The organism is Pseudomonas sp. HMSC08G10 (assembly GCF_001808425.1).
Lineage (GTDB): Bacteria > Pseudomonadota > Gammaproteobacteria > Pseudomonadales > Pseudomonadaceae > Aquipseudomonas > Aquipseudomonas guariconensis.
In genome coordinates this window covers 1-56,469 of sequence record NZ_KV793303.1, presented here as the reverse complement: position 1 = coordinate 56,469, position 56,469 = coordinate 1, and the positions used below count along the sequence as shown (strand labels likewise).

Genomic DNA, 56,469 nt, shown 5'->3' with positions numbered 1-56,469 from the left:
GGGGTCGTACTGGGTGGCGCTGGTGTAGAGCTCGACTTTCTCCAGCAGGCTCGAGGCCTCCAGCGTGCCGGTCAGGAACTCCTGGCCTCCGGCGCGTACGGCGGCCAGGCGGGTGGGGGTGTCGGTCTCGTGGTGGCTGAAGAACAGCAGCGGGATGTGCTGATCCAGCCCTTGCTGGGCCAGGGCCGCGAGTTTCAGGCCTTGGCCTGGGCCAGTGAAGTCCACATCCATCACGATGGCCGAAGGCAAACGTTCACGCATCGAGGCGCAGAAGGCCTCGGCACTGTACAGCGCCTGCACGCCCAGGCCGAAGAATTCGAGCTGCTGGGCCAGGCGCTCGGCTCGGTCGTGGTCCTGAAGCAAGATGTAGACGGGCTTGCGTACGGGTGGCAGGGGCACATTGTCGAGCTGGTCCCCTTTGCGCAGGCCGGTACGTGAGAGGCGCTGCATCAGGCGGTTGAGCTCGCTGATCAGCTCCGAGTTCAGCCGCGCGCTGTTGGCCTCGATGGCCCGCAACGTCTGGCCGATCGCCGTCGAAAGCACGCTATGCTCGGGTTGTTCGAAGCGTTCGGCATAGCGTTGCAGGCGCAGGTTGGCCTCGCACAGCTCGCCCAGCTCCGCAGCCGACCACTCGCCCCGTTGCAGGCGCTGCCAGATCTCCAGGATCTGTCGGGCCTGGTGGATGACCCGCTGGGCGAAGTGCTGCTTGAGGCGCTCGTGGCTCGGGTCGGCTGGCTGGGTCATGTCCTGACTGCTTGTTGGTGTGTGGTTATGCAGGTGCAATGATGGCTCCATGCTAGCACTCATTTCTGGACTGGCCAGTGCGCCATGTCAACAAAGTCTGCCCAAGTACGAATATTCAGTTACCGACCGATTGGTCGCTTATGCGTAAGGCAGTGTCTGCTTTATAGTGCTGCCACGCGGGCTTGCCGTGGCACCCTGGCTGGGGCTGGTGGTCCAAGCCCCTGAACTGTCGGACTGATAAGGACAACGCCATGCTGGATTGGAAAAACCGCGAGGCCAAAGCCGAGCCCCGTGAGCGCGTCGACGCCCGTGGCGCCGCTGCACGTAGCTATCTGGGGGGGCTGTGGAGCCGAGCCTTGGGTACCCTGATCGGCCTGTATCTGTTGGTGTGCATCGGCCTCGGTTGGTACTGGAGCCAGGAGCCGGAGCTGTTCCCCGTTCAGCAGAACGCCCAGGCTGCCGCCGAGCGCACCGGCCAGCAAATGGTGGTGGGCTATACCACCATCGAGACCCTCAAGACCGTCGCCGGCACCCTGCTGAACAAGCCGGGAGGCTACATCTCCAACGACCGTTTCCCGCCAGGGCTGTGGATGGACAACATGCCGAGCTGGGAATACGGCGTGCTGGTCCAGGTGCGTGACCTCTCCCGCGCCCTGCGCAAGGACTTCGCCCGCTCCCAGTCGCAATCGACCGAAGATGCGGACCTGGCCAAGGCCGAGCCGCGCTTTAACTTCGACAACAAGAGCTGGATCCTGCCGTCGAGCGAATCGGAGTTCGAGGAGGGCATCAAGTCGCTCAGCCGCTACCAGCGCCGTCTGGCTGCCGGCGACCAGGGCGCCATCTTCTATACCCGCGCGGACAACCTGAACAACTGGCTGGGTGATGTGGCCACCCGCCTGGGCTCGTTGTCCCAGCGCCTGTCGGCCAGTGTCGGCCGGGTCAAGCTCAACAGCACCCTGAAGACTGAGTCGGTCGTTCCAGGCCAGGCGCCGCAGGTCGACGAGGAACTGGTGGAAACCCCATGGCTGCAGATCGACAACGTGTTCTACGAAGCCCGGGGTCAGGCTTGGGCGCTGTCGCACCTGCTGCGCGCCATCGAGGTCGACTTCGCCGATGTACTGGCCAAGAAGAACGCAACGGTCAGCGTGCGCCAGATCATCCGTGAGCTGGAGGCCTCCCAGGAAGCGCTGTGGAGCCCGATGGTGCTCAACGGCAGTGGCTTTGGCATGTGGGCCAACCATTCGCTGGTGATGGCCAACTATATTTCCCGGGCCAACGCCGCTGTCATCGATCTGCGTCAACTGCTGTCGCAGGGCTGAGGATGACCATCAGCCCACAGGAGGCTGCGCACCGCGCGGCCTCCGATCGTGAATCGGTCGCCTGGGTCGACGAGGCCGACCGACTGCTCGGCGCGCTACCCCGGGCCGAGCTGCGTGAGCGCGGCCTGATCGGGCGCTGCACCTTCATCTTGCTGTTCAACAGCGCCGGTGAGCTGTGCGTGCACCGGCGCACCTTGAGCAAGGCCCTGTATCCCGGCTATTGGGACGTGGCAGCTGGCGGCATGGTGGCAGCCGGCGAAAGTTACGAGATTTCGGCGGCGCGTGAACTGGAGGAAGAGCTGGGTATCTCGGGCGTCGAGTTGCGCTTTCACGAGCGGTTCTACTTCGATCAACCGGACAACCGCCTATGGTGCGCTGTGTTCTCGGCGGTTTCCGATGCACCGTTGAAGCTGCAGCCCGAAGAAGTCAGTGAAGCGCGGTTCATGAGTCTTGCCCAGATAGAAGCCGATCGTGGGCGTTTGTCGTTCTGTCCGGACTCGCTGGCGGCGCTGGATCGTTACGCCGCCAGTCTGAAATAGCGGTGTTGGCAGGGCCGGCTCTTACGCGGGTGAACCCGCACCCACAGGGTTCATATAGCGCTTGAGCGCTGTGGGAATGGGTTTGTTCGCGAAGGGTCGCAAAACATTCGAAAAATGGCGCATTCCGGTACTTAGCAACCGGCAGATTTATCGTTACACTGCGCGCCCTTTTCGGGCTGTCGCAGGATTTTGCGGCAGTAGCGCTGCCCCTGCCAGAGTGGGGCTTCGCGGTCGGTCCTGGCCCCAGGCACCGACCAGTTTTTGTCCTCAGCAAAGAGGAACAAAAGTGGCCAAGAAAGCTTCTTCCTTCGCCGCCCTTGGCGGTCTCGTTTACTCCACCGATGCCGGTCGGCATTGCCCGGACTGTGGCAAGCCGGTGGACGCCTGCATCTGCAAGCAACAGGTCATCCCCGAAGGTGATGGTATCGCCCGCGTGCGCCGCGAAAGCAAAGGCCGTGGCGGCAAGACCGTGACCACCATCAGTGGCGTCCCGCTGCCCCTCGACCAGCTCAAGGAGCTGGCCAGCAACCTCAAGCGCCGTTGTGGCACCGGAGGCGCGCTGAAGGATGGGGTCATCGAGATCCAGGGCGACCATGTCGAGCTGCTGCTCGGTGAGTTGACCAAGCAGGGCTTCAAGGCGAAGAAATCCGGCGGCTGATCCCGGCCCGCGCGATTTTTCGCCCATTGCTTTCTAAACTCGTTCCCGTGGCAAGGGTCTATCCCCTGGCACGGACGAATCGTCATTTTCGGTTTCTACACTGCATCCGCGCCCTCGCGGGGCAGTGTCTTCGACTTACCTACAGGGGACTTGAATGTCCGTACGACGCACACGCAAAGATGATGGCAGCCAGTGGACCGTGGCCGACAGCCGCAGTGTTTATGGGATCCGCCATTGGGGCGCTGGTTATTTCGCCATCAATGAGGCCGGGCGCGTCGAAGTGCGCCCCAACGGTCCGGACAGCGCCCCGATCGACCTGTACGAACAGGTCGACGAGTTGCGCCAGAGCGGCCTGTCGCTGCCGCTCCTGGTGCGTTTCCCCGACATCCTGCAGGACCGCGTGCGCCAGCTGACTGGCGCCTTCGATGCCAACATCGCGCGCCTGGAATACCAGAGCAAGTACACGGCCCTGTATCCGATCAAGGTCAACCAGCAGGAAGCGGTGGTGGAGAACATCATCGCCACCCAGAACGTTTCCATCGGCCTTGAAGCCGGGTCCAAGCCCGAGTTGCTGGCGGTCCTGGCGTTAGCGCCCAAGGGTGGGACCATCGTCTGCAATGGCTACAAGGACCGTGAGTTCATCCGCCTGGCGCTGATGGGCCAGAAGCTTGGCCACAACGTGTTCATCGTTATCGAGAAGGAGTCCGAGGTCGCCCTGGTGATCGAGGAAGCCGCCGATCTCAAGGTCAAGCCGCAGGTCGGCCTTCGTGTGCGCCTGTCGTCGCTGGCTTCGAGCAAGTGGGCCGACACCGGGGGCGAGAAGTCCAAGTTCGGCTTGTCCGCCGCACAGCTGATCTCGGTGGTGCAGCGCTTCCGCGATGCAGGCCTTGACCAGGGCATCCGCCTGCTGCACTTCCACATGGGCTCGCAGATCGCCAACCTGGCCGACTATCAGCACGGTTTCAAGGAGGCCATCCGTTACTACGGCGAATTGCGCGCCCTGGGCCTGCCGGTCGATCACATCGACGTCGGTGGCGGCCTGGGCGTGGACTACGACGGCACCCACTCGCGCAACGCCAGCTCCATCAACTACGACATGGACGACTATGCCGGCGTGGTGGTGGGCATGCTCAAGGAGTTCTGCGACGCCCAAGGCCTGCCGCATCCGCACATCTTCTCCGAGAGCGGCCGCTCGCTGACCGCGCACCACGCCATGCTGGTGATCCAGGTAACCGACGTCGAGAAGCACAACGACGAAGTACCGACCATCGAGAACAAGGAATCGCTGCCTGAGACCGTGCAGTGGCTGGTCGACCTGCTGGGCCCGACCGACATCGAGATGGTCACCGAGACCTACTGGCGCGCCACCCACTACATGGGCGATGTGGCCGCGCAATATGCCGACGGCAAGATCAGCCTCGCTGAGAAAGCCCTGGCCGAGCAGTGCTACTTTGCCGTGTGCCGCCGCCTGCACAACTCGCTCAAGGCCCGTCAACGCTCGCACCGCCAGGTGCTGGACGAGCTCAACGACAAGCTGGCCGACAAGTACATCTGCAACTTCTCGGTGTTCCAGAGCCTGCCGGACACCTGGGCCATCGGCCAGGTGCTGCCGATCATCCCGCTGCATCGCCTGGACGAGGAACCGATGCGCCGCGCCGTGCTGCAGGACCTGACCTGCGACTCCGACGGTAAGATCAACCAGTACGTCGACGAACAGAGCATCGAGACCAGTATGCCGGTGCATGCAGTCAAGGAAGGGGAAGACTACCTGCTGGGCGTGTTCCTGGTCGGTGCCTACCAGGAAATCCTGGGCGATATGCACAACCTGTTCGGCGACACCGACTCGGTGAACATCTACCAGAACGCCGATGGCAGCGTGTACCACGCCGGTATCGAGACCCACGACACCATCGAGGACATGCTGCGTTATGTGCACCTCTCGCCGGAGGAGTTGATGACGCACTACCGCGACAAGGTGGCCAGCGCCCGCATCACAGCGCGTGAGCGTACCCAGTTCCTGGATGCGCTGCGTCTGGGGCTGACCCGGTCGTCGTACCTGTCTTCCTGATCGCACGATGCGCTAGCGTCTGGAGCGATCGAGGCGCGGGCTAGGGTGAAACGGCCTTGACCATGGCCCTGCCGATGGCGGCGATCGCCGCGTTGCGTTCATCTAGGGAAGCTTCGGTTTCCTTGAGGTAGATGGTCGCGACGATCGCCTCGCCCCGCGGCGGCCATAGGACCGCCGCAATGCCTCGCGCCCCGAAACTTCCGCTGCCGGTCCTGTCGGCGATTCGCCAGTCGTTGGGGATTGCCGCCCGCAAAAGCGGGCCACCAACCTCGTTGTTGCTCAGCCATTCGGTCAGTTGTGCCCTGGACGGTGTGTCCAGGGCCGTTCCTAGTAACAATGCCTTTACCGTGTTGGCCATGGCCCGTGGTGTCGTGGTGTCACGCTCGTCCCCAGGCATGACCTCATTCAAACTCGGTTCGTTTCGATCCGATCGGGTGGTCTGGTCGCCCAGTCCTCGGACAAAAGCGGTCACTACCTTGGGCCCTCCCAAGACCTCGAATACGGCATTGGCGGCGGTATTGTCGCTGGTTTTGAGGGTGATGGCGCACAGTTTCGCCGCGGGTACATGCGTGCCGACCAGGTCTTTGGTCACCGGCGCGTAGGCCAGGATGTCTTGCGAGTGAATCGGCACCGATCGGGTCATCAGCGCTTGCCCTTCATTGAGCAGCGTCGAACACAAAAGAAGCTTCACGGTGCTTGCCATCGGAAAGCGTTCGTCGGCCCGATACTGCCAGGAGCGACCCGTGCCGGTGTCATGAATCGAGTATCCGACTGTCGCCTTGAGCGTGCGCTCTATCTGCAGGGCTGCTGCCTGGATTGGGTCGTCGCCGGCCATGGCCGCCTGGGGTGGGAAAGTGACAGCAGTAGCGAACAGCCACGAGCCGAGCAAGCGTCTGACCTGACGGGAAAGCATGAGTAAGTCCTGTCGATAAAAGAGGGGAGTGGGCGACGTTAAGAGGATTTGGTTGTTTCAGATGCAGGATATGGCCTCAAGCTACGCAGACTTGTTCTGTTTCTTGGGTAGGGTGTTTCTGAGGCATTCCCTTGATTGCTTCAATGCCAGGTCGTGATGCAGACGCATCACCGTCCTTCATGGAACCCATAGGCCTTGCTGTCGCAGCTGCCAACCCACCCATCCCAGCGTTATCGCCCGTAGCCCCATGAATACGAGAAAAGCCAACCACAGACCATGGTTGCCCAGCCCGCTCATCGCCAGCGCCAAGGGCAAGCTCAGCGCCACGCTGAGCAGCATCGCATTGCGCATCTCCCGTGCGCGTGTGGCGCCGATGAACAGGCCGTCGAGCAGGTAGCTCCATACGGCGATCAACGGCAATACCGCCAGGTAGGGGAGGAACGGGTAGGCCGCTACGCGCACGCTGTCGATATCGGTCTGCAGGTCGATGAACAGATGCCCTGCGAGCAGGAACAGCGCGGCAAAGCCCAGGCTGACGATCAGCGACCAGCCGCAGGCCACCACCAGCGAGCGGCGTAGGGTCTGGTGGTCTCGGGCGCCGATGGCGTGGCCGCACAGGGCTTCGACCGCATGGGCCAGGCCGTCCAAGGCATAGGCGGTGAGCATAAGGCCATTGAGCAGCAAGGCGTTGGCCGCCACAGTGGCTTCGCCCAGTCGCGCCCCCTGAACGGTTATCAGCAGGAACACCAGCTGCAGCGCCAGGCTGCGCAGGAAGATGTCGCGGTTGACCGACAGCAGCGGCCGCCAGGACTGCCAGCGCTTGAGTGCGGCCCAGGCAATGTGCCCAGGGTAGGCGCGCAGGGCCGGACGCGTCAGGGCAAGCCCGAGCAGCGCGGCGATCCATTCGGCCATGACCGAGGCCCGCGCCGAGCCCAGCACGCCCCAGTCGAGGCCAAGAACGAACCACAGGTTAAGGACGATGTTCAGCACGTTGGTGGTCAGCAGGATCGCCATGGGCGCCCGGGCGTTCTGCGTGCCCAGGAACCAGCCGACCAAGGCATAGCTGGCCAGCGCCGCCGGCAGGCCCAGCAGGCGGGTATGGAAGAAGTCCTCGGTGGACTGGTGCAGCGCCGCGCTCGGTTGCATCGCCTGCAACGCCAGTTGGCTGAAGGGAATCGCCAGCAGGCCGATCAGCAGTGCGAAGGCCAGGGCCAGCAGCAACCCTTGCACCAGTACCTGGCGTAACGCGGCTCCATCGGTGCGTCCGGCAGCCTGGGCGGCGAACCCGGTGGAGCCCATGCGCAGGAAACCCATCAGCCCGACCATGAAGGTGAACAAGGTCGACCCCACCGCCACCGCGCCCAATTGATGGGCATGGGGCAGGTGGCCGATCACGGTGCTGTCGACCAGGGCCACCAGTGGTACCGAGATGTTGGACAGGATCATCGGCGCGGCCAGCGCCCAGACCTTGCGGTGGGTACGGCGGTCGTGCCAGTCGGTGGACAGTGCGGACATGTGAAGCCTTGGGTTGAAGGGCCGCTTGGAGAGTGGCGCCATTGTAGCGGGCAGGCCGCCGCTGTGCGCGAACAGGGTCTCAGTTGCACGCTCATGGCAGGTACGTGGCCAACCATTGCGCTATAGTTGCGCCCTTATCGACACGCTGCCCAAGAGTTCTCTTTCCATGCTCAACAAAGGATTGTTGCTGGCCTGCGCGCTGGCGCTGCTCAGTGCTTGTGATTCCTCGTCGAAGGATGCTCCGGCTCCTGCCGACAAGCCGGCTGCGTCGGCGCCTGCCGCCACCCCGGCGCCCAAGCGCGAAGACCCGGCCGTCCTGGCCAAGCGCTATGCCGACCGCGAGCTGACCGTGCTGGACGTCTCGGAAGTCCAACTCGACGGCGCCAGCACCCTCTCGGTCAGCTTCTCCGCCCCCCTGGACGCTAACCAGGACTTCGCCTCCAAGGTCCATCTGGTCGATACCGTCAAAGGCAAGATCGACGGCGCCTGGGAGCTTTCGGACAACCAGATGGAACTGCGCCTGCGTCATCTGGAGCCGCAGCGAAAGCTGGTCCTGACGGTCGACAAGGGTCTGCTGGCGGTCAATGACAAGCGTCTGGAGCAGGAGTCGGTGACCCGTCTGGAAACCCGCGACATGCAGCCGACCGTGGGCTTCGCCAGTCGCGGCTCGCTGTTGCCCACCCGCCTGGCCGAAGGCCTGCCGGTGATCGCCCTGAACGTCGACAAGGTCGATGTGGAATTCTTCCGCATCAAGCCGGACATGCTCTCCAGCTTCCTGGTCAACTGGGGTCGCAACAGCAGCCTGTACTACTACCAGTCCAAGGAAACCCTGGACATGGCCGACCTGGTCTACAGCGGCCGCTTCGACCTCAACCCCGCGCGCAACACCCGCGAGACCGTGCTGCTGCCGATCGCCGGGATCAAGCCGCTGCAGGAGCCGGGCGTGTACCTGGCGGTGATGCGCGCCTCGGGCACCTATGACTATTCCCAGCCGGCGACCCTGTTCACTCTGAGCGACATCGGCGTTTCCGCCCATCGCTACCGGGATCGCCTGGACGTATTTGCCCAGGCCCTGGAAGGCGGCAAGGCGCTCAAGGGCGTCAACCTCGAGCTGCACGATGACAAGGGCAAGCTGCTGGCCCAGGCCGAGACCGACGGCAAGGGCCACGCACAACTGCCGATCACTGCCAAGGCCGACACGTTGATCGCCACCCAGGGTGTAAACACCACGCTGCTACGCCTGAACACCGCCGCCCTGGACCTGGCCGAGTTCGACATCACAGGCCCTCAGGCCAATCCGCTGCAGTTCTTCATTTTCGGTCCGCGCGACCTGTATCGCCCAGGCGAGACGGTGTTGCTCAACGGCTTGCTGCGCGATCAGGACGGCAAGCCGGTCAAGGCGCAACCAGTGACGGTCGAGGTGCGTCGACCGGATGAGCAGGTCAGCCGCAAGTTCGTCTGGGAGGCCGACAGCAACGGTTTGTTCCAATACCAACTGCAACTGGCCACCGAAGCCCCGACCGGACGCTGGCAACTGCTGCTCGACCTGGGGGGCGGGCGCAAGCAGGTCTATGAATTCCTGGTCGAGGATTTCCTCCCAGAGCGCCTGGCCCTGGAGCTCAAGGGCAGCAGCGCGCCGCTGTCGCCTGACGAAACCGCGCGCATCCAGGTCAATGGCCGTTACCTCTACGGCGCGCCTGCCGCCGGCAACCGTCTGAGCGGCCAGGCCTATGTACGCCCTCTGCGCGAAGCCGTGCCGGCGCTGCCGGGCTATCAGTTCGGTTCGGTCACCGAGACCGAACTCAACCAGGACCTGGAGCTGGACGAGGTGACCCTCGACAACGCTGGCAAGGCCACCCTGGATATCGAAAGCCGCTGGGCCGAGGCCCGTTCGCCCTTGCAACTGACTGTCCAGGCCAGCCTCCAGGAGTCTGGCGGACGGCCGATCACCCGCCGCCTGGAGCAGCCGATCTGGCCGGCCGAACGCCTGCCGGGCCTGCGTGGCCTGTTCGAGGGCGAGGAAACCGACAGCGACGGTCCCGTGGAATTCGAAGTGCTGGTGGCCGATCGCGAAGGTCACAAGCTTGCCGCCGAAGACCTCAAGGTGCGTCTGGTGCGCGAGCGTCGCGACTATTACTGGAACTACTCCCAGAGCGACGGCTGGAGCTACAACTACAACGAGAAATTCCTCACCCAGAGCGAGGAGACCGTCAGCGTGAAGGCTGGCGGCACCGCCAAGCTGAACTTCCAGGTGGAGTGGGGCCCGTACCGGGTCGAGGTAGAAGACCCGCAGACAGGGCTGGTCTCCAGCGTGCGCTTCTGGGCGGGCTACCGGGCCCAGGACAACGCCGAAGGCGGCGCGGTGCGTCCGGACCAAGTCAAGCTGGCCTTGGACAAACCGTCCTATGCCGACGGGGCCACCGCCAAGGTCACGGTCACCCCACCGGCCGCCGGCAGTGGTTATCTGATGATCGAATCCAGCGATGGCCCGCTGTGGTGGCAGGAGATCGACGTGCCCGCCGAGGGCAAGACTTTCGACGTGCAGCTGGATGAAAAGTGGGCGCGTCACGACCTGTACATCAGCGCCCTAGTGATCCGACCCGGCGAACGCAAGGCCAACGCCACGCCAAAGCGCGCCGTGGGTGTACTGCATCTGCCGCTGGACCGTGCCGAACGCAAGCTCGCCTTGACCTTGCAGGCCCCGCAGAAGATGCGCCCCAAGCAGCCGCTGACCGTGAAATTCAAGGCAGCCAACGCCGATGGCAGCGTGCCGAAACAGGTGCATGTGCTGTTGTCGGCGGTGGACGTGGGCATCCTCAACATCACCGATTTCAAGACCCCGGACCCGTTCGCCAGCCTGTTCGGTCGCAAGGCCTACGGTGCCGACCAATTGGATATCTACGGCCAGCTGATCGAGGCTGGGCAGGGCCGTTTGGCGAGCCTGGCATTCGGCGGCGACGCGGCCATGGCCAAGGGCGGCAAGCGCCCCAACACCACGGTCACCATCGTTGCCCAGCAAAGCCTTCCGGTAACGCTCAATGAACAAGGCGAGGGCGAGGCGACTGTCGAGATTCCGGACTTCAACGGTGAGCTGCGCCTGATGGCCCAGGCCTGGACCGACGAGCACTTCGGCGTGGCCGAAGGCAAGACGGTCGTCGCCGCACCGCTGATCGCGGAACTCTCGGCACCGCGCTTTTTGGCCGGTGGCGATCGCACCAGCCTGGCGCTGGACCTGGCCAACCTGTCCGGCCGCGCCCAGCAACTGAACGTGCAGGTGAGCGCCGAGGGCCAGTTGGCCCTGACCGGCGAAGGCCAGCAGAGCGTCAACCTGGCCGAAGGCCAGCGCAAGACCTTGATGATCCCGGTGCAGGCCCAGGGTGGCCTGGGCCAAGGCAAGGTGCAGGTGCGGGTCAACGGCCTGCAGTTGCCTGGAGAGCCGACCCCAGCCTTCGAGCGCCAGTGGACGCTTGGCGTTCGCCCCGCCTATCCGGCGGTGCTCAAGCACTACCGCGTGGCGCTCAAGGACCAGCCTTGGACCCTGCCTGAAGGCGACCTCGCGGCCTTCGAGACCGCGGGCCTGGAAGCCAGCCTGGCGCTGTCCAGCCGCCCACCGCTGAACCTGGCCGAACAGATTCGCGCCCTGGAGGCCTACCCCTACGGCTGCCTGGAGCAGACCACCAGCGGCCTATACCCTTCGCTCTATGCCGATGCCGAAAGCCTCAAGCGCCTGGGTATCAAGGGCGAGCCGGCCGATGTGCGCAAGCGCAAGATCGAGATGGGCATCGAGCACCTGCTGGGCATGCAGCGCTACAACGGCAGCTTCGGCCTATGGAGCTCGGACAGCGAAGAGGAATACTGGCTCACCGCCTACGTCACCGACTTCTTGCTGCGCGCCCGCGAGCAAGGCTTCGGTGTACCGGCCGAGGCCCTGAAGAAAGCCAATGAACGCCTGCTGCGCTATGTGCAGGAGCGCAACCTGATCGAGGTGGACTACAGCCAAAACGCCGATCACACCCGCTTCGCCGTGCAGGCCTACGCTGCGCTGGTGCTCGCGCGCAACCAGCAGGCACCGCTCGGTGCCTTGCGTGGCCTGTTCGAGCGCCGCAGCGATGCGCGCTCCGGTTTGCCACTGGTACAGCTGGCGGTGGCGCTGGAGAAGATGGGTGACAAGCCGCGTGCCCAGCAAGCCTTGCAGGCGGGCCTTAGCGTGAAGCGCAGCGATGGCTGGATGGCCGATTACGGCAGCACCCTTCGAGACCAGGCACTGATCCTGGCCTTGCTGCAGGAGAACAACCTGGCCAGCAACCAGGTCGACCAGCGCCTGTTCGCGCTGTCCGATGAGCTGGCGGCCAACCGCTGGCTGTCGACCCAGGAGCGCAACGCTTTGTACCTGGCCGGTCGTGGCCTGCTGGGCAAGCCGGAAGGCCAGTGGCAGGCACGCCTGGACAGCGCCGGAGAGATCCGCGAGTTCAACAACGCTGAATCGGGCATGAAGCTCGAAGGCGCCTTGCTGATGTCGCCGCTGACTGTGCAGAACCAGGGCAGCGAGACCCTCTACCAGCAGCTGACCCTCTCCGGCTACCCGCGCCAGGCCCCGCCTGCCGGGGGCAACGGCATGGAGATCCGCCGCGAGTACCTGGGCATGAACGGCCAGCCGCTGGATGTGCGCAGCCTCCGCAGCGGCGAGTTGGTGCTGGTGCATCTGGCGCTCAAGGCCTCCACCGCGGTGCCGGACGCCTTGGTGGTGGACCTGCTGCCGGCGGGCCTGGAGCTGGAGAACCAGAACCTGGCCCAGAGCGCCGCCAGCCTGGACAACGCCAGCAGTGCGGTGAAGCAGTGGCGCGAGTCGATGCAGAATGCCAGCCTGGTGCACCAGGAGTATCGCGACGACCGCTATGTGGCCGCGCTCAAGCTCGATGGCTACGGCACCAGCCATCTGCTGTACCTGGCCCGGGCAGTGACGCCGGGTACCTATCGCATTCCGCCACCGCAGGTGGAGTCGATGTACCGGCCTAACCTGCAGGCGGTTGGGGAAGGGCAGGGAGAGATGATCGTGAGAGGGCGCTGAGGGACTCTTTGAGCTTCTAGCCTCAAGCGGCAAGCGGCAAGTAAAAGCAGGTGGCGTGGGCCACGCTTGCTTGCAGCTTGCAGCTTGCAGCTTGCAGCTTGTGGCTCTAATGAACGATCCAGCTCAACACCCACAGGCCCAGCAACGCCCAGATGATCCCGAGGATGATCGAGGCGCGCATGAAGGCGCGGACCGCCGAGTACAGCAGCATCAGGCCGACGATGAGCGCCAGGATGCTGACCAGCGAGGTGTCCATGCCCAGGTTGCGCGCCAAGCCGTCGATGAAACTGCTGCCGGCGTTGGCCAGCAGGTTGAACAACCCGCTAAGGCCGTCGACGATGAAACGGATCAACGAACCCAGTGCTTGGCCCAGCCACTCGAAAAAACCTTCTACATGCATAGTTGCTTCCTGATGAACGAATCGGCGCGGGTGCCGTTCCCTAGCCTTTGGCCATCACTTGGGCAGGTCGGTTCCCGATGCCAATGGTAGCGTGCCTGCGCACCCGCACCGCAAGGGTCGTGCGTGGTATCGGCATCGCCAGTGTGCTGGTCGTGGCGCTGTTGTTGCTGGCCGATCGCTTGTGGCCGTTGCCCATGCCGGGCGATGACCTGGCGCGGGTGGTGCTCGCCGAGGATGGTACGCCCCTGTGGCGTTTTGCCGATGCCGACGGAGTGTGGCGGTATCCGGTGAGCCCCGAGGAGGTCTCGCCGTTGTACCTGGAAGCGCTGCTGACCTATGAGGACCGTTGGTTCTATAGCCATCCCGGGGTCAACCCGCTGGCGCTGGCGCGTGCAGCCTGGCTGAACCTGCGTGGTGGCCGGGTGGTGTCGGGCGGCAGCACGCTGTCGATGCAGGTCGCACGCCTGCTCGACCCTCATGAACGCACCCTGTCGGGCAAGCTGCGTCAGCTGTGGCGTACGGCGCAGCTGGAGTGGCACCTGTCCAAGCGTGAGATCCTTCAGCTCTACCTCAACCGCGCCCCGTTCGGCGGCACCCTGCAAGGGGTGGCCGCCGCCAGCTGGGCATACCTTGGCAAGTCGCCGATGCACCTCACGCCTGCCGAGGCAGCGCTGCTGGCGGTGCTGCCCCAGGCGCCCAGCCGGCTGCGCCCGGATCGCCACCCCGAGCGTGCCCAGCGGGCCCGCGACAAGGTGCTGGAGCGCCTGGCCGAGTACCAGGTATGGCCGGCGCAGCGGGTGAGCGAGGCGCAGGAAGAACCCTTGCTGCTGGCGCCTCGCCAGGAGCCGGCCCTGGCCCCCTTGCTGGCCCGGCGTCTGAACAGTGCCAACAGCCCACCGCTGATTCGCACTACCCTCGATGCGGCCTTGCAGCGTCGCCTGGAGGACCTGCTGTTGGGCTGGCGTGCGCGGCTGCCCGAACGCACCTCGGCGGCGCTGCTGGTGGTGGAGGCGCAAACCATGGCCGTGCGCGCCTACCTCGGCTCCATCGACTTGGCCGATGAGCGCCGCTTCGGTCATGTCGACATGGTCCAGGCCTTGCGATCACCTGGCTCGACGCTCAAACCGTTCCTCTACGCCATGGCCATGGACGATGGGCTTATCCACTCAGAATCGTTGTTGCAGGACGTGCCTCGTCGTTATGGCGACTACCGGCCCGGCAATTTCTCAATGGGCTTCACGGGCCCGGTTTCGGCCAGCTCCGCCCTGGCTCTGTCGCTGAATCTGCCAGCGGTGCAGTTGCTCGAGGCCTACGGGCCAAAGCGTTTTGCCGCTCAGATGCGCATGGGCGGCATGCCGCTGGTACTGCCGCCGCTCGCCGAACCGAACCTGTCGCTGATCCTCGGCGGAGCGGGCAGCCGTCTGGAGGACCTGGTGGGTGGCTACGCGGCCCTGGCCCGTGAAGGGAAGAGCGCGCGGGTACGCCTGCAACCTCAGGATCCGCTGGTCGAGCGGCAGCTGCTGTCGCCTGGTTCGGCCTGGATCGTCCGGCGTATCTTGAGCGGCCAGGCCCGGCCGGACCGTGATCTTCACGCTGAGCTGGTACAGCGCCCGCAGTTGGCCTGGAAGACCGGCACCAGCTACGGCTTTCGTGACGCCTGGTCGGTGGGCGTGGGGCCGCGCTACCTGATCGGTGTGTGGATCGGCCGACCCGACGGCACGCCGGTGCCGGGACAGTTCGGCTTGGCTTCGGCGGCGCCGCTGATGCTGCAAGTCCACGACCTGCTCAGCAACCGTGACAGCCAGCGGGGGATCAATGTGCCGGCCGAGCGGGTGCCGGCGAGCGTCGGTGTGGCCGCCATCTGTTGGCCATTGGGCCAGCCCATGAACCGCCTGGACCCTAACTGCCGTCGCCAGCGCTTCGCCTGGACATTGGACGGCACTACGCCGCCGACCCTGCAAGCGGCCGATCAGCCGCTGGGGCTTGGGCTGCGCGAGACGGTTTGGGTCAATGGGCGTGGTTTGCGTGTCGATGCCAGTTGCAGCAGCGCCAAGGCGCAGGAGGTGGCGTTGTGGCCGGCGCCGCTGGAGCCGTGGCTGCCCCGCATCGAGCGCCGCGCCGCGCGCCTGCCGGCGGTGGACCCTAGCTGTCCGCCCCAAGTGCCGGTGAGCGCGCCGCCGCTGTCGATCGTCGGTGTGCGCCCCGGCGACACCCTGCGACGCCCGGCAACCAGTCGCGAACCGCTGCAGGTGCCGGTTTCGGCCTTGGGCGGCAGCGGTCAGCGCTGGTGGTTCCTCAATGGACAGCCCTTGGGCGAGACCCGCGACCAGGACAGTCTGCTGGTGCGCTTCGAAAAGACCGGGCGCATCGAACTCAGCGCGCTGGACGAAAGTGGCGAGACCGCGCGGGTAGAGTTTCAGGTCAGCCAATAGCGACCACCGCGCCGCTCGCTTCGGCCGTTCGACGATCGTGAGGCCAGCACCTACGCTTGAACCAGAGGGCGGTCCTGTTGCGCCCGGTCTTCGCGGGGTCATGGAGCGTCCTATGCGTCCTCTGGTCGTTACGCTGCTGATGGTGTCCGGGGCCTGTGTTTGCCATGCCGGGTCGCTGCCGAGCGTGCTCGACGGCAATGAGGTCGAACGACGCCTGCCCACCGCCAACCTGCCGATTGATACCTATCGTCCTCTTCCGGCGGAGGTGCGCATGCCGGCCGCGGAGAAAACAGCGCCTGCATGGCCGCTGAACACGTCTGTGGCAGTCCGCAAGGTGCGCTTAGAAGGCGGTACGGTGTACCTGCTGAGCGAATTGCGCGAGCACTACCAGCACGTGGTCGGCCATCAGGTGACCCTGGCTGAACTCATCGCAGTGACCGACCGCCTGACCGAGCGTTATCGGCGCGATGGCTACCTGCTTTCGCGGGCCTACCTGCCGCCTCAGGACTTCGCCGATGGCCGTGTCCACGTGGTGTTGGAGGAGGGCTATATCGGCGAAAGCCAGGTGCACGGGGAGATCGGCCCCGCGGTCGGCTACCTGGAGCAAATCCTCGACAAGCTCAAGGCCGAGCGGCCACTGACGCGAGAATCCTTCGAGCGCTATACCGGCCTGATCGGGCGCATGCCTGGGGTGAGTGTCGAGGCCGAACTGCAGCCCACTGGGCGGCGCGATGGCGCCATGCGCCTGATCGTCCATGTCGGGCGCAAACCCTTTGGCGCCAGGTTGACCCTGGCCGAGGGTAGTCGCACGTCCGCGCAAGCGCTGATGGCGTTCGACAGCCAGGCCCAGACCCGTTTCGCCGAGCAGTTGAGCGCCCGCGTCCTGCTGCCGCCTGGCGACGACGAGGCCCATTACTACCGACTCGACTACAGCCAATACCTGGACGCCGAGGGCAGCCGGCTGCTGCTTTCGGCGTCCCGCTTTCGCAGCGAGCCGCGCACCTATGTGCCCTTGGATGACGGTGAGAACCTGCGCCAGCGTTGGGACAGCGAGCGCCTTGCCATCGGCGTCAGCCAAGCCCTGATCGTCAAACCCGACGAGTGGCTGGATGTGGTCGGGCAGTTCTACACCACGGCCGATCACGTCGACTGGCGCACGGCCGACCCGGCGCGCCAGGACGACAGTGACACCTATGCTCGGGCGGTGTCCTTCGAAGGGGACTGGCGCAAGGTCGAGGACGGTCGGTTGCGGAGAGTCAGTGCCGGCGTGCACCAAGGCCTGGATCTGTTCGGCGCTCGCAGTGACAGCGCCCGCGATGTGGATTTCTTGCGCCTGCGCCTGTCTGGTTTGCAGCGCGATGCGTTGGCGCGTGACTGGCAGGGTGTGGTGTCCGGCGCGGTGTACTGGAGCGGCAACGACCTGCCCGACAGCGAACGCCTGCTGTTCGGTGGCCAGCACTTCGGCCGCGGCTACCCGGCCGACCAGGCCTCGGGTGACAAGGGGTGGGGATTGGCCTACGAGCTGGACTACAGCGTCTACCGCGATGGCGCTTGGGTACGGTTGCTGCAGCCCTATCTGGCGCTCGATGCCGCCCGGGCGTGGTCGAACGGGCGCGACCTGGAGCGGGCACGACTGGCCTCGGCGGCGTTGGGAGTGCGCATAGGGGATAGGCGCTTTTACAACCTGGCCGTGGAACTGGCCAAGCCCCTGGCGGATGTGGCGCAGGACAGCCTTGATCGCAGCCCGAGGATCATGGTGAATCTAAGTGTTTCCCTGTGAGGGCGAGCGGCGCTTAGCAGGGCGAGCCTTACCACTGCGTTGTCTCTTGGGCGCTGGCAAGGCCTGCGATGGGAGGCGTAGCGTCCCCAGGGGTCAGCACACGACCTGCATCCGCGGCTTGGGGAACAAGTTCTCCAGCGTCTCCAGCAGGCGTGCGTGATAGATGGGCTTGCGGAACAGGTCCAGTACCTGAAGGCGCAGCAGGTCGCTGATGTCTTCCATGTCGGCGTGACCGGACATGACGATCACCGGCAGATGCTGGCGGGCCGTGTGGTCGCGCAGGCGTTTGATCAGGCCGATGCCGCTTTCCTCGGGCATGCGCAGGTCGGTGATGACCAGGGCCACGTCCGGGTGACGGGTGAGCTGGAGCAAGGCGCCTTTGACCGAGGTGGCGGTCAGGCAGATGAAATCTTCGTTTTCCAACAGTTCGGCGAGTTCGAGCAAGGCCTCTTCCTCGTCGTCTACCAGCAGGATCTGTTGACGCAAGGAAGAGAGTGACATGGCCGGCTCCTTTCGAATGGGGTCCAAAGCTATCCCGTCTTTTCTTAGCTGCCGGTTCCAGTCCCCGTGCCAGTTCCGGTGCCACCGCCTGTGGTGATGGCCGCTTCGATCTTATCCATGACCGATTTGACATTGTTGGACACGCCCGGGACGAACCCCGCCAGCACGACCGCCACCATGGCGGCGATCACCGCGTATTCGATACCGGAGGCGCCGTCCTTGCGTTGGATGAACTGTTTGCAGTGAAGAAGGATGCGTTTGAGCGACATGGTGCAACTCCTCGCGCGTTCGAGCGCTGATGGCGGGGAATCCCCTCGGTGATACCCCTTTGCCATCACAGAATTCGCCAAGCGTTTGGAAGCTGCAAATGTAACAACGGATTAATCCAAAAGTATGAGTTTCGAATAGCCGCGCTAAGTTTCTGTTTTGCCGAGGTGTCAATTTAGTGGCATCAAAAAGCACCTGTTTCTCATGGCAATTTGTGGCATTTGGACTACGTTGCAATAGCGAAATAGTTTCTTTTTGCCATCAGCTAAATGCGCAAACGGCGTAAGGGGATAGCGGATATGAGTAGTCGCTTGACCATGATGCTCGCCGGTTTTTTCCTGGTCGCCGCGTTGGTGGCTGGGTACTGGGGGCTGGTGCTTAGCCGCCCTGCGGTGCCCGTCGAGCAACCGGCCCCGGTGGTGGCTCCCGTCGCTGCGCCGACCCCGGCCAAGGCAGAGGAGCCGGTGCGCTCACAGATTGTCGTGCTACGCCGCGACGTTGCTGCCAATACCCCCTTGACCCCAGACGATCTGTTGCTCGAGCGCCTGCAGGTAGTGCCGGCAGGGGCATTCCAGCGAATCGAGCAGGTTGTCGGGCGTAGCAGCATGCGCCCGTTGGCGGCGGGCAGCTGGCTTGCCGAAGACAGTTTCCAGGCAGGTGGTCCGCTGGCGCGGATGATCCGCCCACACGAGCGGGCCGTGGCCGTGGCGGTGGACGATGTGATCGGTGCCGCCGGGCAGCTTCGCCCGGGCGACTACGTGGATGTGCTGTTGTTTCTGCGAGAGGAAAACAATAATCCCCAGTCTTCCGCGCAGGTGGTGTTGCCTGCACTACGGGTGCTCAGCGTCGGCGAGCAGATGGGCTTGGCCAATGATGGCCGGCCAGCACAGACCCAGGAGGAGCAGAAGGCCCGTCGCGATCAACCGAGTAGCACGACCCGCACCGTGGCACTGGCCGTGCCTGAAGCGCTGGCCAGCCGACTGATGCTGGCGGCCCAGACAGGGACCTTGCGCCTGGCGGTGCGCAGCGCCGACGAACAACGCATGGCTCGCTACTGGGCCGGCACCGAAGCCAGTGCGCAGGTGGAAAACGCCAACCGCGACCTCTATCGTTTCAGTCAGCTGTCCCAGGTGCCGATTGCCAAGACGGTGGCGCCTGGCAGCGGCATCTCGGGCATGCAGATCATCCGTGGCGCCCAGGCTGCCGATACCTCAAAGACTCCGTGACCTAGCAAGGACGCCGCCATGCGTAGTATCGAGCGGATACTCAGACAGTTGTGCCCTGCCCTGACGATGGTGACGTTGCTGCCGATGGCCCAGGCGGCCGACAAAGGCTGCGCTGCATTCAGCCAACTGCCGTCGGTGATCGAGATGGACCAAGGCCTGCAACAGGAGCTGCGCCTGCCGGTGGCCATCAGCCGGGTGGCGGTGGGCGAGCCCAAGGTCGCCGATGTCCAGGCCAGCGGCGAGCGCGCCGTGTTGCTGACGGCGGTCGGGGCAGGCAATACCAGCCTGATGCTGTGGACCGCCTGTGCACCGGCCCCCCACCGGGCCATGCTGTTCGTCAAAGGCCGGGCCAGCGCGGACATGGCCGAAGACACGATGCTGCCTTCCCAGGACCCTCAATTGCCCAGCCAGGTGCAGGCCGATATCCGCTTCGTCGAAGTGCAGCGCAACAAATACAAGGAAGCCGGGGCGCGGCTGTTCTTCAAAGGATCGAACAACAGCCTGATCGGCTCACCGGGTACTGTGCCAGGGACCCGCGTCACACCTGGCGCTGTGCCGATTGCCCGGCCGTTGATTCCGCTCGACGACAACGTGTTCAACATTGTCTGGGGCGGTGGCAGCAGCCGCTTTCTGGCGGCGATCAACGCGCTGGAAACCAGCGGCTTCGCCTACACCTTGGCCCGTCCGAGCCTGACCGTGCTCAGTGGCATGACCGCCAGCTTTCTCGCGGGCGGCGAAATCCCTATCCCGGTGCCGAGCACCGGCAGCGACAGCGTGTCGATCGAATACAAAGAGTTTGGCGTGCGCCTGGCCCTGACGCCGACCGTGGTCAGCCGCGACCGTATTAACCTGAAGGTTGCGCCGGAAGTCAGCGAGCTGGATTTCACCAACGCGGTGAATATCGCCGGCACTCAGGTGCCGGGGCTTAAAGTCCGGCGTACCGACACCAGCATTTCGCTAGCCGATGGGGAAAGCTTCATCATCAGTGGCCTGGTCAGCAGCAGCACCCGCTCGGGTGTGGACAAGTTCCCGGGCCTTGGCAACCTGCCGATTCTCGGTGCGTTCTTCCGTCAGTCGACGGTCAATCGCGAAGACACCGAGCTACTGATGATCGTCACGCCTCACCTGGTCCAGCCGCTGGCCGCCAATGCCCGTTTGCCGGAACTGCCGGGCGAGCGTCTGCGCACCTACGACCCCAGCTGGGGGCAGCTGTTTTTCCTGGAAAACGGCAATTTCGAAGGCCGTAGCGGGTTATCACGATGAGCGAGAGCCTGAACCAGACCTACCTGGCCATCACCCGCAACGAGGAGGACCTGCGCTGGCTGCAGGGCGCGCTCGCCCCGCTCGGCCAAGTGATCGGTGCCAGTGGCGGTAGCCTCGACGAGTTGCTGGCTTTGGTCGACGTGACCTTCAGCAGCCTGTTGTTCATTGGCCTGGACCGCGAGCAGTTGATCAATCAGTGCGCGCTGATCGAGGGTGTGCTGGAAGCCAAGCCGATGTTGGCCATCGTGGCCTTGGGCGATGGCATGGACAACCAACTGGTCCTGCATGCTATGCGCGCCGGTGCCCGTGACTTCGTCGCCTACGGCTCGCGCGCCAGCGAAGTGGCAGGTTTGGTGCGGCGCCTGAGCAAGCGGCTGCCGGCGGTCACCAGCAACCCAAGCCTGGGCGGGCTGACGGTGCTCTACGGCGCCCAGGCCGCAGCCGATGGCGCATTGCTGACAACCCACCTGGCGCGGGTGGTGCAGGAGAGCGGCCAGCAAGCCTTACTGCTCGACCTTGGCCTGCCGCGGGGGGACAGCCTGACTTTGCTCGGGTTGGAGGCATCGTTCTATTTCGGCGACGCCCTGCGCCATTTGCGTCGGCTCGATGGCACCCTCATCGACAGCGCCTTCCCGCGTGACAAGGGCGGTCTGCGCATCCTGGCCTACGCCGACAGCGACGATCCGCTGCAACAGACCAGCGCAGCCGAGCTGTACATGTTGCTCAGTGCCCTGCGCCAGCACTTCCAGCACATCGTGGTCAACCTCACCGGCCAGGCCGACAACGATGCCTTGCGCACCATCGTCAGCCATTGCGACAAGCTGATCGTCTATACCGACCAGAACATCCTCGACTGCCGGCGCAACCTGGAGGTGCTCGAGCAGTGGCGCGACCGGGGCATCAAGCTCGACCATGCCGTGCTGCTGGTGGACCGCTACCTGCGCAACGTGGCGCCGGATGCCGATGCTTTGGCCAAGCGCTATGGCCTGACCTTGCTCAAGGCGTTGCCCTACAGCCCTGAGGTGCGCCTGAATGCCAAGAACCAGGGGCTGAGCCTGTTCGAGCTGGCCCCCCGGGAGAGCCTGACCCAGGCCTTGCATTACCTCGGCGAGCGATTGGCGCGGCGCTCGGAGCACCTGGCCAAGCCCACCCCCACTACCTGGCTGCGCCGCCTGTGGAGCCATAAATGAGTGCCGACGAACCCTTTGGCGGCCCGCGCCATGCGGGGGCCGACCCGCAAGCACTCAAACGTGCCCTGCACCGCTTCGTCATCGATGCCATCGAAGACAGCGGCCGCAACCTGCTCGAAGGCGCGCGGCCTGCGCTCACCCAGTTCGTCGTGGAGCAGGTCGGCGACTACGTGGCACGCCTGCACCTGGCGCTGTCGCGCTACGAGACCGAGCGCCTGGCCGAGGAGCTGGTCGATGAGCTGACCGGTTATGGCCCGCTGGAGGTGCTGCTGCGCGATGCCAGTGTCACGGAGATCCTGGTCAACGGCCCGCACCGGGTTTTCGTCGAGCGGGCCGGGATGCTCCAGCGCACCGACCTGCGCTTCATCGACGCCCACCACGTGGAGCGAGTGATGCAGCGCATTCTCGCGCCGCTCGGGCGTCGCCTGGATGAATCCTCGCCCATGGTCGACGCCCGCCTGCCCGATGGCAGCCGTGTCAATGCGATCATCCCGCCGGTGGCGCTGGACGGGCCTTGCCTGTCGATCCGCAAGTTCCGCCAGGACATGCTCAAGAGTGCCGACCTGCTGGCCACCCGTGCCATCGACCAGGCCATCTTCGACTTCTTCGAGCGGGCCGTGGCTCGGCGCTGCAATATCCTGGTCAGCGGCGGCACGGGCACGGGCAAGACCACCTTGCTCAACATCCTCAGCCAGATGATCTCTCCCCATGAGCGCCTGGTGACCATCGAAGACGTGGCGGAGCTGCAGCTGCACCACCCGCACGTGGTGCGCCTGGAAACCCGGCCACCGAACGCCGAAGGGCATGGCGAGATCAAGGCCAGCGAGCTGATCCGCAACGCCTTGCGGATGCGCCCGGACCGCATCCTGCTCGGCGAGATCCGCGGAGCCGAAGTGCTCGACGTGCTCACCGCGATGAACACCGGGCACGATGGCTCGATGAGCACGGTGCACGCCAACACCGCGCAGGATGCCTTGCTGCGCCTGGAGACCCTGGTGGGGCTGACAGGGCGCCAGGTGGCCGAGAAGACGCTGCGCCAGATGGTGTGCGCGGCGCTCGATGTGGTGATTCAGCTGACCCGCCTGGCCGATGGCCGGCGTTGCGTCAGCGAGGTGCTGGAGGTGGTCGGGGTGCGTGACGACGTGTATGTCACCAATACCTTGTTCCGCCTCGACCGGCGCGGCGGCGAGGGCTTCTTGCGCGATGCCCCCAACCCGGCGGGCGCCAAGCTGCGCCAGGACGGGGTGATGTGATGGGGCCGCTGCTGCTGGCACTGGCGCCTTTGTTGCTGGGCGTGGCCTTGCTGCTGTTTCGCCGAGGTCAGTACAAACGCCGCGAGGAGCGCATCCTGCAGCGCCTGGGACGTGCCTACCAGAGCGTGCGCACCGCCACGGTGCGGCGTGACTGGCTCGACCCGTTGTTGCAGCGTGCGGGGCTGGCCCAGGGCGAGTTCAGCCTGCGCCCTTGGTTGACAGGCTGGCTGGGCCTGGTCGCGTTGGCCTTGTTGCTGGCCGGCTGGGTCGCGGCCGTGCTGGTGCTGACCGCGCTGCCACTGCTGGCCTACCTGTACCTGAGCTGGCGCTGTCGCCGCCGTCTGGCGTTGATCGTCGAACAACTGCCAGGGCTGCTGGACTACAGCGTGCGCAGCCTCAAGGCCGGCCGCACGCTCAGCGATGCGGTGCTCGGTGGGATCGAAGGCACGCGCGAGCCGTTGCGTTCGGCCATGGGCCGTGTGCAGCGCAACGTGCGCATGGGTGTGCCTCTGGAGGAGGCCGTGCATGAGCTGGCTGAACTGTACGAGCAGGACGAGCTGCGGCTGTTCGCCTTGGGGCTGCGCATCAACCAGCATTATGGCGGCAACGCCAGCGAGCTGATGGAGAACCTGATCAAGCTGATCCGCGAACGTGAGCAAGGGGCTCGCCAGCTCAGGGCCATGACCGGTGAGACACGGATCACCGCCTGGATTCTCGGCGCCTTGCCGCTGACCATGGTTGGCTACTTCTTGCTGGGTAACCCCGGCTACCTGATGGCCATGTGGCGCGACAGCCAGGGGCAGATGATGTTGCTGTTCGCCTTCGCCCTGCAGGCGGTGGGGTGTCTGATGCTGTGGCGCATGATGAGGAGCCTGTGACCATGGCCTGGCTGATCTGTGCCCTTTGCCTGTTCGCAGGCTTTATCCTGTTGAGCTTGCAGGCGCTGCGTCAGGTCCGCGCCCGGCAGATGATCGCACGGCGTTTGCAAGGCCAGCTGGCCCGTGAGGAACGGCTGGAAGACTGGCTGCATTGGCTGGGCAACTCGGCCTTGGGCCGACGTCTGCAGACCCTGGACAGCGAAACCCAGACCCTGCTGGAGCGAGTGGGTTGGCGTCGTAGCCGTCACCGGGCGTTGTTCGCGGCCGTGCAACTGGGGCTGCCGGTGTTGGCGGCGGGCCTGACGCTGTTGCTACAGCAGGGCCTGGTGTCGGGCGGCTTTGGCCATGGGTTGGTGTTGCCCCTCTGTGCCCTGGGGGTGGGCTACCTGCTGCCCAAGCGTCTGCTGGCGATGGCCGCACTGCGCCGCCAGCAACGCATCGCCCAGGAGGTGAGCCTGGTGATCCCGCTGCTGCGCATCTTGTTCGAGAGCGGCTTGGCGGTCGAACAGGCCCTGCGGGTGCTGAGCCACGAGAGCCGCACGTTGGTGCCGCATGTGAGTGAAGAACTGCGGCTGGTCCTGCAACGCGTGGACTCCGGGCTTGCGTTGGGGCCGGAGTTGGAAAAGACCGCACGCCTGCTGGCGGTGGACGAGTTCATCGACACCTGCGTGATCCTGCGCCAGTTGCTGGTGCAGGGCAGCGGTGCAATGAAGTCGCTGCTGGGCCTTAAGACCTTGCTCGATGATCGGCGCCTGACGCGTCTGCAGGAGCGGGTCTCGAAGATGTCGGCAAAGTTGTCGGCGGTGATGATGATGTTCTTGTTCCCGGCCTTGATCATCGTCCTGGCCGGACCGGGTTTCACCGCACTGACGCGGGCCCTGGCGTTCTGAGGAAGGAAGAGTCGGATGAAAGCGATCCTGTTGTTCACCGGTCTGTTGTTGCTGGCAGGCTGTGCCGGCCAACCACCCGAGGGGTTTGCCAGGTTGCTGGGCACCTCGTCCTGCGGCAAGCCCTCCGCCGACCAGCAACTGGCGCTGAACCTGGCGGACGAGATGCTCAACGACGGGCGCCCACACGCCAGCTATGCGCACCTGCAGCAACTGCCGGACGACCTCGATCAGGTGCGCTTGCGCAAAGCCAAGGTGCTGCGCCTGCTTGGGCGCAGCGAAGCCGAACCGCTTTACCGCAGCCTGCTCGGCGGCTGCCTGGCGGCCGAAGCCGAGCATGGCCTGGGCCAGCTTGCCTCGGCGCGGGGGGACGATGTACAGGCGCTGCGCAACTTGCAGCGGGCGGTGCGTCTGGCGCCAACCGACGAGAAGGTGCGCAATGACCTGGGAGTGGTGCTGATGAACTTGGGCGATCATGAACAGGCGCGCTTCGAGTTCCTGACCGCCATCGAGCTCAAGGACGACAACCCGCTGCCGGCAGTCAACCTGGTGACCCTGTCGCTGGTCGAGGACAACTGGCAGCAGGCCGCCGACCTGGTGACCCGGCTAGGGCTCAAGCCGGAGCAGTTCGCCGAGGCCCAGGCGCGGGCCAAGCAGTTGAAGGAGACCGGGCGTGGCTCGGTGGGTTGAAGACAAAGGAGGCGTTGCCATGTTCAAGCCAATGATGGTTGTGCTCTGCCTTTCCTGCCCACTGCTCGCCCAGGCCGAGGACCCGCCTCGCCGGCCGCCGCCGGAAACTGCCGCCGAAGCCTGGTTGCGAGTGCAGGCGAGCAACCAGCAGGCCTCGCCGAAACCCCAGAGGCAGAGCGCGAAGGAGCGGGAGTTGTCCCTCCAGCGCTGGCTGGATAGCTACAAGTACCCGATCCCCGATGCCTTCCGCTACCAGTCGATGAGCACCACTGGTAACTGACGCAGCCTACGCCTGCCAGTTCTATGCAGGCCATGAGCGCGGTGCGCTACCTGTGGGAGCGGGCATCGGCGAGCGAGTCGGTAACAGGCGACAAGCCTGTGCCGTTCAGTGGGTGGAGAAGCGCTGGCTCAGCGGCGAAGCGCCTGGCATCAGCGCCAAGGCCAGTTGGGTGCGGTTGTGCATATGGGTCAGACGCAGCACTTGCGACACGTAGAGCTTGACGGTGTTCTCGGTAATCCCGAGCTCACAGGCGATCTGGTAGTTGGTCTTGCCCTTGCCCACGAGCCTGGCCACTTCCAGCTGACGCGGCGAGAGCTTGTCGAAAACCGGGGGCAGCTCGGCCTCGGGCTCTTCGAGGTCCGTGGCGCGGCGATGCATGCCTTGGCCGCGGGCTTTCTCCAGGTCTTGGTAAAGGATATCGATGGACTCGGCCAGCTCCTGCAAGCGTTGGTTCAGGTGCCCCAGTTCATGGATGTTGCGTTGGCGTTCGAGCAGCGCTTGCTCCTGGCGTCGCACGCCTTCGAGCAGCTCCTTCAGGTCGACGGGCTTCTGGTAGTAATCGGCGAACCCTTCCCGCAGGGCGCGGATGATGTCCTGCTTCTCGGCTTGTCCGGTCAGCATGATCGCTTCGAACACCCGCTGGCGACCGGTGAGTTTCTTGAGCGCATGGACCATCTCGATGCCATCGATCTGGGGTAGGTGTAGATCGCACAGGACCAAGCCGATCTGCTCGTCGGCCTGGTAGCGCTCAATGCCTTGCATGGCGCTGTTGGCCGGGGTGCAGGCGTAGCCGTGGTGTTCGAGGTATTCACACAGCTGTTCGACCACCTCTGGCTGGTCATCGACGACCAGAATCTTCACCGTGCTGGGCTGCTTGTTCACGATCAACTCCCTGTTCGTTCTGGGCCCTTGTTCCTGCGCATGAACGCTAAAGACGGTAGCCGGTGTTGGTGGTTTTGTACAAGGCTTGTATAGCTTTTGGTGTCGTTACTGAATCCATACGGCTGTCAGTAGAAAGCCCACCAGCACATAGGGCGCGAAGGGTTGTTTGTCGCCGACTTCCTCGGCCAGTTTCTGCAGGCGCTTTTTTACCTTGGGGTTGAGCAGGATCCACAGCCTGCGGCGGCCAAGCAGCCAGGCCAGCACGGTGATGCCGGCGCCGATGAAAGTGCCAAGCACGTACTGGGGGCTGGTGGCCAGGGCCAGGGCGCCCATCAGCTTGACATCGCCAGCGCCGAAGCGGCCAAGCATGTAGCCGGGGAGGGTGAGTAGCATGACGATGGCCAGCGCCCAACCGGCATCGCTGGGTTCGGCGCCGATCCAACTGCGCCCGGTGGCGAACAACCAGACCAAGGCGCAAGCCGCAACGCCCAGGGTCAGAGCGTTGGAGAGCTGCCGTTCGCGGATATCTTGTTCGGTGCACAAGGCAAGCCACATCAGGAGAACAATGCTTTGCATTGGCAAAATGCCATCCCTATTCGTTGAACGGTTCTATGCTGTGTTTCAGGTGTCATAGTCAGGGTAGACGCGAACATGAAAGCAAGCCTGGCAAGACGGCAAAAAGGTGCGGCTGCCATCGAGTTCGTCGCAGTCTTCATGGTTTTTTTCGCGGTGTTCTACGGGTTGGTCAGCTATGCGTTGCCGATGCTGATGGTGCAGTCGTTCAACCAGGCGGCCAGCGAGGCGGTGCGCCGCTGCGTGGCGCTCGAGCCCGGCAGCGCCTTGGCCAGCTACAGCGCCGTGGCACAGCAGGCGATCGACCAGCAGCTGTCTTGGATGCCTGCGGCCTTGGGCTTCAGCGCAGTCAAGGATGCCAAGGTCGAGCTGAGTGGGAAGCTGTTGACCGTGACCATTCAATACCCGCGTGAGCGCCTGACCCGCGTGTTGCCGTTGCTGGTGCTGCCTGTGATCGGTGAAGTACCACGCTTGCCCGAGCAGTTGCAGGCCAAAGCGAGTCTGCAACTGTGACCGGGCTGTTCGACCGTTGGCGCGGCGGCACGCAGCCAGCTGTTTCCGAGCCTGAGGCGCCTGCCGCCGTTGGCCTGCAACTGTGGCTCGATGGGCAAGGCAGCGTGCAGCGCTTGTCCGGGCCGTTGCGCACCTTGTTGGCGTTGCCCTTCAAAGGTGGTGGCCGGGTCCAGGACTACCTGGAGCGGCACAGCTGGCTGGTGCTGGAAGGGCAGCCTGCCGATTGGCAGGGGCAACCGCTGGATCTGGATTTTCGCACTGCCACGGGCAATCCCCTGTGTACCCGTGGCTGGGTGATGCGCCAGGGCGATGGCTGGTTGTTGCAGCTGTTCGATATCGGCGACCTGCTGCTCGAACGGACCCACGCCTGGCAGCATCAAGGCGAGTGGCAGTTGGCAAAGGACATCGACCGCGCCTTGCGCGAGTGCAGCGCGGAGCGTTTGACCCAATGTGTGGCGGTGCAATTGCAGCATCTGGCCGAGCACTGGCATGTGCCCGCCGTGCGCCTGATGCTGCCGCAGGCTTCGGGTTGGCGCACCTTCGCCGGTAACGAGACACCTTGGCCGTGGCCGGGCGACGCCCGCCTGCAATCCTGGCTGGACGGTCTGTCGGCGCAACCTCAGACAGCCGCCCCGCTGCCTGCAGAACTGCTGGCGCTGTGTGGCGGCGTTTCGCTGTTCGTGCTGCCGTACCTTGAAGGCTCGCAGGTCCAGGCCTGGCTGCTGTGTGCCGGCGGGCAGCAGATGCCCGCCGATGCGCACCTGTTGTGGCAGGCCTTGATCGAACCTGTGCTCAGCCGTTATCGGCATGCCCGGCTGCAACAGCAGAGCGGTTACCTGGCGCAGTTACAGCAACAACTGGGCGCAGGTTGGTGGGCTTGGGCCCGCGAGGACGGCCTGCACCTGGACCCGATCCTGGCCGCGCGTCTTGACCTGCCCCACCACCCCAGCCTGGAGCAGTGGCTTGCGCGGCTTCACCCTGCCGACCGGGAGCCGGCGCGCCTGGCCCTGGAGCAGGCCTGCATGGGCGATGACTTGAGCCTGAGCGTGCGTGTGCCGGTCCTCCAAGGCCATGGCGATCCGGCCTGGCTGCATTGGGTGGGCCGGTTGCAGGGCAGCGAGCTGCGCGGTTTTCTGCTCGACATCAGCGCGCTCAAGGCGCAGGAGCTGCAGGCGAGCGCGGCGCGCACACGCCTGGAAGGCCTGATCGCCAGTTCACCGGCGGTGATCTACATACAGCGCTACGCCGAAGGTGCGTTGCACAGTGAATTCTTCAGCGCCAGCCTGATGCCGCTGCTGGGCTGGACGTCGGATAGCGAACAGGCCCGCCAGCCGGGCCTGGCCGTGCATCCGGACGACCGCGCATTGTGGCTGGAGCGTACCCGCACCTTGCTGCGCGAGGGTCAGGCCCGTAGCCGCTACCGTCTGTGCGACAGCCGGGGTGGCTACCACTGGATACTCGATGAAGCGCGACTGCTGCGCAACGATATTGGCCAGCCGCTGGAGGTGGTCGGCCTGTGGCTGGATGTCAGCGAGGCCACCGAGGCCGCCGACCGGGTACGCCAGAGCGAGGAGCGCTACCGGGTGCTGGTGGAGGATTCTCCGGCGATGATCTGCCGTTATCGCCCAGACCTTTCCCTGGTGTTTGGCAACCGACCCTTGGCTGACTACCTGCACTGCGCGCCGGAGCAACTGGAGGGTATGAACCTCGGCCAGTGGCTCTCGCAGGAGCAGCGCGAAGCGTTCCTGGCGCGGCTGCAACTGCTGACCCCCGAGCAGCCGATGAGCAGCGCGGAGATCTGCCTGCAGTTGCCTGGTCGCGAGCACGCCTGGTGGGTCTGGGCCGACCGCGGGCTGTTCGATGAGCAGGGGCAATTGCTGGAAATCCAGGCCGTGGGCCGAGACAACACCGAGGTGCGACGCAGTCAGCGGCAGCTGTTACAAGGCGCCAAGATGGCGACCCTCGGCGAATTGACCACCGGCCTGCTGCATGAGATCAACCAGCCCCTCAACGTCATGCGCATGGCAGCGGCCAATGCCCTGAAACGCCTGGAGAACGGCACGGCCGAGCCTGCCTATCTGGAGGACAAGTTGCACCGCATCGAAGCGCAGATCGAGCGTACCGCACGGCTGGTGGACCACATGCGCGTGTTCGGGCGCCGCTCCGAGGTCGAGCGTCAGCGCTTCGCAGCCTGGAGCGCGGTGCAGGAGGCGACGGCGATGCTCGAGGAAAGCCTGCGCGGCAAGGGCGTCTCCCTGCGGATCGAGACGCCCGAGGACCAGCCGCTGGTGCTGGGGCACAAGGACCAACTGGAGCGGGTGATGATCAACCTCATGATCAATGCCCGCGATGCCCTGCTCGAACAACGCCGCACCGAGCCCTGGATCAGCATTCGTCAGACCTTGCAGCCCGGGCAGCTGTGCCTGTGGGTGGAGGACAACGGCGGCGGCATCGACCCGCAGGTCCAGGCGCGTATTTTCGAGCCGTTCTTTACCACCAAGCCGGCGGGTGTCGGCACCGGGCTGGGACTGTCGGTGAGCCATGGCATCATCGAAGCCATGGAAGGCAGCCTGAGTGTGGCCAATGGGGCGGAGGGCGCGTGCTTCAGGGTGTGCCTGCCGGTTTACAGCACCAGCTGAGCGCGGCCGCTGGAACAACTGAGGTTGGCCCCGACTTCGGCGTTGACCAGATCGATGCCGAGCATTTTGAGGAGCATTTCCACCAACGGATCGATGATCGGGCTGAGCAGGTTCTTGATCAGCGGTTCGAGGATGCTCTTCACACCGTCGAGCAGGCCTGCGGTCAACACCAAGATCTTGCCCAGGCCACTGTTCGCAGTGGGTTCGTAGGCCTCCAGGTGAATCCCCAGCAAGGTGTCGCTGAGGCTGCCCACCACATTGCTGTTGGCGGTCGCCATCGCCTGATAGCGCGGATCGAGACCAATATCGGGCGGCTCGCTCGCGCCTTGGAAGACCAAGTCATGTTCGCCCTGGCCGTACCCCAGTACCTTGCTGTCGACACGCACGCCGATGCCGCCACCGGCGAAGGGCACGCGGGTGCCGCAGACTGGCGGCAGGATCAACAGGCGGCTGCAGACATTGGTGCCGATGTCGATCAAAGGCAGGGCCTTGTTCGCAGCGGTGCCCTGGGCGAAAAACGTGTCGGGCGAGTCGAAGCTGCCCACCGAGATCTTCACGGCGGAGCGGTCGGTGAGGGTAGTGAGGCGCTTGGGGGAGCAACTGTAACTGCTCGTCAACGGCGGCTTGAGGCGGCTGGTGGCTTCGCCTATCTCTAGGCCGATATCCAGATGAAGCTTGTCCGGCATCAGCTTGATGTCGCTGACCTTGCACGGAATGCCCAGGCTACAGGTCAGCGATTGCACGGTGCCGAACAGGTTCAGGCTGAGCAGATTGTTCAGCACGTTGGTCAAGGGGGCCGCCAGGTCGAGCACGGCGTTTACCAGGCCGACGACGCTGTCCAGCAACGGCAGATCGACCGACACCAGGACTTTGACCTGGGCGGTATGCACCCTGAGCTCATCTTTTGATGGGTCACCCACCGAGGAAATCTGTTGTGGCTCTATGACTTTCACTCGTACTCGACCATTGGCCAGGCCAAGCACGCTGGGCGAGAGGTCGATGCCTGCGGCGCTGTCGCTGGCTGCGACCATGAGCATGCCATGGACCAACTGAAGCAACTGAAGGCTAGCATCGAGCCCGGCCTTGGCGGTGCCGTTCTGGATATCGACCAGCTCCCCCAGATGCAATGAACTGCCGCTACCGGCCAGTGCCACCTTGCCCAGGTTCGATACCACGTCAACCGCGGTGCCACTTTGCTGTAGGACTTTCACGGCGGCTTGCAGCAGTTGGGTTGCGCTGGCGTTCGTGTCGAGCAGGGTCTGGTAGTCGCCGGCTTTGATGTTCAGGTCCACTGCCAACTGATCCAGGTACTTGAGCAGATTGAGTTGGGTGTCGGCCAGGCCCTGCCAGCCGGCAACGTCGAGCTGCAGGTTGCCACCCAGGGGGGCGAGCAGAGCATTGAGCAGTGCCGCCTGGCGGGTGTCGATCTTCACCAGTGTGCTGCGGATTCGCAGCATCGCCTGCGGTTGCGTGGGCACCGAGGCCACGGCGCTGGCAGTCAAGGTGCTGGTCAAGGGCAAACCATCGCCTTTGACCAAGGCAAAGACACCGGCGGCAACGCTGGTGGGGACGGTGTTGCTGACCTGCACTCTGATTGCCTCATTGCGCGAGGCATCGACGGTGAAGGTGCGCAGGTGATCGGCCCCGGTTTGCACATGGCCGCAACTGGCCATCAGCGGGTTGCTCGGGTCATGGCCATTGCGGGTGGCGGCGGTGCGCGCAAGGGCGGGGGCCTGGGGACCGGTGCCGGTACACACGGCGTGCTGGCCAGCCGCCTCCAATGCCGCCATGTCGGCGATGCGCTGAAGTTTGCGCTGCTCCAGATAAAGCCGGCCGCTGTCGACCACCAGCAGCATGAACAGCAGGGCAAGGCCCAGCGTGAGCGCGGCCATCAGGCCGATCGCGCCGCGTTGGCGTGCGGGATAACGAAGAACCACGGGCACTCCTTTGCAGGCCTCTGGCCAGGCAGCGCGGCGGCGGTGAAAGGAGTGTAGTAAAGGTGATGGCTAATTGCCGTGTTTGCCCGGTCGATCGCGACGACCTTGCCGGCCCGTGTTCGCGGCTTATCCCGCGAACACGGGCGAAGCCCGTGCTATCACTGCATCGTCTGTTTACTGCCGGCGCGGTGGATAGTGCGACATCACCTGGGTGACAGTCTTCTGGATCGCAGTGTTGCGTTCTTCCGGTCCGGGTGGGTAGTTGTTCATGATCTGTTCGGCGCTGGCACGCCAGACCAGCTTGCCGTCACGACCGTCGAACATGTCCACCTGGATGGTCGCGACCTTGTAGTCGACGCTACGGGTCTCGTTGTACATCGGCCCGCCCCAATAACCTCCCCAGTACCCACCCCAGGCGCCGCCGTAGTTGGTGGTGATCTGCTGCTGGCGTTCCTCGACGATGAGGTAGGCGCGTACCTTCACATCGGCCTGGGCATTGCCCTGCACCGGTCTCAGGCCGCGTTGGTCGAGCTGGTCGGCCACGGCCTGGCGGATGCGCTGCTCGGTCAGGTCGCTCTTGATCCGTGGATCATCCGGGCGGTACTGCAACGCCGGTTCCTGCCAGGCCCAGCTGCGGTAGGCAGCGAAGTCTCGGCTGGCGTCGAAATCCTGGGTGACGTTGTTGTTGGCGCAGGCGGTGAGCAACAACGCGAATGACAACAGAACGAGGCGGCGCAACATGATGGTTCTCCGTTGGACACTAACTGGGAGGATAGCCGCTCAGTGCCTTGCCCACAGACTCGCGCAAAGCGTTTTCGCGGTCCCGAGGCGAGTCCTTGCCGCTGCCACTCTCGGCGCTGGCGCTCCATACCGGTTGGCCGTCGCGCGCGTCGAACAGGTCGATGCGCACCACCATGACTTCGACTTCATAGGTACGCACGATCGGCACGCTGCCATAGGCGCCATAGCCATTGCGATAACCGCCATAGCCGATGCTGCCGTAGGGGTACGGGCCGTAGTAGGGGTCGTAATAGTCGTAGTCACGCACCTGGCGCAGGCGACGCTCCAGACGGATGTCGGCGCTTACCAGAAGGTCCGCGGCATTGCCGCGTGCAGGACGCAAACCATGCTGGTCGAGGGCGCTGCTGACCGCCTCGGCCAGTTGCGCCGGGTCGGCGTTGGCATTGGCACTTGGCGGCTGGCCGTCGCGCCAGCGCCAGCTGCGATAGCGGCCATAGTCGCGCGGCGGTGCAGGATAAGCGCTGGCATCGAAAGTGGTGGCTGCCTGGGCCGGTGCCGGCGGCAATGGCCGGCTACTGGCGACATAAGGGTTGCTGCCCTGGCAGGCAGCCAGGGTCAGGGTGAGCAATGCCAGGCAGAGTTGCGGGTACGGCATGGGGTCCTCCCGGCAAGCGGGTCAATGCGGTCGGCAGATCCAGTGCAGATAGCGGCCAAGCCCAGCGAAGCTGGGGTGGCGGCGATGTGCGAGCTCCATCTCCAGTAGGTCGAGCAGCTCGGCCTTGGCCTGGAAGTCCTTGGGCATGTAGTCATGGAACACCCGCACGCCACTTTCACTTTCGACTTGCCACAGGGGTTCAAGTTGCGCCTTGAGCTCCCTTGGATCAAGCGGTTTCTGCGGAGTCAGGCTCTGGCTTTCACCCGCCAGGCGGTTGCTGCGCAGCTTGCGGAAATGGCCTTTGAGCAGGTTGCGGTAGACCAGCGCGTCGCGGTTGTAGAACGCCAGGGACAACCAGCCGCCAGGAGCGGTCAACTGGTGCAGCACCGGCAGGATGCTCTCGGGTTCGGCCAGCCATTCCAGCACGGCGTGGCACAGCACAAGGTCGAACGGCTCGGTCAGCTGGCCGAGCAGGTCCTGCCAGGGCGCCTGGATGAAGGTGGCTGCCTGGCCGGCCTCGGCAAAGCGGGCGCGGGCACCGTCGAGCATGGGCGCGGCGGGTTCGGCGAGGGTCAGGTGGTGGCCGCGTTCGGCCAGCCACAGGGCCATGTGGCCCAAGCCTGCGCCAATGTCCAGCACGCGCAAGGGGCGGTCGGGTAGGGCTTCGGCGAGGTCGGCCTGAAGGACCGCGAGGCGGATCGCGCCTTTGGCGCCGCCATAGATCTTCTCGGCGAAACGGGTGGCCAGTTCATCGAAATGACGGTCGTTCATTTGGCGAAGCGCCTCTCGCTATCAGCCAGCTTGGCACGCACCACTTCGTTCATGTCCAGCCCCAGTTCGCTGCACAGCAGCAACAGGTAGAGGACGATATCGCCCACTTCCTGGCCGGCGTGGGCGAGTTTTTCAGGGGGAAGCTGGCGCGACTGGTCCTCGGTCAGCCATTGGAAGATTTCCACCAGTTCAGCCATTTCGACGCTGGCGGCCATGGCCAGGTTCTTGGGGCTGTGGAAGCCGCGCCAGTCGTTGGTGTCGCGGATCCGGTGCAGGCGTTCGGTCAGTTCTTGCAGGTTCATTGGGCTCTCCTAATGGCGCATAGCTTCGGATGAGCCTGGCTGCAAAGCAAGCGCCTCGGGCTGCACGGCAGCCCCAGGACTAGAGCGGCGACCAGCGCCCGAGCATGTGCACCAGGGCCCCATGCCCCTCCAGGCGCAACACGCCTTCCGGCCCGGCCTCGCTGGCACTGAGCACCACCTCCGAAGGCAAGCGCACGGGTTTGTGGAAATCCACCGCGAAGGCATAGCCGCTGGCCGGCAGATGGCCGCGCAAGGCGGCCATCGCCATCGCCTTGGTCCACATGCCATGGGCGATGGCGGTGGGGAAGCCGAACAGGCGGGCGCTGGAGGCGCTAAGGTGGATCGGATTGTAGTCGCCGCACACCTTGGCGTAGCGCCGGCCGATATCACTGTCGGCGTACCACCGGGTGACCTCCGGCAGGTTGCCGGGTTCGACGGTCTGCACCTCGTCGCCCTGGCCTTCCAGACGCAGTCCGCGCACCAGCATCCGGCTGGTTTCCCGCCAGAGCAGACCCAGCCCATCCTCGGCCTCGGTGACCAGATCGAAGGTGCCGCCCTTGGCGTGGGGCTGCAGGTTGTCGGCGTAGACCGCAAAGCGCAGGCCATCGATACCGCCCAGCGGACGATGGACCTGGATTTCGTTGTGCAGGTGGACCAAACCGAGCAGCGGGAAGGGGAAGCGATGGGCCGTGAGCAACTGGAGCTGCAGGGTGAAGGCCATGATGTGGGGATAGGTCGGCGGCAGGCGGCCGTGATCGGCGAAATGGCACAGTCGGCGATAGGCCGCCAGGTTGTCGGGCTGAACCCGCAGGAAACAGCGCAGGCCGGCCTCGGGCAATCGGTCGCCGCTGATACCGCGTTTGCGCAACGCCCGCAAGTAAAGGCTGGCGCGTGCGTCGGGGCTGTGCAGGTCGTGCCATGAACGCGTCATTGTCATGCCCCCATCAGTGCCTGGCCGCAGACCCGCAGGACTTGGCCATTGACCGCGCCCGTGCCGGGCTGGCTGAGCCAGGCGATGGCCTCGGCGACGTCCTGTGGCACGCCGCCCTGGCCCAGCGAACTCAGGCGTCGTCCGGCTTCGCGTAGGCCCATGGGCATGGCGGCGGTCATGTGGGTTTCGATAAAGCCTGGGGCCACGGCATTGATGCTGGCGCCCTGCTTGGCCAGCTTGGGTGCCCAGGCCTGGGCGAAGCCGATCAGGCCGGCCTTGCTCGCTGCGTAGTTGGACTGCCCGCGATTGCCGCCGATGCCGCTGACCGAGGCGAGCAGGGTGATGCGCGCCCCGTCGTGAAGCTTGCCGGCGTCGAACAACGCTTGGGTCAGGACTTGCGGGGCCTTGAGGTTCACGGCCAGCACCGCGTCCCAATATTCGGGCGTCATGTTGGCCAGGGTCTTGTCGCGGGTGATGCCGGCGTTGTGCACCAGGATGTCGAGGCCGTCGGGCAGGGCTTCGACCAGCTTGGCTGGGGCATCGCTGGCGCAGATGTCCAGGGCCAGGGCCTCGCCACCGAGGCGGGCGGCAAGGGCGTCGAGGTCTTTTTGTGCCTGTGGAACATCCAGCAGGATGACGTCCGCGCCATCGCGGGCCAGGGTCTCGGCGATGGCTGCGCCAATCCCTCGGGCGGCACCGGTCACCAGGGCGCGGCGGCCGGCCAGCGGGCGGGTCCAGTCCTCGACATGGTTGGCGCAGGGGCCCAGGCGCAGAACTTGCCCGCTGATGAAGGCGCTGCGGGGCGACAGGAAGAAGCGCAAGGCGCCTTCGAGCTGGTCTTCGGCGGCCTTGTCGACATACAGCAATTGCACGGTGGCGCCGTCGCGCAGCTCTTTGCCCAGCGAACGGCTGAAGCCTTCCAGGGCGCGCTGGGCCATGCTGGCCTGCGGGTCGTCGAGGCTTTCGGGCGCGCGCCCGAGGATCACCACATGGGCACAGCGGGCCAAGCTGCGCAGCAGCGGCTGGAAGAATTCGCGCAGTTGGCGCAAATCGTCGCTGTCGGCCAGATGGCTGGCATCGAACACCACGGCCTTGAGCTTCGGCCCCAGGCCCGCGACCCAGGTCTGTGCCTGCAGCCCTTCGCCGTTGAAGCTGTAGAGGGTGTCGGTCAGGCGTGGGGCGATGGCCTCCACCTGGACTGCCAGGGGCCCACCTCCGAGCACCAGGGCACCCTCCACGGGACGCAGGCGCCCTGCCTGCCATCGCTCCAGCGGCGCCGGACGGGGCAGGCCCAAGGCATCGACGAGACGTCGGCCAAGGTTGGAGTTGGCAAAGCCGAGATAGCGGTCGCTCATGTGCGGGTCTCCCAGGGGACAAGCTTGCAAGTGTGGACCAAGTTTGTGTCGAGGTCGTTCGACTGCGGTAAAAACACCTAGTCTGTACGGATCAATTTGTTTCAGAAGGAACATGCGCCATGGTTTCACCCCGCCGCGTCGCGATCCTGGGCGCCAACCGAATCCCGTTTGCTCGCTCCAACGGCGTCTATGCCAAGGCCAGCAACCAGGCGATGCTCACCGCCGCGCTCGAGGGCCTCATTGAGCGCTGCCATCTGCATGGCTTGCGCCTGGGCGAGGTGGCCGCGGGCGCGGTGGTCAAACATGCCCGCGACATGAGCCTGACCCGTGAGAGCGTGCTGGGCTCTCGGCTTTCGGCACAGACACCGGCCTATGACCTTCAGCTGGCCTGTGGCACGGGCCTGGAGGTGGCGCTGTTGTCGGCCAACAAGATTGCCCTCGGGCAGATCGACTGTGCCATCGCCGGCGGCGTGGACACCGCCTCGGACGCCCCGATCGCCGTCAGCCCGGGCTTGCGGCGCATCCTGTTGCAGGCCAACAGCGCCAGAACCTGGTCCGAGCGGCTCAAGCCGTTCCTCAAGCTGCGTCCCAGGCACTTTCTACCTGAGCTGCCGCGTATCGAAGAGGCTCGCACGGGGCTGTCGATGGGCGAGCATTGCGAGCGCATGGCGCAGACCTGGCAGATTGGTCGTGCCGAGCAGGACGAGCTGGCCCTGCTCAGTCATCAACGTCTGCTGGCCTCGTTCGATGAGGGCTGGCATGAGGACCTGCTCACGCCTTACCTGGGCCTGGCCCGGGACAACAACCTGCGCCCGGACCTGACCCTGGAGCAGTTGGCCAAGCTCAAGCCTGCGTTCGACCGCAGCGGGCAGGGCACCCTCACGGCCGGCAACTCCACACCGCTGACCGATGGCGCCTCACTGGTATTGCTGGGCACCGAAGAATGGGCCAGGGAGCACGACTTGTCTGTGCTGGCGTATGTGGTCGATGGCGAGACCGCGGCAGTGGATTTCGTCACCGGTCACGAAGGGCTATTGATGGCGCCTGTCTACGCGGTACCTCGGTTGTTGGCGCGCAATGGGCTGACCCTGCAGGATTTCGACTACTACGAGATTCACGAGGCCTTCGCCGCCCAAGTGCTGTGCACGCTCAAGGCCTGGGAGGATGAGGAGTACTGCCGCACGCGCCTGGGCCTTGCGCAGCCGTTGGGCGCCATCGATCGCAGCAAGCTCAATGTCAAAGGCAGCTCCCTGGCGACGGGGCATCCGTTCGCGGCTACCGGCGGGCGCATCCTGGCGAACATGGCCAAGCTGCTGGCCACGGCCGGTAAGGGCCGAGGACTGATCTCCATTTGCGCGGCGGGAGGGCAGGGGGTGACGATGATCGTCGAGCGGTGAGGGGCGGCTGGGGCTGCCGTGCAGCCCATCGCAGACTGTCGCCAGCTCCCACTGTCGCAGTAGCCGATGAACCCTGGCTGTTAGGCTCCGTTGGGCTCCACGCTTGGGGCGTTGCAGTTCTAGCGCCGGCAGGTCGTGGCCCTTTCGCGGGCAATCGGAGGCGCAACCGCTGCTCCGATTGACCCGCCAAGGGCATGACTCAGGTACGGAACCTGCGCACCAGTGCATCCAGCTCATTGGACAGCCCCGCCAGGCTCTCGGAGTCCTGGCGTGCGGCCTGGGCCAGCTCGGCCACCAACTGTGCATCGCCGTGGATCTGGCTGATGTGGCGGTTGATGTCCTCAGCCACCTGATGTTGCTCTTCGGCGGCAGTGGCGATCTGGGTGTTCATGTCGCGAATGATGTCCACCGACTCGCGGATCTGCCCGAAACTGTCACGCGCCAGGCCAATGCGGCTGACCGACTGCTGCGAGACCTCGAGGCTTGCGTGCATCTGCTCTGCGACCTCGGCGGTGCGCGAGGCGAGGTTGCCCAGCAGGCCGTCGATTTCGGCAGTGGAATCGGCGGTGCGCTTGGCCAAGGCGCGGACTTCGTCGGCGACCACGGCAAAGCCACGGCCTTGCTCGCCGGCGCGGGCGGCTTCGATGGCGGCGTTCAGGGCCAGCAGGTTGGTCTGCTCGGCAATCGAACGGATGGTGCCGAGAATCGACTGGATGGCATTGCTGTCGCGTTCCAGTTGCTGGATCGACTGGGCCGACTGCTCGATCTCCTGGCTCAGGCGGTCCACGCTCTGCACCGCCGCGTCGATCTGCTGCTGGCCTTCGCGGGCCTGCTGCTGGCCGCTGTCGGCCGACTGCGCGGCCTGGCTGCAGGAGCGGGCCACTTCGTTGGCGGTGGCGACCATCTCGTGGAAGGCGGTGGAAACCATGTCCACCGACTCGCGCTGGCGGCTGGCCGCTTCGCTCATGTCGCTGGAGACGCGGGTCGAGCTGCTGGAGGTGTGCAGGATCTGCCCGGCGGCGGCGCCGATGTGCTGGATCAGACTGCGGATGGCGCCGAGGAACTGGTTGAACCAGTTGGCCAGTTGCGCGGTTTCGTCGCGGCCGTGGATCTCCAGGCTGCGGGTCAGGTCGCCTTCGCCCTGGGCGATGTCTTCCAGGCCGCTGCTGACGCTATTGATCGGCCGCACGATGAGTTTGGCGAAGGCCGCGCCGACACCTGCGAACAGCAAGGCCAGGACCAGGGCGATGGTGCCGATCACCCAGGTCAGGCGGGTGGTGGTCTGCATGACTTCGTCGTGGCGGATCAGGCCGATGAAGGTCCAGCCCGTCTGGGCGTCGGGATAGATGTTGGCCATGTAGCGTTCGCCGCCCAGCTCTACTTCGACCAGGCCCTTGTCGGCCTTGGCCAGGGTGGCATAGCCGTCGCCGAAGCTGTCCAGTTGCTTGAAGTTGTGGTTGGGGTCGCGCGGGTCGACGATCACGTTGCCGTTTTTCTCGACCAACATCAGGTAGCCGGTTTCGCCCAGCTTGATCTGCTTGAGCAGGTCAGTCAGCCCATTGAGCGACACATCGATACTGACGACGCCGCCCAGGCTGCCCAGTGCGTTGCCCACCGCGCGTACCACACTGATCTGCACCACGTCGCCGGATGCCCAGTAGTAAGGTGCAGTGCGCAAGGTCTTGCCGGGGTTGGCCAGGGCCAGCTGGTACCAGGGGCGCTGGCGGGGGTCGTAGTTGGCGAAGGTGTCGTCGTTCGGCCAGCCGACGTAGCCGCCGTCGCTCACGCCGTAGGAGATGTAGGCGTAGCTGGGATGGGCCTCGGCCAGGCGGGTCATGAACTCGAAGACTTGTTTGTCCTGCTCGCCCAGCTCCCGGGTCGGGTTGGCGGTCAGGTACTTGTTCAGGTTGTTACCGGTCGCTGCGACCACCGGTTGCGCCGCAATGTAGTTCACGTTCTGCTCGATGCCCTGGAAGAACAGGTTCATCGCATTGCCGACTTGGCGGATTTCCCGGCTGCTGTTGCCGAGGAAGTCTTCACGGGCTTCACTGCGCAGGTTGAGCACCACCAAGGTGGCCACGAGGACGATGGGCAGGCCCGCGATAACGGCGAAGGCCCAGGTCAGTTTTTGCTTGATGTTCATCCACGATCCCCGATTGTTTTTATCGATACCTGAGGCAGGTGTCTTAGACATCGGCAGCATTCGGCTTTTTTGTAGGGGAGTGCCCAGATTTATTAGCCAAAATCGTGTTTTGTGACCGATCGGTCATGATTTGCGCCCAGCCTGCAGCAGCGACCTAGGGCCGCTCCTGCAGAGCAGGGTCAGGCGCAGCAGCTCTTGCCGTTGGCCAGGTCCTTGAGGATCGGGCAGTCCGGACGGTCATTGCCCTGACAGTGGGCAGCCAGGTCGCTGAGCGTGTCACGCAGACTGACCAATTCCTCGATCCGCTTGTTCAGCGCCTCGATGTGTTGCATGGCCAGGGCTTTGACGTCCGCGCTGGCGCGCTGGCGGTCCTGCCAGAGGGTCAGCAGCTTGGCCACCTCCTCCAGGGAAAACCCCAGGTCACGCGAGCGCTTGATGAACGCCAGGGTGTGCAGATCGTCCTGCTGGTACAGGCGATAGCCACTGTCGCTGCGCACGGCCGGCTTGAGCAGGCCAATGGACTCGTAGTAACGGATCATCTTGGTGCTGAGCCCGCTGCTGCGGGCGGCCTGGCCGATGTTCATGGATGCTCCTGCGCGTTGTCGGTGGGCTTCCAGGTCTTGAGCCACAGAGCGTTGCTCACCACGCTGACACTCGACAAGGCCATGGCGGCGCCGGCCAGTACGGGGTTGAGCAGGCCAAACGCGGCCAGTGGAATGCCGATCAGGTTGTAGATGAAGGCCCAGAACAGGTTCTGGCGGATCTTGGCGTAGGTCTTGCGGCTGATCTCCAGCGCCGCAGGCACCAGGCGCGGATCGCCGCGCATGAGGGTGATGCCGGCGGCTTGCATGGCCACGTCGGTGCCGCCACCCATGGCGATACCGATGTCGGCAGCCGCCAGGGCCGGAGCGTCGTTGATGCCATCGCCGACCATCGCCACCACCCCGTCGCGCTTGAGCGCGGCCACGGTGGCGGCTTTGTCTGCGGGCAGCACTTCGGCATGGACATCTTCGATCCCAAGAGCATCGGCCACGACCTTGGCGCTGCCCCGATTGTCGCCGGTCAGCAGGTGGCTGCTGATGTGTTGTGCATGCAAGGCTTCGATGGCGTGTCCGGCACCGGGCTTGAGGCTGTCACCGAAGGCGAACAGGCCCAGCACCCGCTGTTGCGGTTGGCGCTCGATCAGCCACGACAGCGTGCGGCCCTCGGCTTCCCAGGCTTGGGCCTGGGTGGCGAGTTCGCCAGGCGACAGGGTGCTTTCATCGAGCAGACGGCGGTTGCCCAGGGCCAGTTCGCGCTCGCCGACACGCCCGGCGATGCCACGGCCAGTGAGCGATTGGCTGTCGGCCACTTGCGGCACGTCCAGGCCCTGTTCGGCACAGGCATCGAGCACGGCCTTGGCCAAGGGATGTTCGCTGCCGCGTTGCAGGGCCCCGGCCAGCTGGAACAGTTCGCCGGTGTCGCCGTGGAGGGCTTGGCTGTGGACCACGCGAGGGCTGCCAGAGGTAAGGGTGCCGGTCTTGTCGAACACCACGCGATTGACCGCGTGGGCGCGCTCCAGTGCCTCGGCATCCTTGATGAGGATGCCATGGCGGGCGGCGACACCGGTGCCTGCCATGATCGCCGCAGGCGTGGCCAGGCCCAGGGCACATGGGCAAGCGATCACCAGCACAGCGACGGCATTGATCAGCGCGGTTTCCAGCGGCGCACCGGCCAGCCACCAGCCAACCAGGGTGATCAAGGCGATCACCAGCACCGCCGGAACGAACACCTGGCTGACCCGATCCACCAGCTTCTGGATCGGCGCCTTGGCCGCCTGGGCATCTTCGACCAGACGGATGATCCGGGCTAGTACGGTTTCGGTGCCCAGCGCTTGGGTACGGATCAACAGGCGGCCTTCGCCGTTGATCGCGCCGCCGGTGACGGCGTCGCCCGGCTGCTTGGGCACCGGCAGGCTCTCGCCGCTGATCAGGGCTTCATCGGCATGGCTGCTACCTTCGAGCACCTCGCCGTCGACCGGGAATCGCTCGCCAGGTTTGACCAGCACCAGATCCCCCAGGCGCAACTGGTTGATCGGCACGTCTTCCTCTCGGCCGTCGACCACCCGCACGGCTCGGTCCGGGCGCAGGGCTTCCAGGGCCCGGATGGCGCTGGCGGTCTGGCGTTTGGCGCGGCTTTCCAGGTACTTGCCCAGCAACACCAGGGCGATCACCACCGCCGAGGCCTCGAAATACAGGTGCGGCTGCATGCCTGACGGGGCCTGGGCCCACTGGTACAGGCTCAGGCCGTAGCCCGCGCTGGTACCCAGGGCCACCAGCAGGTCCATGTTGCCGGCACCAGCGCGCACGGCTTTCCAGGCTGCCACATAGAAGCGCGCGCCGAGGATGAACTGGACAGGCGTGGCCAGCAGGAACTGCACCCAGGCCGGGAGCATCCAGTGCAGACCGAAGGGTTGCACAATCATGGGCAGTACCAAGGGCAGCGCCAGCAACAGTGCGGCACCGACGGCCAGGCGCTCGTTGCGTAAGCGACGCTGGGCGTCGGCCTGGTCGTCACGTGCGGCCTGGGGCAGGCTGGCGCTATAGCCCGCCATTTGCACGGCATCGATCAGTAGGGTGTCGTCGAGCCCCTGGAGCACTTCGAGGTGGGCGCGTTCGCTGGCCAGATTGACGTTGACCTGCTCGACCCCCGGCACTTTGGCGAGGGCGCGTTCGACCCGGCCCACGCAACTGGCGCAGGTCATGCCGACGATCTGCAGTTCGAGAGTGCGGGTGGGAACGCCATAACCGGCCTCTCGAACTGCGTCGACGAGGGCGGGAAGGCTGTCGGCCGGGGCCTGGACCCTGGCCTGTTCGGTGGCGAGATTGACACTGACTTGTTCAGCGCCGGTGACCTTGCGCAGTGCGCGCTCTACCCGGCCAGCACAGCTGGCGCAGGTCATGCCGGAGATCGGCAGGTCGAACGTGGTGGATGCGGACATGGCTCTCCTCCTTGGACAGGCCTTCAGCATCAACCTTGCCACACGGGGAAGGTCAATACCCCAAGCCGGCCCTCTTCAACTGCAGCCCATTGGCACCCATGGCGATGCGGTATTTGCTGATCTGTCCGGCCTGTAGGCTCAGGCGTGTGCTGCGTTGGTCTTCGATACCGGGCGCGCAGCCGGGCACCTGTCCTGGCAACAGTCGCAGGCGGACGTCCACCGGGCCGGGTGGCAAATTGAAGGAGGTGGACTGCTCCTGGAACAGGCGCCCGGAGAGCTGGTCGTTGAGGTAGATGCCGATCTCGCAACTGGTGGCCACTTCCAGGCGTTCCCGGGAAATGATCAGCACGCTGTAGTCCGAGTTGCCTTCGGCGCTGGCTGGCGGCACCGCGGCCAGTGCGCCCAGCAATCCAACCAGGCCCAATGCTGCCCTGAACATGAAGAATCTCCTGCTTGCCAAATCGTCAAAGGCGCAGCTTGGCCGAGCCGCGCGCGGATTTCCAGCCCGGCCGGTCAACGCAATACTTGACCTTGCCATGATGGTAAGGACGAGACTGCGAAAAACCCCTGAAGGAGACACCCGATGCAAGTGTTCAATGTTCAAGGCATGACCTGCGGCCATTGCGTGAAGGCGGTAACCCGAGCGGTGCAGGCACAGGATGCGGCCGCCCAGGTGCAGGTCGATCTGCCGAGCCAGCAAGTGCGCGTACAGAGCCAGCTGGCTGCCGAGCAGATCCTGGCGGCGATTCGTGAGGAAGGTTACCAGGCTGAGCAAGCCTGATCGTCCGGGGGCGCATGGCGCCCCCATTTATTACAAAGGTTTTCAAGCTGATCGGGTCCAGTGCAGGTAGACTGACGCACTTGCTTAGCCAGCTATGGATTCCCGATGAACCTGCGAATAGTGTTGATCCTGGGCGCCCTCAGTGCGTTCGGGCCCCTGGCGATCGACTTCTACCTGCCCGCTTTCCCCGCCATGGCGCAAGCCTTCGGCACCGACGAAAAGCACGTCCAGACCACACTGGCGGCCTACTTCCTCGGTCTGTCGCTCGGCCAGTTGGCCTATGGCCCGGTGGCCGATCGCTTCGGCCGACGTACGCCGCTGCTGTTCGGCATCACTCTATTCACCCTGGCTTCCCTGGCTTGTGCCTATGCACCGAACCTCCAGACGCTGGTGCTGGCGCGTTTCGTCCAGGCCCTGGGCGGTTGCGCGGGGATGGTACTGTCACGGGCCATTGTCAGCGACAAGTGCGACCCGGTGGCCTCGGCCAAGGTGTTCTCGCAGTTGATGCTGGTGATGGGGCTGGCGCCGATCCTGGCACCGATGCTAGGCGGGGTGCTGGTCAATGTGTCGGGCTGGCAGTCGATTTTCCTGGCCTTGAGCCTGTTCAGTGCGGCTTGTCTGCTCGCGGTGAGCCTGGGGCTGCCGGAAAGCCTGCCGCCGGACATGCCTCGCCAACCGCTGTCCGGTGCCTTGCGCCAGTACCTGCGTTTGCTCGGTGATCGGGTGTTCCTGGGGCACGCTCTGACCGGTGGAGTCGCCATTGCTGGTATGTTCGCCTACATCGCCGGCTCCCCCTTCGTGTTCATCAAGCTGTATGGCGTTCCCGCCGAGCACTATGGCTGGCTGTTCGGCACCAATGCCGCAGGCTTCATCCTCATGGCCCAGGTCAATGCGCGTCTGCTGGCCAAGCGCGGCCCGGCATTCCTGTTGGCGCGGGCGGTGTGGTTGTACCTACTGGCGGGCTTGGCGCTGCTGTGCGTCGCGGCGTTGCGGCCGGAGTCGTTGTGGCCACTGCTGGTGCCGTTGTTCCTGTGCATCGCAAGCCTGGGCTGCATCATCCCCAACGCATCGGCGTGCGCCATGAGCGGGCAAGGTGCCAGGGCCGGTAGTGCCTCGGCCTTGATGGGCTGCGCGCAGTTCAGCGTCGCTGCCGGCGCGGCAGCGCTAGTGGGCGTGCTGCACGATGGCAGTGCGGTGCCCATGGCCTTGGTGATCAGCTTGTGTGGCGTGCTGGTCGTCAGTGTCGCGATGTTGACTCGGCGCTTGCAGGCCAGGCGTCCCGCATGAGGGGGTGAGGCGCCTGCAGGCGACTTTCCAGCGTGGCAACGAACGAGCGAGCTTCGGCTTCGCTGCGGAAACTCACCACATGCTGATCGAGCCGGACTTGCCACGGGCAGTTGGGGTTGCGGTTCGAAGCACTGACGACAATCTTCATCGCGGCATACCTCCAATGGGCGGGAGCCGATGCAGTTTAGCGCTGCCACTTGCGGGTGCCATGGCTTGGTGCAGGCCTTCGGACTGACGGTCGTACCTCTGGTCGGGGGGACGACCGGTCGGTTCGGGCAATGTTCAGTAGCATGTGGAAGCTTCGCTTTGGCCTGCCGTACATGAGGAAGGTTTGCGTCGGTATTGTTTCCTGCATTGAGCTGAGACTGTCGGCCTCTGTGGGGCTGCGTGCTCGCCGTCATGGGGCCACCGGTTACATGGCGCTCTGGCCGAAGCCTGGCGCAACGCCGCGACCCTGGCCGAGGGTGATACCCCCCAATGCTGTTCTGCTCTGTGGACGCCGGCTGCCGGCACAGGCGCAAGGCCTGCAGCGACTTATACTGGCTAGCCCGGCCAGTACCAGCGAGAGAGATTTCCCTGCCAGGGAACGGCAAGAGACTGCGTCGATTCGAGCGCGACCGGAGCGCCTTGCGTCGTTTGCGGGCTCCGGCGTATCCGTTCTTGCCAGTTCCGGCAGAGGTGCCACGCTGGCGGTTGGCCGATAGGAACCGACGTGATCATGCAGGGAGTTGTAAATGAAAGCAGTCAGCAGTATTGCCCAGATCGCCGGCCTGATGGCCGACCCCAAGCGCAGCGCCATGTTATGGGCATTGATCGACGGGGTCCCTCGCCCTGCCGATGAGTTGGCCCTGATGACCGGCCTGACCTCGTCGTCCGCCTGTGCGCATCTGTCGCTGTTGTCGTCGGCGGGCCTGCTCAGGCTGGAGTCACGTGGCCGCAAGCGGTATTTCCGTCTGGCCACGCCGCAGGTGGGAGCAGCGGTGGAAGCCTTGGCCAGTGTGCATCTCGAAAGCCGCGGGCAAGGAAACACACAAGCCACACCTTTGCAGGTGCCCATGTCCATGCGTCGGGCGCGCCGCTGTGGCGACCATCTCGGGGGAGAGCTGGCGGCCGATCTGCTGCATCGGCTGATCGTAGCCGGGTGGCTGGAAGGCACCCAGCAGCAGCCGAGGGTCAGCCTCGAAGGCCGGGCCCAATTGGCCGCTGTCGGGGTCTACACCGAGGCGTTGGCATCCGGTCAGAAGAACGGCTGCATGATTTGTCACTGCAATGAATGGAGCGATCAGGGGCCGCACCTGGGAGGTAGCCTGGGCCACGCTTTGTTCAGGCTGTTCCTGCAATCGGGTTGGCTGTGCGAACAGGAAGGCTCGCGGGCGTTGCAGATCTCTCCACTGGGCGTCCAGCAGATCAACCGTATCGCCCGCATGCCAGCCTTGCAGGTTGGCTAGGGGCTAGCCCGGGCGGGCCAGCCAGAGGGGCAAGCTATCGAACCAGGCGGGCGTCCAGGCTGTTTTGCGCCAGGCGTCGGGCTTGGTCCTGGGTCATGCCCAGGTGGGTGTGCAAGGCATGGAAGTTCTCGGTGATATAGCCACCAAAGTAGGCCGGATCATCGGAGTTCACCGTCACCTTCACGCCACGCTCGAGCATGTCGAGAATGTTGTGCTGACCCATGTGCTCGAACACACATAACTTGGTATTCGACAGCGGGCACACTGTCAGCGGGATCTGCTCGTCGATGATGCGCTGCATCAGCCGTTCGTCTTCGATGGCGCGTACACCATGATCGATGCGTTGGACCTTCAGCAGGTCGAGGGCTTCCCAGATGTACTCGGGCGGGCCTTCTTCACCGGCATGGGCGACGGTCAGGAAGCCTTCGCTGCGGGCTCGGTCGAAGACGCGCTGGAACTTGCTCGGCGGATGGCCTTTTTCCGAACTGTCCAGGCCCACGGCGATGAACGCATCACGCCAGGGCAGCGCCTGGTCGAGGGTCTGTTGTGCTTGCTCTTCGCTGAGGTGGCGCAGGAAGCTCAGGATCAGGCCGCTGCCGATGCCCAGCTGTTCGCGGCCATCTTTGAGGGCCTGGCTGATGCCATTGAGCACCACTTCGAAAGGGATGCCCCGATCGGTGTGGGTCTGCGGGTCGAAAAAGGGTTCGGTATGCACCACGTTCTGGGCTTTGCAACGTTGCAGGTAGGCCCAGGTCAGGTCGTAGAAGTCCTGCTCGGTTCGCAGTACATCGGCACCTTGGTAATAAAGGTCGAGAAATTCCTGCAGGTTGTTGAAGGCATAGGCGCTGCGCAGGGTTTCCACATCGGCCCAAGGCAGGGTGATCCTGTTGCGTTCGGCCAGGGCGAACAGCAGTTCCGGCTCCAGCGAGCCCTCCAGGTGCATGTGCAGTTCGGCCTTGGGCAAGGCGTTGAGCCAGTCATACATAGGTGTAGTCTCGATCAGGTACGGTTCGCGCCATTCTACAGGGCGTGCGCGGCAACTGCGCAGCCCGCTCATGACACCAGGCCGCCCCAAGGATCCCGTGTGGGCCCGTGGGGCGGCCTGGTGTCATGACGAGGCTGAAGGCCTCTGCCTCTGTGCAGGATCAGCCGGCGATCAGCTGGGCGGCAGCTTGGCGGTGATCAGCAATCAGGCCTTGTACATCCAGGCCCTCGATCTGCCCGTCGATGACGCGCCACTGGCCTGCGACCATGACCCGGTCGGCGCGGTCGGCACCACACAGCAGCAGCGCCGAGAGTGGATCGTGGCTACCGGAGAAGCGCAGCTCGTCGAGCTTGAACAGCGCCAGATCCGCCTGCTTGCCGACGGCCAGCTCGCCGATGTCGCTACGTCCCAGCAGACGTGCCGAGCCTCGGGTCGCCCAGCCCAGGGCTCGCTCGGGGGTGATCTGCTCGGCGCCATAGCGCAGGCGCTGCAGGTACAGGGCCTGACGGGCTTCGAGGATCATGTTCGAAGCATCGTTGGAGGCCGAACCGTCGACGCCGAGGCCAACCGGTGCGCCGGCGGCTTCCAGTTCCACGGTCGGGCAGATACCGGAAGCCAGGCGCATGTTCGAGCTCGGGCAATGGCAGATGCCGGTGCCGGCCTCGCCCAGGCGGGCAATTTCCTCGTTGTTGAAGTGAATGCCATGGGCGAGCCAAGTACGCGGGCCGAGCCAGCCAACGCTGTCCAGGTAATCGACGGTACGCAGGCCGAAACGCTGCAGGCAGAAGTCCTCTTCATCGAGGGTTTCGGCCAGGTGGGTGTGCAGGCGCACGTCCAGCTCGTCGGCCAGGGCAGCGCTGGCGCGCATGATCTCGGGGGTCACCGAGAAGGGCGAACAGGGTGCCAGCGCGATCTGGATGCGTGCACCATCGCCGCGCTCGTGGTAGCTGTGGATAAGTCGTTGGCTATCCGCCAGGATCACTTCGCCCTGTTGCACGGTTTGCTGTGGCGGCAGGCCACCGTCGGCCTCTCCCAGGCTCATGGAGCCGCGGGTCAGCATGGCGCGCATGCCCAGCTTGCGCACGGCTTCGACTTGGACGTCGATGGCGTTATCCAGGCCCTGCGGGAACAGGTAGTGATGGTCGGCGGCGGTGGTGCAGCCGGACAGCAGCAGCTCCGCCAAGGCGACCTGACTGGCCAGCTCCAGCTTGGCTGGGGTGAGGCGTGCCCAGACTGGGTACAGGGTTTTCAGCCAGGGAAATAGCGGCTGGTTGACCACCGGCCCCCAGGCGCGGGTGAGGGTCTGGTAGAAGTGATGATGGGTGTTGATCAGGCCTGGCAGCACTACGTGCTCACGGGCGTCGAAGGTCTGGTCGCAGGGCTTGCTGGGTGTTTCGCCAAGGGCGAGCAGTTCGGTGATGCGGCCATCTTCGATGACCAGACCGCCACGGGCGTCGGTGCCGTTGGCAGTGAAGATGGCAAGGGGGGATTTCAACCAGGTACGGGTCGCAGGCATGGTGCCGGCTCCTCTGAAAGTGGGTTCAGGTTAGCCAGCTCAGTGTTGCCCTGTCTGCTGATCCAGGTTCGCCGTGGGGCGAGGCTCGCAGTCTACTGCCTCGCCACACGGCTTTCAATTCACCAGACGAGCGCTTCACCTTTGTAATTGATAAAGCGCAGTCCTGCATTGCCGCTTTGTGCCTTAACCTGATCGAGCATGCCACGGGTACTGGTGAGCACATCGATTTCGGCGTTCTCGCCGCCCATTTCGGTCTTCACCCAGCCCGGGTGCATGGCCAGTACGCACAGGTCCGGACGCTGCAACTCGACCACGAAGCTGTTGATCATGGAATTGAGTGCAGCCTTGCTGGCCTTGTACAGGCAGATCTCGCCACCATCGGGAATGGTCACGCTGCCCAGGATTGAGCTCATGAAGGCCAACACGCCAGTGCCCTCCCGTACCTGGCCGGCCAGGCGACGGGCGACGCGAATCGGTGCCACGGCATTGGTCATGAACAGCTCGCCCAGCGCGGCGGTGCCCACTGTTTCCAGGTCTTGCGGCAGTGGCCCCATGACCCCGGCGTTGATGAACAGCAGATCCAGTACTTCACCCTGCAGGCGTTGATGCAGAGCATCGAGCTGGGTGGTGTCGTTCATTTCCAGGGTCTCGATGCGCACGCCAGGCACGGCGCGCAGGGCCTCGGCCTTTTGCGGGTCGCGTACGGTGGCGATGATGTTCCAGCCGTCCTCGTGCAGGCGTTGCACCAGGCCCAGGCCCAGCCCGCGGGAGGCGCCGATGATCAGGGCGGTTCTGGTAGTGGACATGAGGGGCTCCTTGATCTTTGAAAGTCGGGGTATTGAGGATAATTCAGCGAACCGAATGCTGCCCGGTCGTGACTTGAACAAAAAATGACCATTCGATAGAAGGCCCGTGAATCCGGGCGTTTGCTCCAGGGATGCACGGGTTATCCACAATCCCCTCCACATTATCTGTGAGCAAGGCAGCACGTGATTGCAGGTGCTCCAATCAGGGAAAGGGATCGCTGAATTGGGGATAACTTGCTGTTATTCAGGTGCTTGCGACGCTGTCATGAAAATGTGATCAAAATATGATCAATGCCCTGCAGGCCTTGTGGTGAAAGGGCTGTACTCAAATGCCCCAAGCTTATCCACAGGCGGACCCACAGTAGTTGTGAGCAACTGCAGTGCTTGGGTTACTCACAGGGCGCCAGGCGAATGCGTCCGCGGCTCAGATCCGCCAACTGTTGTTGCAGTGTCTGTAGATGCGCCTCGCCAACCGCAACCTGTAGGTCCACGCCGTTGGCAGTGAACTGTTCGTCCAATACCAGACCGTCGACTTCCGCCAGACGCAGCTTGAGTAGCGCCAGTTCACTGAAGGTACAACTGCAGTGGTACTCGCTGCGTTGGACAAGCAACCGCTTGGGCGCCTGTTGCAGGCATTTATTGGCCCCACCCCCGTAGGCCCGGGCCAAGCCGCCGGTGCCCAGCTGGATGCCGCCATACCAGCGGATCACCAGCACCACGACCTGGTCGCAGTCCTGCGCCTCGATGGCGGCCAGGATCGGCCGACCTGCAGTGCCACCGGGTTCACCGTCGTCGCTGCTGCGGTACTGGGCTCCGAGCTTCCAGGCCCAGCAGTTATGGGTCGCTGCCAGGTCGCTATGGCGTTCGATGAAGCTCATCGCCTCGGCGGCACTGGTGATCGGGCCGGCAAGGGTGATGAAGCGGCTCTTGCGGATTTCCTCGCGGAACTCGCAGAGGTCAAGCAGGGTAGAAGGCATAAGTCCGGGTCAGGCTGTGGGGGTGATGCCGCAGCCTTTGAGAATGATGTGGATAAGGTTGTTGCTGGCGTCTTCCATGTCCTGTTTGGTCAGGCGACTGCGCCCGGTGACCTGGCAGATCTGGGTCGCGAAGTCGGCGTAGTGCTGGGTGCTGCCCCAGAGCAGAAAGATCAGGTGGACCGGGTCGACGCGGTCCATCTTGCCAGCATCCATCCAGGCCTGGAACACCGCGGCACGGCCGCGGAACCATTCGCGGTAATCGGCGCTGAAATACTCGCTCAGGCAGTTTCCGCCACTGATGACTTCCATGGCGAAGATCCGCGAGGCCTGCGGGTTTCGCCGGGAAAACTCCATCTTCGTGCGGATGTAGTGGCTCAGCGCTTGGGCAGGGTCGTCCTCGACGCTCAAGGCGTTGAAGGTGCTGTCCCACAGCTCGATTATATTGCTGAGCACGGCGATGTACAGGCCAAGCTTGTTGGTGAAGTAGTAATGCAGGTTCGCTTTGGGCAGGCCGGCCTTCTGGGCGATGGTGTTCATGCTGGTGCCCTTGAAACCATGGCGGGCGAACTCGTCTTCGGCGGCCTGGATGATGGCCTGCTCGTTCTTCTGGCGAATGCGGCCTGCGGGTTTGCCCGAGAGGGGCGGACGATGCGCGGGAACTTCAAGGGTCATGGACGATTCCGTACGAGTCTGTGGCAACGGCTGCCGGACAGATTACCTTCCTCTGAGCACCTGACAAGCATTAGCGGTAGAGTCAGGCATCAACGTGTCGCAGCCAGGCTTTCCAGGAAGCTTTCGAGCACAAGGTTTGGACGCCGCCCCTTGCGTGTGACCCAGCTAAGGCTCAGGTCATAGAAACGCTCGAGGGGCTTGAGTGCACGCAGGCGCCCCTGCTGTACCCAGAACATCGCGTAGTGGTCAGGCAGATAGCCGATGTAACGCCCGGTGAGGATAAGAAACGCCATGCCTTCGCGGTCCGATGCACTCGCCGTGCAGTTCAGCGCCTGGTAATGCGCCTGGATATCGGCTGGCAGGCGAAAGGTCGGCGCGATGGCGTCCTGGCTGTTGAGGCGTTCGTCGTCGATCTGCTGATCATCTGCGTAGAACAGCGGGTGCCCGACGGCACAGTAGAGCAGCGAGCGTTCGCTGTACAAGGGCTGGTACTCCAGACCCGAAAGCGGGCTGGTCTGTGGCACCACGCCGACATGCAAGCTGCCGTCCAGTACGCCTTGCTCGACCTGGCTGGGGGCGATCATGCGGATCTGGATGCGTACATCGGGGCCACGGTCCTTGAGTTCGGCCAGGGCATGGGTGATGCGCATATGTGGCAGAGTCACCAGGTTGTCGGTCAGGCCGATGTTCAGCTCGCCGCGCAGATGCTGGTGCAGGCCGTTGACCTCGGTGCGAAAGGTTTCCAGGGCGCTGAGCAGTTGCAGGGCCGAGTGATAGACCTCCCGGCCTTCCTCGGTCAGTGAGAAACCGGCGCGGCCCCGTTGGCACAGACGCAGGCCCAGGCGCTGCTCCAGGTCGTTCATCTGCTGGCTGATCGCCGAGCGGCCGATGCCAAGGACGTTCTCGGCGGCGGAAAAACCTCCGCATTCCACGACGCTGCGGTAGATCTTCAGTAGGCGGATATCGAAGTCGCTGACTTGGGCAAGGGGCTGTGGGCGTTTCACGGGGAGCCTTCAATGGAGTGAGTCAGGGGCGCAACCTTAACCAAACCCTGTGCATAAATCAGTCGGCGAGCTGCAACCGTTCATTGCATGTCTGCCCAGGCCCCTGACGGACGGATACGGATACCGGCGTGTCGACCAGGTGATTGATCTGTATTGGGTTATTGGTATGTGTTGATCTTGTCGAGCTTAAGTTTAGCCTGCATGAATCTAAAGATTAGAAAAGCGGCATTTTTCTTACGTTAGTCCCGTGACAACTTAGCTGCAACAACATCCATCGTTGCCTAATCGTCTTCCGAGGAACCGCCGATGAACATGCCCGCAACCGCCACCACCGGTATCGCAAGCCAGCTCAAGCTGGACGCCCACTGGATGCCCTACACCGCCAACCGCAACTTCCAGCGCGATCCACGCCTGATCGTGGCGGCCGAAGGCAACCACTTGGTCGATGACAAGGGCCGCAAGGTGTTCGATGCACTGTCTGGCCTGTGGACCTGTGGCGCTGGGCACACCCGCAAGGAAATCACCGAGGCCGTTTCCCGCCAGATGGGTGTGCTGGACTATTCGCCAGCCTTCCAGTTTGGCCACCCGCTGGCATTCCAGCTGGCGGAGAAAATCACTGAGCTGACCCCTGGCGACCTGAACCACGTCTTCTTCACCAACTCCGGTTCCGAGTGCTGCGACACCGCGCTGAAGATGGTGCGTGCCTACTGGCGCCTGAAAGGCCAGGCGACCAAGACTAAGATCATCGGCCGTGCCCGTGGCTATCACGGCGTGAACATTGCCGGCACCAGCCTCGGTGGCGTCAACGGCAACCGCAAGCTGTTCGGTCAATTGCTGGATGTCGACCACCTGCCTCATACCGTGCTGCCGGGCAACGCCTTCACCAAAGGCATGCCGGAAGAGGGCGGTATCGCCCTGGCGGACGAGATGCTCAAGCTGATCGAGCTGCACGATGCCTCGAACATTGCCGCCGTGATCGTCGAACCGTTGGCTGGCTCGGCTGGCGTTCTGCCGCCACCGAAGGGCTATCTCAAGCGTCTGCGCGAGATCTGCACCCAGCACAACATTCTTTTGATTTTCGATGAAGTGATCACCGGCTTCGGTCGCATGGGCGCCATGACCGGCTCCGAAGCGTTCGGCGTGACCCCGGACCTGATGTGCATCGCCAAGCAGGTCACCAACGGTGCCATCCCGATGGGCGCGGTGATTGCCAGCAGCGAGATCTACCAGACCTTCATGAACCAGCCGACGCCGGAATACGCCGTGGAATTCCCTCACGGCTACACCTACTCGGCCCATCCTGTGGCCTGCGCTGCCGGTATCGCTGCGCTGGACTTGCTGCAGAAGGAAAATCTGGTGCAATCCGCAGCCGAGCTGGCGCCGCACTTCGAGAAAGTGCTGCACGGTATCAAGGGCACCAAGAACGTCGTCGACATCCGCAACTATGGACTGGCCGGCGCCATCCAGATCGCCGCCCGTGACGGCGATGCCATCGTGCGTCCGTACGAGGCTGCAATGAAACTGTGGAAAGCAGGCTTCTATGTCCGCTTCGGCGGCGACACGCTGCAGTTCGGCCCAACCTTCAACACCCAGCCGCAGGAACTGGATCGCCTGTTCGACGCGGTGGGTGAAGCCCTGAACCAGATCGACTGATTTCTTCCGACTCTGACGGCAGGCGCATGTTCATGCGCCTGCATCAACCTTCTTTATCTGGAGTTTTGCATGAGCATCGTTCAGCACCTGATCAACGGCGAGCTGGTTTCCAAGGGTGAGCGCACCGCCGATGTCTTCAACCCGTCCACCGGCGAGAGTTCCCGCAAGGTCGAACTGGCCAGCCGCGCAACCATTCAAGAAGCCATCGACGCAGCCAAGGCAGCCTTCCCGGCCTGGCGCAATATGCCGCCGGCCAAGCGTGCCCAAGTGATGTTTCGCTTCAAGCAACTGCTGGAGCAGAACGAAGCACGTATCTCGCAACTGATCAGCGAAGAGCACGGCAAGACCCTGGAAGACGCTGCGGGTGAGCTCAAGCGCGGTATCGAGAACGTCGAGTTCGCCTGCGCCGCACCCGAGCTGCTCAAGGGCGAATACAGCCGCAACGTAGGTCCGAACATCGACGCATGGTCCGACTTCCAGCCGCTGGGCATCGTTGCCGGTATTACCCCGTTCAACTTCCCGGCCATGGTGCCGCTGTGGATGTACCCGCTGGCCATCGTCTGTGGCAACGCCTTCATCCTCAAACCGTCCGAGCGTGACCCGAGCTCGACCCTGTTCATCGCCCAATTGCTGCATGAGGCCGGCCTGCCCAAAGGCATCCTGAATGTCGTCCATGGCGACAAGGAAGCGGTCGACGCATTGATTGAAGCGCCAGAGGTCAAGGCCTTGAGCTTCGTCGGTTCGACGCCGATCGCCGAATACATCTATGCCGAAGGCACCAAGCGCGGCAAGCGTGTCCAGGCTCTGGGCGGCGCCAAGAACCACGCGGTACTGATGCCCGACGCCGACCTGGACAACGCCGTCAGTGCGCTGATGGGGGCGGCTTATGGTTCTTGCGGCGAGCGCTGCATGGCCATCTCGGTTGCCGTGTGCGTGGGCAACCAGGTCGCAGATGCGCTGATCGCCAAGCTGGAGCCGCAGATCAAGGCGCTGAAGATCGGCGCCGGTACCTCCTGTGGCCTGGACATGGGCCCGCTGGTGACCGCGGCTGCCCGTGACAAAGTGGTTGGCTATATCGATGATGGTGTGGCGGCTGGTGCCAAGCTAGTCGTCGATGGGCGTGGTCTGCGCGTGACCGGCCATGAGGATGGCTATTTCGTGGGCGGCACCCTGTTCGACCACGTCACGCCGGAAATGCGTATCTATAAAGAAGAGATCTTCGGCCCAGTGCTGTGTGTGGTACGTGTAAAGAGCCTCGAGGAGGCCATGCAACTGATCAACGAGCATGAATATGGCAACGGCACCTGCATCTTCACCCGTGACGGTGAAGCGGCGCGCCTGTTCTGCGACGAGATCGAAGTCGGCATGGTAGGGGTGAACGTGCCGCTGCCGGTACCGGTTGCCTACCATAGCTTCGGTGGCTGGAAGCGTTCGCTGTTCGGCGATCTGCATGCTTATGGCCCGGATGGTGTGCGCTTCTATACCCGTCGCAAGGCCATTACCCAGCGTTGGCCACAGCGTGCCAGCCATGAGGCTTCGCAGTTCGCGTTCCCAAGCCTGTAAGAGATAGACAAGCCCAGAAGCAAAACGGGGAGGCCGTCAGGCCTCCCCGTTTTGCTTTCAGCCGGATTAAGGTTTTTTGAAAATAAG

Annotated in this window: 48 protein-coding genes and 2 pseudogenes (1 of these 50 only partly in view); 23 read left to right on the top strand and 27 right to left on the bottom strand. The window is 64.3% G+C overall.

All coding sequences use genetic code 11. From position 1 onward, the window contains the following. Positions 1–744, bottom strand: the 5' end (the start) of a protein-coding gene (locus HMPREF3173_RS09785) for a diguanylate cyclase (RefSeq protein WP_070572709.1). It extends 873 nt beyond the left edge of the window; the window shows 744 of its 1,617 coding nt (coding positions 1–744); it begins with the start codon at positions 742–744; the stop codon falls past the left edge of the window. Positions 745–995: 251 nt separating this feature from the next. On the opposite strand from HMPREF3173_RS09785, the gene HMPREF3173_RS09780 reads away from it, so the two are divergent. From HMPREF3173_RS09780 to speA, 4 genes are all read left to right on the top strand, one after another. After that, on the top strand, positions 996–2,063 hold the full coding sequence (locus HMPREF3173_RS09780; RefSeq protein ID WP_070572707.1) for a DUF2333 family protein: 1,068 nt from the start codon (positions 996–998) through the stop codon (positions 2,061–2,063). 2 nt (positions 2,064–2,065) lie between these two features. Continuing rightward, positions 2,066–2,602, top strand: a complete 537-nt coding sequence (locus HMPREF3173_RS09775; protein WP_070572705.1) for an NUDIX hydrolase — start codon at positions 2,066–2,068, stop codon at positions 2,600–2,602. A 286-nt stretch (positions 2,603–2,888) separates the two neighbouring features. Next, positions 2,889–3,260 (top strand): translation initiation factor Sui1, encoded by a 372-nt coding sequence (locus HMPREF3173_RS09770; protein ID WP_043207898.1) that lies wholly within the window; start codon positions 2,889–2,891, stop codon positions 3,258–3,260. A 154-nt stretch (positions 3,261–3,414) separates the two neighbouring features. Beyond that, positions 3,415–5,328, top strand: coding sequence for an arginine decarboxylase (gene speA / locus HMPREF3173_RS09765; protein ID WP_043207896.1), 1,914 nt, complete (start codon positions 3,415–3,417; stop codon positions 5,326–5,328). 40 nt (positions 5,329–5,368) lie between these two features. On the opposite strand, the gene bla is transcribed toward speA, so the two are convergent. Both bla and HMPREF3173_RS09755 read right to left on the bottom strand, forming a co-directional pair. Then, positions 5,369–6,241 carry a class A beta-lactamase gene (gene bla / locus HMPREF3173_RS09760; RefSeq protein WP_070572703.1) on the bottom strand — a complete coding sequence of 291 codons (873 nt, stop codon included), beginning with the start codon at positions 6,239–6,241 and terminating at the stop codon, positions 5,369–5,371. A gap of 177 nt (positions 6,242–6,418) precedes the next feature. Further along, positions 6,419–7,756: an MATE family efflux transporter gene (locus HMPREF3173_RS09755; protein ID WP_070572701.1), complete on the bottom strand. Its 1,338-nt coding sequence runs from the start codon at positions 7,754–7,756 to the stop codon at positions 6,419–6,421. 166 nt (positions 7,757–7,922) lie between these two features. On the opposite strand from HMPREF3173_RS09755, the gene HMPREF3173_RS09750 reads away from it, so the two are divergent. Then, the gene (locus HMPREF3173_RS09750; RefSeq protein ID WP_070572699.1) at positions 7,923–12,824 is read left to right on the top strand and encodes an alpha-2-macroglobulin family protein; all 4,902 of its coding nucleotides are present in this window, start codon (positions 7,923–7,925) and stop codon (positions 12,822–12,824) included. A gap of 106 nt (positions 12,825–12,930) precedes the next feature. Here HMPREF3173_RS09750 and HMPREF3173_RS09745 read toward each other — a convergent pair whose 3' ends face one another. Beyond that, positions 12,931–13,224, bottom strand: coding sequence for a hypothetical protein (locus HMPREF3173_RS09745; protein ID WP_043207888.1), 294 nt, complete (start codon positions 13,222–13,224; stop codon positions 12,931–12,933). Positions 13,225–13,301: 77 nt separating this feature from the next. Between HMPREF3173_RS09745 and pbpC the strand changes: the two genes are divergently transcribed. Further along, on the top strand, positions 13,302–15,656 hold the full coding sequence (pbpC, locus tag HMPREF3173_RS09740; protein ID WP_070572697.1) for a peptidoglycan glycosyltransferase PbpC: 2,355 nt from the start codon (positions 13,302–13,304) through the stop codon (positions 15,654–15,656). Between the two features lie 112 nt (positions 15,657–15,768). Further along, complete coding sequence (locus tag HMPREF3173_RS09735) at positions 15,769–17,436, top strand: ShlB/FhaC/HecB family hemolysin secretion/activation protein (protein ID WP_070572694.1); 1,668 nt, start codon at positions 15,769–15,771, stop codon at positions 17,434–17,436. A 93-nt stretch (positions 17,437–17,529) separates the two neighbouring features. Here the strand turns inward: HMPREF3173_RS09735 and HMPREF3173_RS09730 are convergent, their stop codons facing one another. Next, positions 17,530–17,937, bottom strand: a complete 408-nt coding sequence (locus HMPREF3173_RS09730) for a response regulator (RefSeq protein WP_070572692.1) — start codon at positions 17,935–17,937, stop codon at positions 17,530–17,532. Positions 17,938–17,981: 44 nt separating this feature from the next. Further along, a complete protein-coding gene (locus HMPREF3173_RS09725) occupies positions 17,982–18,206 on the bottom strand; it encodes a Flp family type IVb pilin (RefSeq protein WP_070572690.1) in 225 nt (74 codons plus the stop codon). 297 nt (positions 18,207–18,503) lie between these two features. On the opposite strand from HMPREF3173_RS09725, the gene cpaB reads away from it, so the two are divergent. From cpaB to HMPREF3173_RS09685, 8 genes are read left to right on the top strand one after another with little or no spacing between them, the layout of a single operon-like run. Further along, entirely contained in the window at positions 18,504–19,430 is a 927-nt protein-coding gene (gene cpaB, locus HMPREF3173_RS09720; protein ID WP_070572688.1) for a Flp pilus assembly protein CpaB, read from the top strand. Between the two features lie 18 nt (positions 19,431–19,448). After that, positions 19,449–20,693, top strand: coding sequence for a type II and III secretion system protein family protein (locus HMPREF3173_RS09715; RefSeq protein ID WP_070572686.1), 1,245 nt, complete (start codon positions 19,449–19,451; stop codon positions 20,691–20,693). Beyond that, the gene (locus tag HMPREF3173_RS09710; protein WP_070572684.1) at positions 20,690–21,883 is read left to right on the top strand and encodes a CpaE/TadZ family protein; all 1,194 of its coding nucleotides are present in this window, start codon (positions 20,690–20,692) and stop codon (positions 21,881–21,883) included. The genes HMPREF3173_RS09715 and HMPREF3173_RS09710 overlap by 4 nt, the downstream gene beginning before the upstream one ends. Continuing rightward, complete coding sequence (locus HMPREF3173_RS09705) at positions 21,880–23,136, top strand: TadA family conjugal transfer-associated ATPase (protein WP_043207873.1); 1,257 nt, start codon at positions 21,880–21,882, stop codon at positions 23,134–23,136. The genes HMPREF3173_RS09710 and HMPREF3173_RS09705 overlap by 4 nt, the downstream gene beginning before the upstream one ends. Next, positions 23,133–24,014, top strand: a complete 882-nt coding sequence (locus tag HMPREF3173_RS09700) for a type II secretion system F family protein (protein ID WP_043207872.1) — start codon at positions 23,133–23,135, stop codon at positions 24,012–24,014. Before HMPREF3173_RS09705 ends, HMPREF3173_RS09700 begins: the two co-directional genes overlap by 4 nt. Before the next feature lie 2 nt (positions 24,015–24,016). Then, complete coding sequence (locus HMPREF3173_RS09695; RefSeq protein WP_070572682.1) at positions 24,017–24,904, top strand: type II secretion system F family protein; 888 nt, start codon at positions 24,017–24,019, stop codon at positions 24,902–24,904. 15 nt (positions 24,905–24,919) lie between these two features. Next, entirely contained in the window at positions 24,920–25,591 is a 672-nt protein-coding gene (locus tag HMPREF3173_RS09690) for a tetratricopeptide repeat protein (protein ID WP_070572680.1), read from the top strand. Between the two features lie 19 nt (positions 25,592–25,610). Continuing rightward, entirely contained in the window at positions 25,611–25,871 is a 261-nt protein-coding gene (locus tag HMPREF3173_RS09685; protein ID WP_070572678.1) for a DUF3613 domain-containing protein, read from the top strand. Between the two features lie 105 nt (positions 25,872–25,976). On the opposite strand, the gene HMPREF3173_RS09680 is transcribed toward HMPREF3173_RS09685, so the two are convergent. Both HMPREF3173_RS09680 and HMPREF3173_RS09675 read right to left on the bottom strand, forming a co-directional pair. After that, on the bottom strand, positions 25,977–26,753 hold the full coding sequence (locus HMPREF3173_RS09680) for a response regulator transcription factor (RefSeq protein WP_070572776.1): 777 nt from the start codon (positions 26,751–26,753) through the stop codon (positions 25,977–25,979). A gap of 105 nt (positions 26,754–26,858) precedes the next feature. Next, a complete protein-coding gene (locus HMPREF3173_RS09675; protein ID WP_070572676.1) occupies positions 26,859–27,329 on the bottom strand; it encodes an A24 family peptidase in 471 nt (156 codons plus the stop codon). 75 nt (positions 27,330–27,404) lie between these two features. On the opposite strand from HMPREF3173_RS09675, the gene HMPREF3173_RS09670 reads away from it, so the two are divergent. Continuing rightward, entirely contained in the window at positions 27,405–27,839 is a 435-nt protein-coding gene (locus HMPREF3173_RS09670; protein ID WP_043207861.1) for a TadE/TadG family type IV pilus assembly protein, read from the top strand. After that, positions 27,836–30,478: a PAS domain-containing sensor histidine kinase gene (locus tag HMPREF3173_RS09665; protein WP_070572674.1), complete on the top strand. Its 2,643-nt coding sequence runs from the start codon at positions 27,836–27,838 to the stop codon at positions 30,476–30,478. Before HMPREF3173_RS09670 ends, HMPREF3173_RS09665 begins: the two co-directional genes overlap by 4 nt. Here the strand turns inward: HMPREF3173_RS09665 and HMPREF3173_RS09660 are convergent. From HMPREF3173_RS09660 to HMPREF3173_RS09630, 7 genes are all read right to left on the bottom strand, one after another. After that, the gene (locus tag HMPREF3173_RS09660; RefSeq protein WP_256544278.1) at positions 30,463–32,415 is read right to left on the bottom strand and encodes a pilus assembly protein TadG-related protein; all 1,953 of its coding nucleotides are present in this window, start codon (positions 32,413–32,415) and stop codon (positions 30,463–30,465) included. The two genes, HMPREF3173_RS09665 and HMPREF3173_RS09660, sit on opposite strands and share 16 nt — an antisense overlap. A 174-nt stretch (positions 32,416–32,589) precedes the next feature. Continuing rightward, complete coding sequence (locus tag HMPREF3173_RS09655) at positions 32,590–33,156, bottom strand: DUF4136 domain-containing protein (protein ID WP_070572672.1); 567 nt, start codon at positions 33,154–33,156, stop codon at positions 32,590–32,592. Between the two features lie 19 nt (positions 33,157–33,175). Continuing rightward, a complete protein-coding gene (locus HMPREF3173_RS09650; protein ID WP_070572669.1) occupies positions 33,176–33,811 on the bottom strand; it encodes a DUF4136 domain-containing protein in 636 nt (211 codons plus the stop codon). Between the two features lie 21 nt (positions 33,812–33,832). Beyond that, positions 33,833–34,582: a methyltransferase domain-containing protein gene (locus tag HMPREF3173_RS09645; RefSeq protein ID WP_070572668.1), complete on the bottom strand. Its 750-nt coding sequence runs from the start codon at positions 34,580–34,582 to the stop codon at positions 33,833–33,835. Next, positions 34,579–34,884 carry a MazG-like family protein gene (locus tag HMPREF3173_RS09640; protein ID WP_043207849.1) on the bottom strand — a complete coding sequence of 102 codons (306 nt, stop codon included), beginning with the start codon at positions 34,882–34,884 and terminating at the stop codon, positions 34,579–34,581. Before HMPREF3173_RS09640 ends, HMPREF3173_RS09645 begins: the two co-directional genes overlap by 4 nt. Before the next feature lie 79 nt (positions 34,885–34,963). After that, positions 34,964–35,815, bottom strand: a complete 852-nt coding sequence (locus tag HMPREF3173_RS09635; protein ID WP_070572666.1) for a MaoC family dehydratase — start codon at positions 35,813–35,815, stop codon at positions 34,964–34,966. A 2-nt stretch (positions 35,816–35,817) separates the two neighbouring features. After that, the gene (locus tag HMPREF3173_RS09630) at positions 35,818–37,170 is read right to left on the bottom strand and encodes a 3-oxoacyl-ACP reductase (protein ID WP_070572664.1); all 1,353 of its coding nucleotides are present in this window, start codon (positions 37,168–37,170) and stop codon (positions 35,818–35,820) included. Between the two features lie 119 nt (positions 37,171–37,289). On the opposite strand from HMPREF3173_RS09630, the gene HMPREF3173_RS09625 reads away from it, so the two are divergent. Continuing rightward, positions 37,290–38,567, top strand: coding sequence for an acetyl-CoA C-acetyltransferase (locus tag HMPREF3173_RS09625; protein ID WP_070572662.1), 1,278 nt, complete (start codon positions 37,290–37,292; stop codon positions 38,565–38,567). Between the two features lie 199 nt (positions 38,568–38,766). Here HMPREF3173_RS09625 and HMPREF3173_RS25275 read toward each other — a convergent pair. From HMPREF3173_RS25275 to HMPREF3173_RS09605, 5 genes and pseudogenes are all read right to left on the bottom strand, one after another. Beyond that, positions 38,767–39,363 (bottom strand): annotated as a pseudogene (locus HMPREF3173_RS25275) (methyl-accepting chemotaxis protein); the annotation flags it as partial. A gap of 261 nt (positions 39,364–39,624) precedes the next feature. After that, positions 39,625–40,554, bottom strand: a pseudogene (locus tag HMPREF3173_RS25270) (sensor histidine kinase); the annotation flags it as partial. A gap of 335 nt (positions 40,555–40,889) precedes the next feature. After that, positions 40,890–41,294 (bottom strand): Cu(I)-responsive transcriptional regulator, encoded by a 405-nt coding sequence (cueR, locus tag HMPREF3173_RS09615; protein WP_043207839.1) that lies wholly within the window; start codon positions 41,292–41,294, stop codon positions 40,890–40,892. Further along, the gene (locus HMPREF3173_RS09610) at positions 41,291–43,690 is read right to left on the bottom strand and encodes a heavy metal translocating P-type ATPase (protein WP_070572658.1); all 2,400 of its coding nucleotides are present in this window, start codon (positions 43,688–43,690) and stop codon (positions 41,291–41,293) included. Before HMPREF3173_RS09610 ends, cueR begins: the two co-directional genes overlap by 4 nt. Before the next feature lie 52 nt (positions 43,691–43,742). Next, entirely contained in the window at positions 43,743–44,129 is a 387-nt protein-coding gene (locus HMPREF3173_RS09605) for a hypothetical protein (protein WP_070572656.1), read from the bottom strand. A 144-nt stretch (positions 44,130–44,273) separates the two neighbouring features. On the opposite strand from HMPREF3173_RS09605, the gene HMPREF3173_RS09600 reads away from it, so the two are divergent. Both HMPREF3173_RS09600 and HMPREF3173_RS09595 read left to right on the top strand, forming a co-directional pair. Continuing rightward, positions 44,274–44,471: a heavy-metal-associated domain-containing protein gene (locus HMPREF3173_RS09600; RefSeq protein WP_070572655.1), complete on the top strand. Its 198-nt coding sequence runs from the start codon at positions 44,274–44,276 to the stop codon at positions 44,469–44,471. A 105-nt stretch (positions 44,472–44,576) separates the two neighbouring features. Next, positions 44,577–45,758, top strand: a complete 1,182-nt coding sequence (locus HMPREF3173_RS09595) for a multidrug effflux MFS transporter (protein ID WP_070572653.1) — start codon at positions 44,577–44,579, stop codon at positions 45,756–45,758. Here HMPREF3173_RS09595 and HMPREF3173_RS24920 read toward each other — a convergent pair. Continuing rightward, complete coding sequence (locus HMPREF3173_RS24920) at positions 45,709–45,906, bottom strand: hypothetical protein (protein ID WP_080642059.1); 198 nt, start codon at positions 45,904–45,906, stop codon at positions 45,709–45,711. The two genes, HMPREF3173_RS09595 and HMPREF3173_RS24920, sit on opposite strands and share 50 nt — an antisense overlap. A gap of 586 nt (positions 45,907–46,492) precedes the next feature. Here HMPREF3173_RS24920 and HMPREF3173_RS09590 point away from each other — a divergent pair. Then, positions 46,493–47,206: an ArsR/SmtB family transcription factor gene (locus HMPREF3173_RS09590; protein WP_043207826.1), complete on the top strand. Its 714-nt coding sequence runs from the start codon at positions 46,493–46,495 to the stop codon at positions 47,204–47,206. Between the two features lie 34 nt (positions 47,207–47,240). Here HMPREF3173_RS09590 and HMPREF3173_RS09585 read toward each other — a convergent pair whose 3' ends face one another. From HMPREF3173_RS09585 to HMPREF3173_RS09560, 6 genes are all read right to left on the bottom strand, one after another. Beyond that, positions 47,241–48,191, bottom strand: a complete 951-nt coding sequence (locus HMPREF3173_RS09585) for an adenosine deaminase (protein ID WP_070572651.1) — start codon at positions 48,189–48,191, stop codon at positions 47,241–47,243. Between the two features lie 160 nt (positions 48,192–48,351). Continuing rightward, positions 48,352–49,707, bottom strand: a complete 1,356-nt coding sequence (locus HMPREF3173_RS09580; protein WP_043207822.1) for an 8-oxoguanine deaminase — start codon at positions 49,705–49,707, stop codon at positions 48,352–48,354. A gap of 119 nt (positions 49,708–49,826) precedes the next feature. After that, the gene (locus HMPREF3173_RS09575; RefSeq protein WP_070572649.1) at positions 49,827–50,513 is read right to left on the bottom strand and encodes an SDR family oxidoreductase; all 687 of its coding nucleotides are present in this window, start codon (positions 50,511–50,513) and stop codon (positions 49,827–49,829) included. A 389-nt stretch (positions 50,514–50,902) separates the two neighbouring features. Further along, positions 50,903–51,490 carry an IMPACT family protein gene (locus tag HMPREF3173_RS09570; RefSeq protein WP_043207819.1) on the bottom strand — a complete coding sequence of 196 codons (588 nt, stop codon included), beginning with the start codon at positions 51,488–51,490 and terminating at the stop codon, positions 50,903–50,905. Between the two features lie 9 nt (positions 51,491–51,499). Next, positions 51,500–52,162, bottom strand: coding sequence for a TetR/AcrR family transcriptional regulator (locus HMPREF3173_RS09565; RefSeq protein ID WP_043207817.1), 663 nt, complete (start codon positions 52,160–52,162; stop codon positions 51,500–51,502). 89 nt (positions 52,163–52,251) lie between these two features. Then, the gene (locus HMPREF3173_RS09560) at positions 52,252–53,166 is read right to left on the bottom strand and encodes a LysR family transcriptional regulator (RefSeq protein ID WP_070572647.1); all 915 of its coding nucleotides are present in this window, start codon (positions 53,164–53,166) and stop codon (positions 52,252–52,254) included. A gap of 306 nt (positions 53,167–53,472) precedes the next feature. Between HMPREF3173_RS09560 and HMPREF3173_RS09555 the strand changes: the two genes are divergently transcribed. Continuing rightward, positions 53,473–54,819: an omega-aminotransferase AptA gene (locus tag HMPREF3173_RS09555; protein WP_070572644.1), complete on the top strand. Its 1,347-nt coding sequence runs from the start codon at positions 53,473–53,475 to the stop codon at positions 54,817–54,819. 69 nt (positions 54,820–54,888) lie between these two features. Then, positions 54,889–56,382: a CoA-acylating methylmalonate-semialdehyde dehydrogenase gene (locus HMPREF3173_RS09550; protein WP_070572642.1), complete on the top strand. Its 1,494-nt coding sequence runs from the start codon at positions 54,889–54,891 to the stop codon at positions 56,380–56,382. The last annotated feature ends 87 nt before the right edge of the window (positions 56,383–56,469 follow it).

What these genes read in the sequence shown, in the direction of transcription:
- HMPREF3173_RS09780 (WP_070572707.1), top strand. Translation starts at nt 996, where the DNA reads ATGCTGGATTGGAAAAACCGCGAGGCCAAAGCCGAGCCCCGTGAGCGC.
- HMPREF3173_RS09730 (WP_070572692.1), bottom strand. Translation starts at nt 17,937, where the DNA reads ATGTCACTCTCTTCCTTGCGTCAACAGATCCTGCTGGTAGACGACGAG.
- HMPREF3173_RS09710 (WP_070572684.1), top strand. Translation starts at nt 20,690, where the DNA reads ATGAGCGAGAGCCTGAACCAGACCTACCTGGCCATCACCCGCAACGAG.
- HMPREF3173_RS09695 (WP_070572682.1), top strand. Translation starts at nt 24,017, where the DNA reads ATGGCCTGGCTGATCTGTGCCCTTTGCCTGTTCGCAGGCTTTATCCTG.
- HMPREF3173_RS09745 (WP_043207888.1), bottom strand. Translation starts at nt 13,224, where the DNA reads ATGCATGTAGAAGGTTTTTTCGAGTGGCTGGGCCAAGCACTGGGTTCG.
- HMPREF3173_RS09650 (WP_070572669.1), bottom strand. Translation starts at nt 33,811, where the DNA reads ATGCCGTACCCGCAACTCTGCCTGGCATTGCTCACCCTGACCCTGGCT.
- HMPREF3173_RS09690 (WP_070572680.1), top strand. Translation starts at nt 24,920, where the DNA reads ATGAAAGCGATCCTGTTGTTCACCGGTCTGTTGTTGCTGGCAGGCTGT.
- HMPREF3173_RS09750 (WP_070572699.1), top strand. Translation starts at nt 7,923, where the DNA reads ATGCTCAACAAAGGATTGTTGCTGGCCTGCGCGCTGGCGCTGCTCAGT.
- HMPREF3173_RS09555 (WP_070572644.1), top strand. Translation starts at nt 53,473, where the DNA reads ATGAACATGCCCGCAACCGCCACCACCGGTATCGCAAGCCAGCTCAAG.
- HMPREF3173_RS09715 (WP_070572686.1), top strand. Translation starts at nt 19,449, where the DNA reads ATGCGTAGTATCGAGCGGATACTCAGACAGTTGTGCCCTGCCCTGACG.
- HMPREF3173_RS09755 (WP_070572701.1), bottom strand. Translation starts at nt 7,756, where the DNA reads ATGTCCGCACTGTCCACCGACTGGCACGACCGCCGTACCCACCGCAAG.
- HMPREF3173_RS09590 (WP_043207826.1), top strand. Translation starts at nt 46,493, where the DNA reads ATGAAAGCAGTCAGCAGTATTGCCCAGATCGCCGGCCTGATGGCCGAC.
- HMPREF3173_RS09550 (WP_070572642.1), top strand. Translation starts at nt 54,889, where the DNA reads ATGAGCATCGTTCAGCACCTGATCAACGGCGAGCTGGTTTCCAAGGGT.
- HMPREF3173_RS09575 (WP_070572649.1), bottom strand. Translation starts at nt 50,513, where the DNA reads ATGTCCACTACCAGAACCGCCCTGATCATCGGCGCCTCCCGCGGGCTG.
- bla (WP_070572703.1), bottom strand. Translation starts at nt 6,241, where the DNA reads ATGCTTTCCCGTCAGGTCAGACGCTTGCTCGGCTCGTGGCTGTTCGCT.
- HMPREF3173_RS09675 (WP_070572676.1), bottom strand. Translation starts at nt 27,329, where the DNA reads ATGCAAAGCATTGTTCTCCTGATGTGGCTTGCCTTGTGCACCGAACAA.
- HMPREF3173_RS09725 (WP_070572690.1), bottom strand. Translation starts at nt 18,206, where the DNA reads ATGTCGCTCAAACGCATCCTTCTTCACTGCAAACAGTTCATCCAACGC.
- cpaB (WP_070572688.1), top strand. Translation starts at nt 18,504, where the DNA reads ATGAGTAGTCGCTTGACCATGATGCTCGCCGGTTTTTTCCTGGTCGCC.
- HMPREF3173_RS09585 (WP_070572651.1), bottom strand. Translation starts at nt 48,191, where the DNA reads ATGTATGACTGGCTCAACGCCTTGCCCAAGGCCGAACTGCACATGCAC.
- HMPREF3173_RS09605 (WP_070572656.1), bottom strand. Translation starts at nt 44,129, where the DNA reads ATGTTCAGGGCAGCATTGGGCCTGGTTGGATTGCTGGGCGCACTGGCC.
- HMPREF3173_RS09595 (WP_070572653.1), top strand. Translation starts at nt 44,577, where the DNA reads ATGAACCTGCGAATAGTGTTGATCCTGGGCGCCCTCAGTGCGTTCGGG.
- HMPREF3173_RS09735 (WP_070572694.1), top strand. Translation starts at nt 15,769, where the DNA reads ATGCGTCCTCTGGTCGTTACGCTGCTGATGGTGTCCGGGGCCTGTGTT.
- HMPREF3173_RS09705 (WP_043207873.1), top strand. Translation starts at nt 21,880, where the DNA reads ATGAGTGCCGACGAACCCTTTGGCGGCCCGCGCCATGCGGGGGCCGAC.
- HMPREF3173_RS09635 (WP_070572666.1), bottom strand. Translation starts at nt 35,815, where the DNA reads ATGACGCGTTCATGGCACGACCTGCACAGCCCCGACGCACGCGCCAGC.
- HMPREF3173_RS09625 (WP_070572662.1), top strand. Translation starts at nt 37,290, where the DNA reads ATGGTTTCACCCCGCCGCGTCGCGATCCTGGGCGCCAACCGAATCCCG.
- HMPREF3173_RS09600 (WP_070572655.1), top strand. Translation starts at nt 44,274, where the DNA reads ATGCAAGTGTTCAATGTTCAAGGCATGACCTGCGGCCATTGCGTGAAG.
- HMPREF3173_RS09580 (WP_043207822.1), bottom strand. Translation starts at nt 49,707, where the DNA reads ATGCCTGCGACCCGTACCTGGTTGAAATCCCCCCTTGCCATCTTCACT.
- HMPREF3173_RS09640 (WP_043207849.1), bottom strand. Translation starts at nt 34,884, where the DNA reads ATGAACCTGCAAGAACTGACCGAACGCCTGCACCGGATCCGCGACACC.
- HMPREF3173_RS09565 (WP_043207817.1), bottom strand. Translation starts at nt 52,162, where the DNA reads ATGACCCTTGAAGTTCCCGCGCATCGTCCGCCCCTCTCGGGCAAACCC.
- HMPREF3173_RS09630 (WP_070572664.1), bottom strand. Translation starts at nt 37,170, where the DNA reads ATGAGCGACCGCTATCTCGGCTTTGCCAACTCCAACCTTGGCCGACGT.
- HMPREF3173_RS09670 (WP_043207861.1), top strand. Translation starts at nt 27,405, where the DNA reads ATGAAAGCAAGCCTGGCAAGACGGCAAAAAGGTGCGGCTGCCATCGAG.
- HMPREF3173_RS09685 (WP_070572678.1), top strand. Translation starts at nt 25,611, where the DNA reads ATGTTCAAGCCAATGATGGTTGTGCTCTGCCTTTCCTGCCCACTGCTC.
- pbpC (WP_070572697.1), top strand. Translation starts at nt 13,302, where the DNA reads ATGCCAATGGTAGCGTGCCTGCGCACCCGCACCGCAAGGGTCGTGCGT.
- HMPREF3173_RS09645 (WP_070572668.1), bottom strand. Translation starts at nt 34,582, where the DNA reads ATGAACGACCGTCATTTCGATGAACTGGCCACCCGTTTCGCCGAGAAG.
- HMPREF3173_RS09775 (WP_070572705.1), top strand. Translation starts at nt 2,066, where the DNA reads ATGACCATCAGCCCACAGGAGGCTGCGCACCGCGCGGCCTCCGATCGT.
- HMPREF3173_RS09655 (WP_070572672.1), bottom strand. Translation starts at nt 33,156, where the DNA reads ATGTTGCGCCGCCTCGTTCTGTTGTCATTCGCGTTGTTGCTCACCGCC.
- HMPREF3173_RS24920 (WP_080642059.1), bottom strand. Translation starts at nt 45,906, where the DNA reads ATGAAGATTGTCGTCAGTGCTTCGAACCGCAACCCCAACTGCCCGTGG.
- HMPREF3173_RS09610 (WP_070572658.1), bottom strand. Translation starts at nt 43,690, where the DNA reads ATGTCCGCATCCACCACGTTCGACCTGCCGATCTCCGGCATGACCTGC.
- cueR (WP_043207839.1), bottom strand. Translation starts at nt 41,294, where the DNA reads ATGAACATCGGCCAGGCCGCCCGCAGCAGCGGGCTCAGCACCAAGATG.
- HMPREF3173_RS09570 (WP_043207819.1), bottom strand. Translation starts at nt 51,490, where the DNA reads ATGCCTTCTACCCTGCTTGACCTCTGCGAGTTCCGCGAGGAAATCCGC.
- speA (WP_043207896.1), top strand. Translation starts at nt 3,415, where the DNA reads ATGTCCGTACGACGCACACGCAAAGATGATGGCAGCCAGTGGACCGTG.